Raw genomic sequence first — 50,933 nt, forward strand, 5'->3', positions numbered from 1 at the left:
ATCTAAACACAGCTGATTAATCAGTTGTGTTTTTTTGTATTTGAATAAAATAGAGAAATACCCATACTTAGAGATAATACATACATTATATAAATTCTAATAACTTTTCAAAGGACAATAAATGAATCAACGGGGTACATCTCTCGATAATTAGCTATAATGAAAGAAAAATGATGAAATGGAGCACGCGAAGTTGGTAAAAATATTAGTTGTAGATGATGATCCATTTATTTTAGATCTTGTAAGCATTCATTTAGCACAGGCCCACTATACAACTTTAAAAGCGAGCGATGGTGTACAAGCGCTTGCTATATTAGAAAAAGAGACGCCAGATCTAGTTGTAGCTGATGTCATGATGCCTCAAATGGACGGTTACGAACTGACCAGAATCATAAGAGAACAATGGGATATCCCTGTTCTTTTGCTTACAGCAAGGGGAGAATTGAATGATAAAGAACATGGCTTTAATGCGGGCTCTGATGATTACTTGGTAAAGCCTTTCGAACCAAGAGAATTATTATTTCGGATTGCGGCTATATTGCGCCGTTATGATAAGCCTAATAATTCCATCAATCAATTAGGTTCGTTAACGATTAACCGAAAGAGTTATGAGGTAACAGCAAACCATACCACGCTCCTATTGCCATTAAAGGAATTTGAAGTACTTGCGTTACTAGGTTCTCGGCAAAATCAAGTCTTTCAGCGCTCAGAGATTATGGAGAAAGTATGGGGGTTTGATTATGAAGGAGATGAACAAACGTTAAATACGCATATTAAGCGCATACGGGAACGATTGGACAATATTGCACCAGATGTGCATATTAAGACGGTGCGGGGGATTGGCTATAAGCTAGAGGTGATTAAAGAATGAAGTCTTTATACAGCAAATTCTTGCTCGTCACTATACTTACTATGATTGCCAGTTCATTAATTGCCTTTTTACTTACGAACACATATTATCACCAAGTCACTAAGCCTAAAAATGATGCTAAGAATGTTACGATTGCGAAGTCTATTGTGAAACCTATTAGCGAATCTACTTCCTTTAAGTTAAAGCAATACCTTCAAACAATGGGGAACGTAGGCTATCAAATCTATTTAGTGGATGAAGACTATAAGGAGTCTTTTTTTGGTGGTAAATATCGATTGAAAAATTTATCGCACAAACAAGTCGATCAAGTCTTAAATGGAGAAGTGTATCACGGCATGCGGAATCTTCCGCAAGAAACCTTTGTCACTGGCTTTTTTGCGAACGAATTATCAAATACGGTAGGTGTTCCGTTCTATTATCAAGGCAAAGCGTATGCGCTGTTTTTACGGCCAGACATTAAATTGCTATTTAGTGAAGTACATACGATTATGGGGGGCTGGTTTTTGTTTATGGTTATCATCAGCTTAATCGCTATGCTATTTTTTGCGAAGTTACTCATTAAGCCTATTACTGAATTGACTTTTGCTACAGGCCGTATTGCGGACGAACGATTTGATACTCCTTTATCAATTGAACGGCGAGACGAAATTGGTCAGCTTGCGGCAAGTTTCAATACTATGATGCAGCGCTTAGAAGAAAATAATCAGATGAGGAGAGAGTTTATCAGCAATGTTTCACATGATTTTCAATCACCATTGCTGAATATTCAAGGTTATGCGGGATTATTAGAGAATAAGAGCCTATCTCCCGAAGACCAGCAGAAATATCTTGAAATAATTCAATCAGAAACACATCGTTTATCGAATTTAACAAAGCAGTTACTATTACTTACTTCTTTAGATCAAACAAGCCAAAGGGCTAAGCGCGAAAATTATTTACTCGATCAGCAATTGAAGCGAGTGATTCAGAAATACAGATGGTTGCTTGATGAAAGACAGATTAACTTGTCTATGGCGTTAGAACCGGTTTCTTATAGAGGAGATGAAAGTCTGCTTGAAAATGTATGGGAAAACTTGCTGACAAATGCGATTAAATACAATCAGCCCAGTGGAGAAATTGATATTTCATTGGTTTCTTCTGAAAAAGGAATCACCATTATGATAAAAGATACAGGTATTGGAATGGATACTCAAACAATAAAGAAAGCATTTGACCGTTTTTATCGCGGGAATGAATCTCGCGGAAAGGATGGAACAGGGTTAGGGTTATCAATTGTTGAAAAGATAGTACATCTTCATAGCGGTCAGATTGAAATAGAGAGCAAATTAGCTAAAGGGACAGCCTTTAAGATATTTCTTCCCCATTTGTAATATAGAGTTCATATCACGTTCATTTACCTCCTTTATAGTAAAGGAAACAAAAAAGTTGGAGGTTATTGGAATGGAAAGAAAATGGGGCATGCGGCTTATACGGATTGCCGCTATATTCGGTTTAATCGGTGCTATCCTAGGTTCACATATGGCTGGCTCTATGAGCTATCAATTTAAACCAATCCACGCTCATATACTTGTTGTAGGCTGGTTGTCTGTGTTTGCGTGGGGAATATTTTATAGTGTATTTACGCTGAAAAAGAAAGCACTAGTCGCAATTCACGGGTGGACAGCATTGATTGGTTCAATCGGACTGACAATTGGAATGTGGTTGAATACATTAAAACCTTTTAATATAAACAGTACGGTTGCTTTGCTTATATATATAATCGGTGGTACTGTCCTTTTAATTAGCTTCGGGTTATTTATTCTCTCTACCTTTATGGTAGAAACCAAAAAGGAGAGAGAATAAAAATATGCATGTTTTAAAAGATAAAAAAAGATGGTTTACTATTCTGTTGGCGTGGGTGATTGTGGCCGCTCTTTTTACTTCATTCGCACCTCATGCAAAAGAAGTGACGTCACCTGGCAAAAACTCAGGGCTGCCGGAGACGGACGCATCGATCCAAGCAGAAAAGGCGCTGAAAAAGTACTTTCCCTCCTCAAAAGGGGTTCCACTTTTTGTCGTTGTTCACGATAAAAGCGGTTTGAAGGAAAAGGATGTTAACAAAGCCATGAAGAGTATCGAGAATGGCGTCCCAAATGTCGATAAAGAGTTTACCGTCGTTGCTTTATCTAAAATGCCAAAACAAGCGAGAGCTTCTTTCTTCTCTAAAGATGAAAAGACATTCTTTATGCCTGTTCTTTTACCGAATGGAATGGAAATTAAAGAAGTTAAGATGGCAATGGATAAATTAAAGAAAGAAATATTGAAAGAACAGCCAAGTAACTTGAAAATACATTTCACTGGCCCTGCTGGTATTGAAGCAGATACCTATGAAATGTTCTCGCGAGCAGATATAGTATTAATTTTAGGTACGGTTAGTTTAATCTTTGTGCTACTCATCATTATTTACAGATCACCCTTACTAGCGTTTATACCTCTTATTGGAGCAGGTATTGCCTACACGGTGGTGGATGGTTTGCTTGGATTAATGGGCGATGCCAAGTGGTTTGCAATTGACAGCCAATCATTGTCAATTATGATGATTTTACTGTTTGCTGTTATTACAGATTATTCTTTACTTCTTTTCTCTCGTTTCCGCGAAGAGCTTGAGAAGGGTCTGGACATAAATGAGGCGATGAGGAATGCTTTACGCTATGTACGGGAACCTATAATATTCAGTGGTGGTACGGTGCTATTAAGTATGCTTACATTATTTGCGGCGGTATTTGAGACATATCGCGCGTTTGCACCTGTCTTTGCAGTGGCTGTAGCAGTGATGTTAATAGCAGGGCTAACCTTAATGCCCGCCTTATTTGCCATTGCTGGAAAAAAATCTTTTTGGCCTTCCAATCCGAGAAAACGAGCTGAAAAAAGGGTGGGCAAAGAAGGCTTTTGGCATAGACTAGGGCGATTTGTTACAGAGAAGCCATGGATTGCGTTGGCACCTATTGTCCTAGTGCTTGTATTCTTTGCATCTATGGTACAAAGAGTGCATTATACGTTTAATTTGCTGGATTCTTTTCCTAAAGAGATGTCATCTATCCAAGGCTATAATGTGCTTAATAAATCTTTTTCTGCTGGGGAAATTGCACCGAGCACAGTGATGGTCAAATCAAAGGATCCACTTACCTATAAGCAATTAACAGATCTGACACAGGAATTGAATCAAAAAAGTAGCATTGACCAAGCAGAAATCCAAGGGAACCCTTTCCCGGAAGGGCATCAAAATGTCGCTAAAATTAATCTAGTATTAAAAGAAAATCCTTATTCTGAAAAAGCTTTTGATGATATTGAAAAGCTACGTGATAATTCTTCTAAGCTTTTAGAAAAAAGCCAAATAAAAGGAAAGCTACTAATTGCAGGCGAGTCGGCAAAAAATGCAGATATTCGAAGTGCCAGCAAGGGTGATGAAATCCGAATTATTTCGATTATGACGATTCTCATCATGATTATGCTAGGCATACAAACGCGTTCATTACTTGCTCCAGTCTATATGATGGCGACTATTTTGCTATCATTCGGAGCAGCATTAGGATTTACGGTGTTCTTCTTCCAAGATGTATTAGACTACAAGGGAATCAGTTACCGTATACCACTGTACACTTTTGTTTTTCTCGTAGCATTGGGTATTGATTATTCCATTATGTTGATTTCCCGCATTAGGGAAGAGAAAGAGCATATGCCAATAAAAGAGGCTGTCCTCGAGGGAGTAGCAAAAACAGGTGGTGTTATTTCTTCAGCTGGATTAATACTAGCAGCTACATTTGCCGTACTTATTACACAGCCAGTTATGGAATTGCGTGTCTTTGGTTTTGCTGTAGCTATTGGTGTATTGGTTGATACATTTATAGTAAGGCCAATTGTCATTCCAGCGCTTATTGTTATTTTAGGCAAATACAGCTTCTGGCCTAAAAAGCTGAAACATAATTAATTGGTTTCTTTTAAGTACATGTATAAAGAAAACCTGTATGGTCATCGCCATACAGGTTTTTTGTTTTATTTTACAATAAATCTTTTTGCATCATTAATATGAAGGTCTTCACCATTTCCATTTTCAGCATGAAGCTTTAATAAATAGGGACCAGCTTGTGTAAATGTATGCTTCGCTTCATATGTCCCTGATGATGTTTCCTGTAAATTTATCCAAATCGGTTTACTGCCATTAAACTGGGTAATTACCTGATAACGGACAGAGGCATTTGACAATGCTTCACCTTTATATTTTAAAGAAACGCTTAAATTCACCTTATCATCTTTTTTAAACGAATTAGGGTTGTTATATATAATTGTTACGTTACCGTGTGTACGCTCATCGTGTTTTGTTACCTGTTTAGCTGATTTGTTAGCTGTGTTATCAGTCGCTTTTTCATTCTTTTGAGAGTTATTACCTGTTACAGCCATCTCTCTGCTCGGCATCACATGGCTTCCGTCTTCGGCAGTTACATGTGCTTTAATCACATAGTTACCTTCATCCTTTATTTTTAGCTTTGCCACATAGGTATCGTCTTTTAAAGTGGCAATCATCATTTGGTCCGTGTTGGCTTCTTCATTTTCCGCTTCAAATGCTACATCTTTTGCCTTTGTATAATTTTTGCCGTCTCTAGTGACAGTAACTTTCAATTCTACCTCATCGCCAACTTTTGCTTGTTTAGGAACAGTGAGGGCAGCGCTTAAATCGGTAGTTTTCTTTTTTGTTTCCGTTCTTTCCCCTTCTTTGCTATTATTGCAGGCAGCTAGAACGGCTATGGAAACCAAAGCAATAATAAGTAGTCCAAATCTTTTCATATAAAAAACTCCCTTCCATTTGCATTGTAGCAAATCGACTAAGGGAGTTTCAAAGTATGCATAGCTATTTAGTTTGTAGTCGCGCCTTTTTTTGTAAAAGGGTTGGAATCATCATGCCTGCGAGTACTAATAAAATGCCGCCGACTTGTAAGATAGAAAGCTTTTCATGGATGACTATTACAGAGGCAAGAATTGCTACGGGCAATTCCATCGCACTCAAAATAGAAGCTAAACCACCACCAACTTTTGGCACTGCTATAGTGAAGAGTAAGATTGGCAGAATAATACCAAAGAAACCTAGCAATAAACCAAAGATAAATAATTCACTACCGAAAAGTTTGCCATTTACGAGAACTTCTGGTGCTTGGAAAAGAAGAACAATAATCATAGCAAACAATGACATGATAGTCATACGGCCAATAGTGGAAATTCCTTCAACTGGGCGAGAGTTGAACTGCATAAAGCAAGCAAAGCTAAATGCAGCTGCAAAGCCAAATGCCCAACCACGCCAATCAAGGCCGCTTAAGTCTACATCTAAAATGCCAGCTGCCAAAATGGTACCGATCACTAAAAATACGAGTGAGAATAATTCAATACGTGATGGGCGTCTTCGATGGATAATACAATCTAAAAATAAACCAATCCACGTGAATTGGAACAACATAACGACCGCTAAAGAAGCAGGTAAATAATGAACGGCTTTTCCGTAAACTATACCTGTAGTGCCTGTCAGTAAGCCAGAAATCATTATAATTAAGAAACCCTTGCCTGTAATCTTTGGCAATGTACGCTGAGTAGCGACAAAAAGAATGAGGGCAAGCAAAAAGCCGACAACATATTGGCTAGTTACAGCTTCAGACGTCTCAAAACCGTGTTGCATCGCAACTTTAATCATGGTTGATAAAATGCCGTAGCAGCTGGAGCCAACAACAATCATTAATGGAAATATTAAATTTTTGTTCATTTTCGACACTCCTGTATATATTCAAACCTATATAGTATAAGACATTAACTGTTTTTGCTTATAATATCTTATCAAAACAGCTTATAATGAAATAGGACATATGTCTATAAAGGAGGCTTTTATGAAAGTAATACATGATTCCTGTAAGCTTCATGAAAAGATACATCAATATAAGCTTCAAGAAATCTTTCCTACTTTTTCTAGCAAGCCCTTTGCCCTTTACCATTATGCTGCTGGCGATGTATTGCTTCATGAGGGAGAAGAAATGACAATGCTTCTTTATTTAGTAGAGGGAAAGATTAAAACGACATCGAGCGTAGGTACAGGAAAGTCATTGCTTTTGCGCTTTAGCCAGCCACTATCAATTATTGGAGATTTAGAATTGGTACGTCATGTACCCGTACAATCCCAAATCACATCTGTCACCGAGTGTTTATGTATTGCCCTGCCTTTTGATTATATTAACCAGCATGAAAAAAATAATCCTTTATTTTTACAGCATCTCATCAAACATCTTAGCTATAAGCTTCAAACTTGCACGACTGCGGCACGAGTCAATTTGCTGGCTTCTGTAGAGAATCGTTTTGCAAGCTATTTATTAAGCATTACTACACCTGATAATGAATTTGGCGTGGAACTACAAACCCAGAATATAGGTGAAATTGCCGATTTATTAGGTACGACCAGACGCCATTTGGATAGAGTTATCCATAAGTTAAGCGAGCAGGGGATCATTGAGAGAGGAAATAAATTCTTTCGAATATTATCGCATGATGCGCTAGAGGATTTATCGCAAGGCATACGTTATGAATAAGTAATGTTGAAATATAGAAAAACCGGCGAAGCGTAGGTTTCGCCGGTCGTATGCATTAAACTTTTTTAACCATGTGATCAAATTCTTCTCCAATGATTATCCAAGGTTCTGCATATACATAGCCCATTTTTTCATACAGTTTTCGTGCGCGTTCTTTTTCTTTTTCAACACTTAGAGAAAGTTTACTGTAGCCTTTTTCTTTGGCTAGGGTATCCACGTATTCTAAAAGTGCTGTACCAATGCCTTTTCCTCTAAATTTTGGCGAAGTACAAATGGTGTCAATGTAAAACTCATCAGGCCTTGCCTCTACCTCAATAGTCTGGATTTCAGCTCCCTTATCAGCTAGCCACTTTTCGAGGTTATGATCTAGCTCCTGTGCTTGATCACCTCCATAGACCACCATCATCCCCGCAACATTCCCATCAATCTCTGCAACATATGTATTTAGATAGGAATGGCGGTTGTCTTTACGTTTAAATAAAGCCTGCAATTCATTTAAAACAGTTTGAGGTTCTGTTTCTCCGGTTAGCCTATTGGCAATATCACCTATAGCATCTACAATAAGTGGTGCAATATAAGGTGCGTCTGCAATTTGTGCATGTCGTATATTCATTCTATCCCTCCTCTATTTAGTATACCAAAAATGACTAAACTTAATTTTAATAATTCTGTACCTTTAGGATACAATTATGTTGAAAAAAGAATGAGATTTTACCTAATTTTTTTCGTCAAATGCTTTTGTAGTATAAGTCTTCATGGTAGGATAGAAGGAAGATATGTGTGAAGGGGTTTCGAAATGATTGATTCAAAAAAAGAATTAATCCTCGTCTATGGGGATGCATTCGTTGATTTTATAGCAAACGATACGACAAATACATCTTTTACAAAGTATTTAGGCGGTGCAACTGTCAATGTAGCGGCAGGCATAAGCCGAATTGGAGCACCAGCAGCATTAATTACCGTTACAGGCGATGATGAGACATCTCAGTTTGTACGCCAAGAACTAGATCTAGAAGGCGTAATTATGAATTATGCAAAAGTTATTCCAGAAAAACGAGTAAGTGGTGTGCATGTTCATTTAACAGAAGAACATGAACGCATTTTTACAAATTATATAGATGATACACCGGATCTACAAGTCGAGGTACAGCATTTACGTGAGGAAGCATTTGAACGTGCCTCTATATTCAATCTTTGCTCGAATACAATGTTCCACCCTATAGCCCTTGAAACTACGAAGGCTGCTGTGGCATTAGCAAAGAAACATCGTGCACTTGTTGCAATGGACGCGAATATACGTCCACTTCGCTGGGAAAGTCCACAAGTTTGTCAAGAAACGATCTCCGCCTTTTTACAGGAAGCTGATTTATTAAAGCTAGCAGAAGAAGAACTGTTCTTTTTAACTCAAACAAAAACACTTCATGAGGGTGTTGAGGCGCTTAAAGAATATGAAATTCCATTAGTGATGGTTACCGCAGGAGAAAATGGCGCTTATGTAGTATTTGAAGGTGAAATAAAACACGTCCCATCGATTTCTGTTGAATGTGTAGATACGACTGGTGCAGGTGATGCCTTTATGGCGGGAATTCTCAGACAAGTCCATGTATATGGAATGCCTAAAAGTATAGAAGAAGCTTACCAGTTTGTATACTTTGCGAACCAGTTAGGCGCATACGCAGCTACAAAGCCAGGCGCTATTACTGCATTACCTCATTATGAAGAAATCAAAGAATTACTTGATGAGCATTCTAAATGAAAAAAGAATACAACGAATTAATCGAAAATCAACTCTTTTTTGGTGGAGCAAGGGATGTAGAGGATGCTATTACTAATGAAGGCATTGATCTAGTAGTAGATTTGCGGCAAGGGGAAACCAAAGAAGAGGGTTATACACGAATCCATACACCGATCTCAGATGAACCAAATGAATTAAAGCTATCTATTAGGAATGCAGTAGATGAAGTATTGAACGCTTATCATGATGGTAAAAAGGTTTATTTTCATTGTGGAAGCGGCAGTGGAAAAGCTGGAACAGTTGCATCAGCTGTCCTACTTGAATTAAATAAAGTGAAGACGATCGACGAAGCAATGCAAAAGACGAAAAAAATCCGTCATCAGGTCGTCATCCAGCCATCACGTCAAAAAGCCTTGCAAGAAATGTTTAATGAGTCAAAAGAGTAGCACATTGTGCTACTCTTTTATATTTCCCGGGAAATCTCTTTATTTCTTATACATTCCCCATTATTCTACCCAGTCTTGTCGTTTTTTTGGGCTTTGTCGGGTGTTCGTGTACAAACATATAACGAACCATTTGGCTGTAGCTGTGCGTAAAATACTTCATTTAAATCAGTTATATTCTTTTTCTTTAGTTTCTTCCTTAGACTTTCTTCGGTTAAATTCAGCTCTTCCATTGTAGTCCATACTATTTTTCCATCTACTACAACCTCAGTTGGTATATGTTCAGGAATAGAGACGTCTGCATTTACATCTTGTTTTGTAGCGGATTGTTCTGCTGGTTTTTTAAGGATACTCAGCTGCCCATTGGTTTCTAGGATTGCATAATGAACATCTTGGATAGAATAAACCGATTGTTCCCTGAGCATCATCATTAAATCACTCATATGAAGCTTCACGGACTTTAAGGCTTGCACTGAGATTTCGCCGTTCTTAATAATCACGGTTGGACTGCCGTCTATTATATTTCGCCACTTTGGAGATTTCATGGCAATGTAACTAGCGAGTAATGTGAGTACTGACCACCACACAAGCGAGACTAGACCATCTGGAAAGGATGTTTCTTTCTGAGCCGCTATTTCTGCTGCAGTAGAGCCGATGGTAATACCGGTTATATAATGGAAAAACGTCAGTTGGCTAAGCTGTTTTTTCCCAAGCAATCTTGCTAATATGAGCAAAACGACAAAAGAAATAGTCGTTCGAAATAGCATTTCCCATAAATTTGTTTCCCAAAATTTTGATTCCAAGAAATTAGAATCCCAGAAATTCTCCATATATAGTCACTCCTCTATTCATTCGCGCTTAGTATGAACGTAAAAAAATAGGTTATTCTCTTAATAGAAAGAAAAATGGAATTAAATAATTGCTATAATAAGGTGTAACTTCACTCGTACTCAATTGTTGAAAAGGGCAATACTGTTCTTTTAAGTGAAATTAAAAGTGATAAATAAAATGAAGATAGAAAGAAGTGAATAAGTATATGGCTACAACAATGGCGAAATCCGCTTTAGGGAATCCTATCTATCCTATTATGGTTGTGATTGGGATTTGCCATTTGTTTAATGATACATTGCAGGCAGTCATTCCTGCTATGTTCCCTGTATTAGAAAAGGAGATTGGACTGACCTTTACACAATTAGGGTTCATTACTTTTGTATTGAATATGGTTTCCTCTGTTTTACAGCCTGTAGTAGGCTTTTTCAGTGATAAAAAACCGAAGCCGTATGCATTGCCTTTAGGTATGGGATGCACAATGCTTGGTTTAGCAGGCATTGCGTTTTCACCGAATTATTGGATGATTCTGCTCTCTGTTATTTTCTTAGGTTTAGGCTCCGCCGTTTTCCATCCAGAAGGATCACGCGTTAGCTTCATGGCTGCTGGTTTTAAAAGAGGCCTTTCTCAATCGATTTATCAGGTGGGCGGCAATACTGGACAAGCGCTTGCACCATTAATTAGCGCTTTTGTGCTTGTACCTTTTGGACAAATAGGGGCTGCTTGGTTTTTAATCATTGCTACTATCGGCATTTTTCTTCTTTCACGTATTTCCATATGGTATAAAGAGCAGCTTGAGAAAGAACAAAGCCAAAAGAAGAAAAAAACAATCATATCAAATCTGCCTGTATTGACTAAAAAGCAAATTGGTATTGCACTCGGTTTGCTGATGGCAGTCATTTTTGTTCGCTCTTTTTATGTTACAAACATGACTAATTTTTATGTCTTTTATTTGATGGACCGTTATCATCTTACCATTCAAAAAGGCCAGTTATTTATTTTCATTTTCTTAGCAGTAGGGGCAATCGGCACATTTTTCGGAGGACCAATGGCAGACAAGATGGGTCGAAAAAAAGTCATTCTGCTGTCCTTCCTTGTTCCAATCCCACTTGCGCTTTTACTTCCATATATACCTTTATGGCTAGTCGTGGTTTTTCTTTCATTGATCGGCTTCTTCATTATGCTGAGCTTTTCAGTGACCGTCTTGTATGCACAAGAATTAGTGCCAACCAAAGTGGGGACGATGTCAGGCTTAACAGTCGGGCTTGCATTTGGTATGGGAGCAATCGGCTCAGTTGTCATTGGTATAATGATGGACCATTATGGCGTCTTTGATACGATGATATTTATCTCTATATTGCCTGTTTTAGCACTCGTGGCTTTCTGGTTGCCATCAGACCACAAAATGGCTGAATAGTATGGAGAAGGATTATATAACTATAAAGGCAACTTATCGATACATCGAAGGATAAGTTGCCTTTTTGGCCTTTCAAATTTAATTGAAATATCTAGACATGCAGTGACAAGTTAGTGAAGAAAAAAGCATAAGATGAATTATAATCGGATAAACATGATGAAAGGTGGAATCCCTTGTATTATCAAAATATGTATCATATGCCTACTTCACCACGCTTAATTACAGTAACTGGGTTTGGCGAGGTAGCAGCAGCCCCTAATTATGTGAAACTGCAGGTGGAAGTGATTACAAAAGCGCAGGAAGCAAGAAAAGCCCAAAGAGAAAATGCGGTGCTGATGAATCAAGTGATTCAATCATTGCTGTCTTTAGGTATCCAGCAAGAAGATATGCAAACAGCTTCTTATCGTATCTCTCCCAATTATGATTTTATTGATGGAAATCAGCTATTTAGAGGCTTTGAGGTATCCAATGCGTTATCTGTAAATGTAAGAGAGATGGAAAAAGTAGCGCTTGTCATTGATACTGCAGTAAAAAATGGAGCAAATAGTGTTTCTGGCATTGTTTTTAAACTAGATGATGCAGAGAAATACAATCATCAAGCCCTACAACTGGCTCTTCTGAATGCTCGGCGAAAGGCAAAAGCCATTGCGGCGACGATGAATGTACATATATCTTCTGAACCTATAGAAATAGAAGAAATACAAGCGTTTGAGCAGCCTCTATATAGTAGAGCAACCCTAGCTAATGAGACAAACACACCTATAGAAGCAGGCCTTATTTCTGTTAGTGCAGCTTTGAAAGTCACATTTCATTATTAATATCAGTGGAGGCCAATTCTAGATGAATTTCTCCGATTATATTCAAGATTTTATATGATCATCTCCCGCCTAGCGCGGGGAAATTAACCAAGGTGAGATTGGCGGCGATTAAATGAGGAAGAAATTTTTGTTTTTCACCCTTTTGTTTTATGGCATATATGCAGCTTGTATGTATGTTTATATTTTTCACATGGGCACTGGCCAAATTCCCGCAAGTTTAAAGGGTTCTGTAGCGGATCCCGCAGTATTTATGTCGAAGCATGAACTTTTACTAAGCGAAGAGTACTCAAAGATTCGAAATTACCTCTTCTTTGTCGTAACACCATTTGAGTGGATTATCTATTTATTTATTTTGATTGCAGGGTTATCTCGTCTATTCGAAAAGTGGGCTATTTCCAAGGCAAAATCAACTGTTTTTCGAACAGCTATTTATGTATTCTGGCTAAATTTCATTTCGTATGTGCTCCTTCTGCCTATCCGGTATTATAGCTATCATCTAAGCATGGAATACGGCATTAGCAATCAAAAATTGTTTTCATGGCTTAAAGAAGGTTGGATTGATTTTGGGGTCAACTATATTATGTCTGCGATTGTGATGGCAACCATTTATTGGCTCATGCAAAAAAGCTTAAAAAACTGGTGGCTGTATACATGGCTGCTCTCTATACCTTTCACCATTTTCGTTATGTTCGTTCAGCCGGTTGTCATTGATCCGCTCTACAATGATTTTTACCCGCTACAAAATAAAGAGTTAGAAACCAAAATATTAACATTAGCCGAAAAAGCAAATATTCCAGCAGACCATGTGTATGAAGTGAATATGGCAGAAAAAACAAATGCGATGAATGCGTATGTGACTGGGATAGGCAATAACTCTCGAATTGTTTTATGGGATACGACATTAAATAATTTAACGGACCGTGAGATTCTCTTCATTATGGCGCATGAAATGGGACATTATGTGGAGAAGCATATCTACTATGGCGTGGCAGGCTATATTCTTTTGATGCTGATTGGGCTCTTTTTAACTGCCAAAATAATGAACTGGTCAGTTAGACATTACGGCTCTGTATTACGAGTGAAAAAAGTTAGCAATATCAGCTCTATGCCTCTGTTTTTATTGATTACATCCTTCTTGTTATTTGTTTCGAGTCCGGTATCGAATATTGTATCGAGGTATCAAGAAGAAAGAGCTGACCAATATGCGATTGCCTTAACGGGTGACCATGAAGCAGCTGTATCATCATTCCAGAAACTGACGAAAGCAGGCTTAAGTGAAGTAAATCCGCCTCGCTTAATCAAGTGGTTCCGTTATACGCATCCGCCTATGCTTGAACGAATTTATACTGTATACGACAAAAGCCAAAATTCAAATGAAGGAAATAATAAATAATCCATTGAATAAGCTGCAAATTGAGCAAAAGCTTCATGCTCGTTTGCAGCTTATTTTTGGAAGAATTTATAAAATAATCATGTTAGAATAGTGGGAGAATAGAGGAAGGAGAATTACCCAATATGAAATTAGCAATTTTTGGAGCTACCGGCCGAGTGGGCAGTGAAGTAACAAGTCTTGTACTAAAAGATGGACATGAAGTCATTGCTCTTGTTCGCGAACCGGAGAATATAAAAGAAACAAAGGGTCTAACTGTTATAAAAGGAAATGTATTTGAAAAAGAAGATATAGAAAAAGTTTTTACACATAAAATTGATGGAGTTATCAGTGCTCTTGGGACAGATCGTACGACTACCCTTACAGCAGGAATAGCCAATATCATATTGGCGATGGAAAAGGCGGCTGTAAAAAGGATTGTTACCATCGGGACAGCGGGCATTTTAGATAGCCGGGTAGTGCCTGGACAGTATCGCTTTCAATCAGGCGAGTCAAGACAAAAAGCCACTTTTGCAGCAGAAGAACATCTAAAGGTATACCAAATGTTAAAAGAGACCTCTCTTGCTTGGACAATCGCTTGCCCCACTTATTTACCAGACGGCATTGCAGAAGGGCATTACCGAGTAGAAAAAAATGTATTACCGATAGATGGTATGAAGATATCTGTGGGGGATACAGCCCAATTTGCATATGAAGAATGTTTGAACGAACATTTTATTCAAGCTCGGGTAGGACTTGCTTATTAAATGTATAGAAACGGGGGGATTGGATGTTAACTGATGATATAGCACATCGAGGGGAAGTAAAAGAACTATTTACTATAAAAGTAGAATCGCATATCCGTGCTTTCTTTCACCTTATTTTAATTGAGTTGGTATTTATATGTTTAACAATAGGTAATGGAACGATTGCGGATAGCGATTCAGTAGGCAATCTAAATATCACATTTATTTTTTCTATGCCAGTTATTGCTTATGTCTTCAGCCTGTTTTGGATTTTTGCTATTTCTTTAAAGATGCCTAGTAATGAAGTAATAAATACATCAGCGAAAGGTTTTAGTGTTCGTGCTCATTTATTGGCTGACTTTTTATTGCTGTTGGTGATCAGCCTGACAATCGGTCTTACCATGCTGTTGTCCAATTATCTAGAGATCATGCTAGCAGATTTACTTAAACAAGATTCTATTGTTATGGGCTATACCATTTGGAACGCGCCGTCAGTATTTCTTGCTAATTTTCTTACTATGTCAATTGTAGCCTTTTCCGTAGGGTGCTTGGGTTACGCTCTACATGCACTCTATCATGCATCTCTCCCGTTATTCATTCTTTTGGTGGCTATAGTTCTTTTACCAATCAATTATTATATAGATTCACTTTATGGATTTCTTAGAAACGGCATTTTTTCACAGGAAGCATTATTATTTAATCTACCCTTTTTAGGCTTATCACTTCTTTGTATAGGGCTTGTTTATTTGATGAGAAATAAGCAGGAGGTGAAAGGATAATGGGGCTAATTGTCGCGTGTATCTTTATACTAATAGGAATTCTGCTTATTACTTTGATGCGTAGGCTAATTAATATTGAAAGCATTCGGAAGATTAAACTGATTATAGCTCTATATGCTATTTTATTGCTGGTTGCTACAATTTATGTTGGTGTGTTTAAGGCAGATGTAGTGCCAATGACTAAACAAGAAAAAAATACAATTGTGAAAGAGAATACGGATTTTCTAGAGCGTGCAGAGAATGGACAATTGAAAGGTAAAGAAGAACCTTTTTTTGTAAAGACATTCACAACTGATGTGCCCAATAATAAACTGTTTATCACATCTAATACAGTTAGTGATATAGGTCAAATCATTATTTATATGAATAAAGTTAATACAGAAAAACGTGTAGTAGAAGGCACAGTCTATCATACAAATGCGTATTATTTATCATTACAATTAAATGAAAGTCAGCCATTTGTAAAAGTGGATGGAAAAACACCAAGCACAATTACGATTCACGGGGCGAGAGAAATAGATAAGAGATTTAGAGTTGCAACAGATACTATGCCACTCTTCCCATTTAATCCACCTTATTTCAAAGGTTACAGCAAGAGTTATAGTTTGATTCTTCCAGGGTATACAATAATAGATTTAAAGGTACCTAGAGGAGTAAAAGTAAAAGATTTCAATAAATTAATTGTTCAAAAATGACTGCCAATTGTAAAAGTACATTTTCCGAAAGCCTATGATAGAATAGGTGTAACATTATTGGCTATTATATGGCTTAAAGGAGTTTGATCGGCAATGAGAGAACTAGATGATAGGCCTTTACCGCTCAACATCTCTCAAGAAGAGATCACAACTGAGAGGATCAAGAATTTAAGAAAACAGTATATAGATGATGGATACAAGCGTTGGCCGAACCATTTCTCAGCAAATAAGCGCATGCACTTGCAAGCACTTACAAAGGAAGAAATTGAATCAGTTGGATTACCAAAAGAGATCTTTTGGAAAATGGTAGAGTTCAATGTCAGTGCTAAAGGTGGTTTAAGCTTTGAGAGAATTGCAGCTATTGGCGAGCGTATAGACTTTTTGGCATCCGAATATTGTACATATAGAGAACGTATTGCAAGAGATTTTTCGGGTGAGGAAGAAATAAAGCAGTTAGAGAAGCTTGAAGATATTTGGAGCAGGGGATTAGAGCGGCTTATTAATGCTTATACAGAAACAGTGGGAGATTTCTTCGAACGAAATGGAGCTGTGGGCGAAAAAGAATATATGCGCCATTCCACCATGGTTATCTACGAGCAGAAAGTGGATCAGTATAAGGAGTTTCTAGAACAAAATCCTGATTATGCTCAGCTGAAAGGCTCGCAGGATGCATGGCTTGAAAGAGATTCCTATTTTATGGGGGATTTGCTGCGTCTTCTTTTCACGGGGGTTAAAATGCAAGCGCAATTGGCTATTTCAGCTAATGGTTACCAAGTAATCGACTTAGCTGCGGCAGGAGCCTTTTATCAATCTGCAAAGAAATGGCTGATTAATCAAAAATCGACTGCTGTCAGTGAAGAGCAATTAGGGGTAGAGCTAGGTTTCTTAGCAATGAAGCTAGTGGTGTTGCTTCAAACAGAAGAGATATCTGCATCCTTAAAGGAGAAATTAAAAGGGGTGTATGATTCATTTGTAGATTATAAAATTGAAGATCTCAATAAGCGGCAAGAAGAGGCAAAACACGGCCCTTATTCTATACAATCACATAGCTATAGCAAATTAGATGCAGAGATTATTCATTATTGGCTAAGGCAAATGCGCTCCTCTATTCAACAGGGGAACGTGGAAAAGATTTTTCTAGAAATTATACCGCTTGCATATGAGGAATTCCAAAAGAAAACAGTGGAAAAAAGTGAGCTTGAACGGTACCAGCAGCCAAATGATTGGGATGATTTCTTTTCTGATGCAGAGCATATCACTTATCCAGCAGGTAAGCCGGATGACTTCCATTACAATACTATGATGATAGATTGGAATATATTTATTGAAAAAATCGCCAATCAGCCATCCTTCATGGTGATGAATGACAAAAGACTGTAGAAGATTGTTCTACAGTCTTTTTTGTCTTATTTATTTAAAGCCTCTACCATTTTACTTAGTAACTCATTAGGAGAAAGACCTGTTTTGCCCCCGCCTTGCACAAATGTATCATTGCCTCCGCCATTGCCATCGATTACAGAGAAAACGGCATTGGATACATCCTTCATGCTGACTTGGTCAGTATCTTTTCCCTTTGCTGCAACAAATTGGACTTGCTCTCTATCCTTTGAAACAAATAGTATAGTGGTTGCTGGAGTCAGTTTTACAATGGAACGCGCTAGTTGCTGTAATTCCTGTATGGAACGGTTAACGAATGCTTTTTTGATTATGGAATCTGTAGGGTTTTCCATAGCCAATTCTTTTGCTTCATATGAAAGAAGCTGTTTCTCCGACTGGGTACACTTTTTCTCTAAAGATTTTTGAGTATCAAGCAACTTTTGTACAGCACCAGCTGTTTCCTTTTCGGGAGCATTGGCCAATTTCGCTGCCTTCGATAACTCCTTTTTTCTCCAACCTAGTTCGTGTACAACGCGCATACCGCAAACAAAATGGACACGGGTCTTATTTTTTTGTTTCTCAGTTGATAGAATTTTGATAGCTTGTACACCGCCAGTTGTGATAGGGTGAGTACCACCGCAGCCATTATAATCAAACTTCGGTATGATGACGAGTCGGATTTCACCCGTTACCTGAATTGCTTTACGTAAAGGATATTTAGAAAGCTCTTCTTCTGTGATCCACTTTGTCTCAATTTGGCGATTATCTAGGATTATGTCATTTGCTCTTTTTTCAACGGCTTGGAGCTCTTCTTCCGTTAGTTCTGAGGTATCAAGGTCAATCGTTACAGTCTCCTGTCCAAGATGGAAGCTGACTGTTTGATAATTAAATAACTCTACAAAGGATGCCGTGAGAATGTGTTGACCCGCATGTTGCTGCATATGATCAAATCGGCGTTCCCAATCTAACTTGCCGTGCACTGTTTTTGTATCTTCCGGCAAGAAAGAAAGAACATAATGCCGAATATCTCCATCTACTTTTTCTACATCCACCACTTCTACATCATTTAAATAACCTGTATCATGCGGCTGGCCGCCACCTGTAGGGTAGAAAGCAGTATTGTCTAAGACAATATATTTTCTCCCGTCTTCGGCTATTGCTTGTTTAAGTATACTTGCTTCAAATTCCTTCATCATCACATCTTGATAATAAATTAGCTCTTTCATGATGTACGCGCCCCTTTGCTTTACATATTTTCGATTTCCTATATTATAAAATAATGAAAGCTTTAAAAGGAGCGATATGATTGGACATATTAGCATACACAATGGAAGAAATCGTGGACCCTACACACATTATTGAAGGTGAACGATACGAGTTTTTGCTGGATATAGAGATAGATGAAGAAGACGAACTCTATAGAGAGGGCGGGCTTGAGATACGAGTAATTATCTCCAAAAAAAATGATGAGATTGCCATTGCCAATTACTTCTTAATTGCAAAAGCAGATGCTTCAGTATTAGACTTTGCTTTAGAAGAAGATGAAGAAGCGATGATTTTAGCATTTTGTAAAGAGCGTATTCTTTTAGGAGAATAAGGGATTACATTCACTCTTCATTACACCAGATTAGCACTCAAGGAATTCTGAGTGCTTTTTTTGTTTGCGTTTGATAGCAAATTGTTTTTCCAAAATGTAGATGTTAGTATAGAGATAACTTGATTTTTAGGAGGCATCCAAAATGTCTGCATTCAACTGTAATGCATGCTCTATACTATTCTTTTGCTAAAGAAATGGAGCACTGTTAATGCAATGAATCATTTCTTTAGGTAGCTCATTTAAAAACCTATTTAATGGAGTGATTTCGAATGGAAAAAACAATAAAATCTTTCTTATCAGTAGCAAATTTTCATCTAATTGAGCAGCAACTGAATAAACTATTAAACGCCTATACAACAACAAAAGATAAAAATGTACTTCAGGCTGTAAAAGGACTCGTGGAAAATGAAATTTTCAATGCAATTGATCCATCTGAAGAACAAACAAAGCTAATTGAACCGTTATACACAATTACAGAACGCCAACAAGGCGATTCGTTTTTGCAAAGCCTAAAGCCTTATGTCATTCCTTTTTACCAAATCTCAACAGCAGAGCTAAAAAAAATTTTTAGAAAAGAGAAGAAACTAAAGCTACCAAACCTAGAAGATTTGGACTTTCAGCATATTTGCTATTTGAATTGGGATGATACCCAAACGCATCGCAAATATATTGTTATAGAAGATGAAGGTAATCTGAAAGCTTTAAAAGGGACGATGAGCACCAAAGTAACAAAAGGGGTTTGTTCTATCTGCAACCATCATGGTGAGGTGAGTCTGTTTACTACCAAAACGAAGGGGCAGACAGCTGAGACGTTCACTAAATATAGCAATTATATTTGTATAAATGGGGAGCAGTGCAATCACAATATATCGGATCACGCTAAATTGCTTGAATTTTTCACACGCATTTCAGAGTAGTCTATCTAACGGAATAGAGAATAGGAGGGGTTCAAGATGTTCAAAAAACTAGCATCAGATGCATTAGGATTATCAGATATTGGCATGGTGATAGCAAAAGAAGATTTTGATAAAACGGAATCCGATGATTTTGTCTTGCATGAAGCTGGAGAAGTTATCTATTATTTAATCAAAACGAAAGCAGATGAGTACTGCTTCACTAATTATAGTTTGATTCATGTAGATGGCGATTCAGCAATCAGCAAAAAGCGGCTCTTAAAGAGATATGATTATGAACACTCACATATCTCAAATGTAATGTTAGAAACAGCAGGAACAATAGATTTAGATATAGAGATTAAATTTACTATGAACAACGAGCCATTTTCGATTGATATTCACAAAAAGTTCGATACAGAGATTAAAGATCTTTATAAGGCATTACATGCTATTTCCCAAGAAATGATTCATAATCAAAAAAAATATGAAATAGCAGAAAGTAGCTTATCACTGGCAGCACAGGCAATCGGTAAGATGAACACGCAAGAAGGTACTCCTGCACAGGCCTTTGAACAAATCACACAATTCGCGAATGACTGGATGCTTAAAAGCAAGAAACAATTCGTCAAAAAGGATTATAGCGAAGTCTTTGAAATGTATATTAACAATTAATAAAACAAGCCCTTTTCTTTTGAAAAGGGCTTGTTTTTTGAGAAATAAAAAAAGGGTCAAGGTTTTCACCAAGACCCAAAATTAGGTTTATACTCACACGAAAGTTCAACTCTTCAAAAAAGAACTGAACTTAAAGGAGTTTATCATACTATTATATATATATCAAGGTTTATTTAAGGAGGAAGTTGCTAGCTATTTACCTTTTTTTCTTTTGGCGTCTCATGATTAAATACACTCGTCACAAGGTAGATGAGAAGAAAGAGAATTAACGAACCCTTCCAGGTAATCTGTACATGTTGAAAGCTAGGTATGATTACCTTTTTAAAAATAGTTAAACTCAACAAGAATTGAATGATTGTACTCATAGTACTAATAGGAAATGCCAACTTCAGGTTGCTACCAGCAATGATCATTAGACTTATTAAATCTAGAATAATAACCATCGCAATAATCAAAATTAGTAACCATTCAAAGTAAAAGAAATTTTGATAACCTTTTTCGAATAACTCCATGCTTGCCAAGTTAAACTTAGCCAATATATTAAATAAACCAAAAAACCCAAAGTATGGTAGAGTGATGGCCAATAGTAGCAGTACGGCCATGATGGCAATTAATAGACATAACGCAGGCCAACCAGAGACATGGATTTTAATTTTCTTATTTCTAAACATAAAAATCCTTTCTTTAACTCAATCATTTCTTTTATAACCTATCTCTATTATAAAACAGTAGTACCTACATTGCACATGAACAGTCTAAGGAATAAAAATTGAAAGAATAAATATTAGCAATAGATAGTAATCATTAGATGGAAGTAAAATTGGATAATTTAGAAAGTAACTACATTTAGAAACTTTATATTTTCTCAAAGGAAAATTTATTCAAGAGATAGAAATCTAGATATAACGGAAAGTATTTTCGTTTCAAAGCACAGCCATTTTATAGAGTAGCGGAAGATGGCGACTCCTGCGGGAATAGCTTGAGCTGAAAGCCCCGCAAGAACGAAGAAATGAGGAGATTGAAGCCAAGCCCGCGGAAAGCGCCATCTGGAGCGGAGCTATAATTGTCAAAAGGAGCTATGACGCATGATAGAAAAATATGAAGTGGAAGTAATACTTGATGTTTATAGAGGTGTTAAAGAGGATCTTGAAAATACCATTGAAGAGATGAAAGCCTATCAAAAAGAATATGAGAATGATTTGGTTACTGTTCTTGAAATAAAAGAGTTACCCATTATCCAAACGGACAAAAGGCAATATATCATTATTCTTCTGGTAGAAAGGGATACAAATAATTTGGGTCGAATATATGAAAGTGAAGAAGAAAAGTTATTTGGTTTTGATGAGGATGAATAAAAAATTGTCGAATTCCTAAAAAAATAGTTTTATTTCTCTTGATTTATGTTAACCTATAAATATATTTTGTTAACAAAGGGGAGAAAGAACAAAATGACAACAAATGTTACTAATGTAAAAGGGAGATTTTCTGCACGGGAGATCGCTTATTGTGGCTTATTTGCAACTTTAATGATGATTGGCGCAAACGTGTCTTCCTTCCTCGTAATAGGAGGCGTACCTATCACCATGCAAACCTTCTTTGCTATTTTAGCAGGTTTAGTATTAGGTAGCCGTTTGGGTACTGTTTCTATGCTGGTTTATACGTTGCTAGGTTTAGTAGGAGCACCAGTGTTTGCAAAGTTTAGTGGTGGTTTTTCGGTTATTTTGAGCCCGACGTTTGGATTTATCGTAACATTTATAATGGTTGCTTACATAATAGGAAAGATGGTAGAACATAGCCGGACAAAGACAATGTATTTGGCAGCTGCTTTAGTAGGACTAGTGATCAATTATGTATTTGGTACAACATGGATGTACTATGCCTACAAATTGTGGGCACAAGCCCCAGAAGGATTTACTTATAAAATGGCATGGCTTTGGATGCTGCCGCCGTTGCCAAAGGATATTATCCTTTCCATTTTTGCAGGCCTCTTTGCTTTAAGACTACGCAAAGTCATTAAAATTGATTAATATAAGAAAAAAGCTGCTGTATAAAAAACAGCAGCTTTTTTTTATTTGCTTAATTTTTTTATAAAGACAACCTTTAAATAATTGAATTCGGGGAATTCACGAGTTGCTCTGAAGTCTTTTGGTAAACCATATTGTTCAACAATCTTGTACTTAGTGTTTGTATCTTTAAATGCTTGGTCGATAAATGTTTTAAACTTTTTCATACCGAAACTTGCATTATTTGTGGATGCCACAATAATACCGTTTTTTTCTGTGATTTGGATGGCGTCAGCCAATAATTTGGGATAGTCTTTAGCTGTTGAGAAGGTCATCTTTTTATTACGCGCGAAGCTTGGTGGATCTAGTACTACTAAATCAAACTTTAATTCGTGACGCGCTGCATATTTAAAGTATTGGAAAACATCCATTACCTTCATATCCTGTGCTTCATAATCAATACCATTTACGCTAAATTGTTCAATCGTTTTAGGTAGGCTACGTTTAGCAAGGTCAACACTTGTTGTTTTCACTGCACCGCCTAAAGCAGCTGCCACTGAAAATGCGCCAGTATAAGAGAATGTATTGAGCATATTTGTATCTTGTGCATAATGATCACGTATAGCTTCTCGAACATCTCGTTGATCCAAGAAGATACCTGTCATTGCTCCATCATTCAAATCCACGGCAAAGTTCATGCCATTTTCTTTAATGATAATAGGGAAATCACCTTCAGTCCCCATCACAAAATCGTCTTGTTCCATGTACTGGCCTTTTGTATCAAAGCGTTTTTTCTCGTAAACACCTTTAAAGTCCACTAATTCCTTTAGCGCATTATAGATAGATTCTTTAAATGAATAAATTCCTTCACTATACCAGCTCGCCATATAGTAGCCATCGTAATAGTCAATCGTTAAGCCACCAATGCCGTCTCCTTCACCATTTACCACGCGGAAAGCTGTTGTATTTGAATCATTGTAAAAGTTTTCGCGTAGTGAAAGTGCTTTTTCCAGTCTTTTTTTGAAGAATTCGTCGTCAATCGTTTCGTGTTCTTTTGTTGTGAATACCCAGCCAATCCCTTTATTCTGGTTGCCATAATAGCCTGTCCCTACATAGCGGTTATGCTGATCAACTAGGCGTATTAAATCGCCTTCAGCTTGTAGTGCATCTTTATTTAGGATCGCGTCTTTTAGAATAAGGGGATAGCCCTTTTTTAAATCATTTACATATTTGGGGTCTACTCGCAATGTTTGTATTGTAGTCATTTCGTCATCCTTCAACATTATTTTATCTCAAGCCAGCGCTATAGTAACAAGCATAAAAAAAGCAGCTGCTTTTACAGTATGAGGTTACACCCATTATCTCATGTTATGCACTAAAAGCGAAATTCTTTATAAGATTGGATGCTAAATAACTCGGTGCCGTTTATGTCAGCGGCTTTTAAAGTATTAAAAAAATATCAAAAAACTCCCCTTTTGTATTATTTGTAATAAAAAGTAATCACCTTGTAACTGGAATGTAGTTGTTTATCCGTTTGAAATTGCCTAATATGGAGAACGTGAGCTAACAAGAAAACAACATGAACCGTTTAAATAGATCAAATAATAATCAAAAGAACGATGGAGGAATAACATACATGAATAAAAAAGTATTTAAAGTGATTACAGCTGGCACATTAACTTTATCATTAGGCATTGGTGCATTATTCGGAACATCCTCTGATGAAATGGCCCAAGCAAAGACTGTTGCAACTAACCACACTTCAGGCATTACAGCTGTTTCAAGTGCTAAAGCTGTTAAAGTTTCTACAACATTCAAAGCAAAAGCTAAACTTAATATGAGAAAAGATACATCTGCAAAAGCAAAAAGAATTATTACATTGAAAAAAGGCGCAGTAGTAAAAGCATCTTATAGAAAAACTGTTAAGAAGAAAAAATGGTATAAAGTAACATACAAAGGCAAAAAAGGCTGGATTGCTGAAACATATATTAAAAAATATACGAAAACTAAAAAGGTATCAAATGCCGTAAAAGGTAATAAACTTATTAGCGTGGGAAGCCAGTATCTTGGTGTTCCGTATGTATGGGGCGGCTCAACACCATCAGGCTTTGATTGCTCAGGTTTTACATCTTATGTATATAAAAAAGCAGGATATGGCAGCTTACCGCATAACACAGGTTCACAACGCGCTGCCACTAAAAAAGTAAGTACCCCAGATGTAGGAGATTTAATCTTCTTTGGTGCAACACCAGGAAGTTCAAAGATTACACATGTCGGTATCTATGCAGGCAATAAACGTGTATTGCATGCTGCAGGAAATAAAGTTCAATATCAAAGTGTAGCAAGCGGAAGCTATTGGGCTCCACGCATCATTGGATACGGATCTTTATAAGAAGAAGATAATAATAATACGGCCAAACACTTCTAGTTTCGAAGTGTTTGGCCGTTTTTATATTGATTGAGTGTATATTTTCGTATGTTTATTTTTATACAGAGATGGCTATGGTTTGAATGTAAAAACGATAAGGAGGAGATATAAAATGAACATTAATGAACAACAAAAAGGCGGACAACCAGGTCAAACACAAGAACATCAACCCGGCGTTGAATCTAAAATGAATCCTCTACCAATTCAACCAATGGATTATGTAGGAAGTGGTAAGTTGAAAGATCGTGTGGCGATTATTACAGGTGGCGATTCAGGAATCGGCCGAGCTGTAGCAGTTGCTTATGCTAAAGAAGGTGCCAATATCGTCATCAATTATTTAGATGAAGATGGTGATGCTGAAGAAACGAAAAAAATGATAGAAGACGAAAATGTAAAATGTCTATTAATCCAAGGTGATATTTCACAAGAGGAAACCTGCAAAAAACTGATCGATGACACGTTAAAAGAGTTTAACAAAATTGATATTGTCGTAAGCAATGCAGCTGTTCAATATCCAGTGGACAGCATTACAGATATCACAACAGAACAATGGAAAAAAACATTTGCTGTCAATATGGATCCATTATTCTATTTGAGCAAATTTGCAGTACCTCATTTAAAAGAAGGAAGCTCTATTATCGCAACCACTTCTATTAATCCTTACAAAGGCAACAAACAATTAATCGACTATACATCAACTAAGGGTGCAATAGTGGGCTTTGTACGAAGCCTTGCACAAAATGTTGTTGGTCAAGGGATCCGTGTAAATATGGTTGCACCAGGACCAATCTGGACTCCTCTAATTCCATCATCCTTTGATGAAAAAGCAGTAGAGCAATTTGGTACTGAATCACTGATGAAGCGTCCAGGACAACCACGTGAACTTGTTGGTGCATATGTGTTACTTGCATCAGATGATGCTTCCTACATGACAGGCCAATGCATCCATGTAAATGGCGGGGAAATCATGCATTCTTAAGCCTCAATAGAAAAAAGCTCTTGCGAACAGTATTTCTGTACGCAAGAGCTTTTTTATTAAGCTTGTGTTGAAGCTTCAATGCGAGAAACGATTTCCGCTACAACAATTTGGCTTCCAAGCATTGGTGATTCTTTTGGACCTTCATTTGAATCAGCAGCTGGTCGTTTATGTGCTTGTTTAAATGCATCACTTTCACGCCATTTTTTAAAGCCATCAAGGTTTTCCCAGTACATGTTAACGCTCATTTCATCATAATCTTCGAAGTCTTTGCTAACAGCTACTTCCACTTTTACAAAACCTTCAAATGATTGTAATGCACCAGGGCGAGTAAAGTTCGGCGCCATTTTCTCTGCAAATCCTTTTTTCACTTTAATACGGTTTGTTACTACGTACATCGTTTCATCGCTCCTCTGGATAAAATTTCTTTTCTTTAAAAGCGTATATCACTAGAGGTTCGAATGCAAATAAGAGACTTTATTTATCCTAGTAGGATTAACTCAAAATGTTTCAACAGCTATGATGAAGAGCAAATTTCATATATGTAAAAAAAGATTAACAAAACATTTTAGTTCCCAAAATGCCTATTTACTGACAGTTGCATTTCCTATTCTTCGTTCTTAATAAGCATATAAAGCATTTCAATATTCATGTATAATCTGCTAATGGTATAACCTTTCAAATTTTTAAAAAATGAGTGAGTAAATCATATGAGAAAAAAATATTTGAAGCTGCAGCATTTAATTATAGGTGTTGCAATATTAGCATTCGCCTTAACAATCGGCAGCAGTCTTTTTAGTAGCTATCGAATGAATAAACAAACGCTAATGGATAATACGCTAGAAACGAATAGAGTATATGCAGAGAAGTTGGCAACGACTGCTAATAACTACTTAAATGAAACATTACAAACGTTAACATATAATACTAATATTCTCGCAACCTATATAAATGATGAAAAGCGTCTATTAGAAGAGGCAGACCGGCTTAAAATGCAAACCAATACATTTAACTCTGTTTCTATTATTGATAAGAAGGGGGAAATTATTGCTACATCTCCCCAATCTCTCAACTTGAAGGGCAGAATGGCTGATTTACCTGCAGTAAAAAAGGCTTTAAAAGAACAAGAGCCAATGGTTTCTGACCCCTTCAAGGGCCTAACCCAAAAGGAACTGATATTTATATCAGCCCCTATATTCTCTAATAACGGAAAATATCTGGGATTAGTAGGTGGCACTATCTATCTTGAGGAAAGTAATATTCTATATGAATTACTGGGCAATCATTTTTATAACGATGGTTCATATGTCTATGTAGTAGACCGTGGTGGTCGGATTATTTATCATCAAAATCACTCTCGTATTAATGAAGTTATAAAAAATAATGCAGTCATACAAAAAATTATGAGTCGGGAACCAAATGGAGCGCAACGTGTCATCAATTCAAAGGGTAAAGATATGCTGGCAGGCTATGCAATTGTCGGAAATGCGGGCTGGGGAGTCGTGGCACAAAGGCCGACGGACATATCCTTGGAGCCAGCAGTAACGATGGTTAAACAAATGTTGTACGTCGCATTTCCACTTCTTATTGTGACATTGGTTATTATCATTTGGGCAGCACTCAAAATATCTAAACCACTACAGCGCCTAGCAGAGCTAGCAGAGAACAGTATGCAAAAGGATGAGTCTAAGAACTTGTCTGATGTGAAAGCATGGTATTACGAGGTAAGGCAATTAAAGACGGCCTTAATTCAAAGTCTGAGCTTTTTACATCAACAAGTGACGTTCTTTATGGATCAATCAACAACAGATCCACTGACAGGGCTGACAAATCGCAGGACGCTTGATGTGAAGTTAAAGGAATTTACTACCGAGAAGATTCCATTTTCTCTCGTCATTATGGATATTGACCATTTTAAAGCTGTAAACGATACCTATGGACACAATGTAGGTGATGAAGTAATACAATTCTTAGCATCTCAAATCCGATCAGTTGCACGGCCATCAGATATTTGTTGTAGATACGGGGGCGAAGAATTTATCATGGTTTTGCCATACACCAATAATCAACAAGCCTTTGATATAGCAGAAAACTTGCGCAGAGAATTAGAAGCAACCAATAGTCCAACAGGAGAGCCAATTACCATTTCAGCGGGCATTGCTGAATATAATCATGCAGACATGTCTCCTTCCATGTTAATTGGAAAAGCAGACGAATGTTTATACCAGGCGAAAAAACAAGGAAGAAATCAGATAGTCATTGCTTCAAGCTAAGAATATTACTTAAAAAAACTGTATTTGAACTCCATTTATTTGGCGTTCATTTGCAGTTTTTTTATTAGGTTGGACATTGTCTTGTAAAAAAATACTTCTCTTCAGTTGTAGTATTAAATATGTCTGAATGCAAAAGATAACAAGGAATCTTAATCATTTGGGGAGGCGTTTTTATGGCGATGGATCGAGAAGGATTAATTCCTACCGTGCTTGGAACGGCAGTTACGATTACAGGTATGTCACTTCGCAATAATAAAGCTTTAAAGCCGATTTATAGAGGGTCGATCATTGGCTTTGGCCTTGCGCATGTGGTCTTAGGCGCCATAGACTTAGTCGAACATAGACGATAAAGATTCAATGGTGGGGTGGCTTTTTTGTCATCCCACTCGCTTTTCATTCTACAGCAGGGGAGGTGTTCAGGATGAAGACGATTTTGCGTATTGCCTTAGTACTAACAATTGTCGGTGCTATCAACTGGGGACTTATTGGTTTCTTTAGATTCGATTTGGTTGCTTCCTTATTTGGCGGGCAATTAGCGCCTATTTCTCGAGTAGTTTATGCACTTGTTGGCTTAAGTGGATTAGCATGTCTTACGCTTTTATTCATGCCTATCGGTGATGAAGCGGAAGAGACAATGGGAAGCGGACAAAGGAACTTCGACTATTCAACTGAGTTTGGGGAAGAAGAAGACTTTTCTAGATATCGGAATAAAGATGACGACAGAGATAAAGAAAATAAAGAATAACTCCTTATTAGAAGCCATTTTTATGGCTTCTTTTTTCATACATCTAAATAATCTTAAGAAAATCTTCATTTTCTTCCTACCTTTTTATTAAGAAAGTGGATATATACTGGAAAATAGAGTGAAAGGATAGGGAGGACGCGATTTTGATTCAATTACAGCATATTAGTCACACTTTTAAAATTGGAAAGAAAGGAAATGAAAGAGGGGTTCCTGTATTAAAGGATATCTCATTTAATATTAATGATGGAGAGATCATCTCTATTGTGGGCAAAAGTGGCTCAGGGAAATCCACATTATTAAATGTCATAGCAGGTTTTTTAAAACCAGAAACAGGCTCTATTCATATGAATGGAAAGGAAACAACCAATTTTACCGAAGCGGAACACGCAAAATTCCGTATGGTGAATACAGGATTCATCTTTCAAAACTTTCAGCTGATGCCAGGATTGACGGCTAAGGAGAATATAGAGCTTCCACTCAAAATCAAAGGAGTTCCTAAGCAATCAAGAAAGCAACATGTACAAGAAATTTTACAGAAGGTAGAGCTAGAAAAAGTAGCAGACCACTATCCAAATGAACTTTCAGGTGGTCAACAGCAAAGAGTTTGTATAGCGCGTGCCCTGGTGACAAATCCACCGATTATACTCGCGGACGAACCTACAGGCAGCCTTGACTCAGAGACGGAACAAGAAATTTTACAGCTAATTAAACAATTAAACGTACAAATGGGCATCACCTTTGTCATTATTACTCATGACGAAGAAGTGGCTACGATTGCCAATAGAACATTCCGCATGCACGACGGAGTATTAAAGGAGGTAGAGACCGTTGCTATTTAAAGACCAAATAGATTTTGTTAGGCAGCATGTCAAGAAAAACCGGATGCGCATTTTTACAACCGTATTAGCAACTACAATGGGCTGTGCATTTTTGATTGTACTCGCTTCGATTGCTTTTGGTTTACAGGGAACCATGAAGGAAGAGATTCTATCCGATAGCGCTGTTACAAAAATTGAAGTGTATTCAAATGATGAAGAAAAGTTAGATGAAAAAGCGATTAGGAGCATACCTAATGTACAAGCAATTGTGAATAAATCAAATATCCAAGCCTCTGCATTTCCTACTGTAAAGTTTGAGAACAGGAGTGGCAACAGCGAGATTAGCTTCAGTAATTTTGAACAAGCCAAGAAAGCAAAATTAAAATTGTCTCAAGGTACATATCCTTCAAAAAAGAATGAAGTTATTGTAGGGTACAACTTAGGGCAAAATTTATTAACGAAACAAGAATTAAAAGCGATGGAAAAAGAAGATGACACCACAAAAGAAAAGGAAAATAAGAGAGGGCTACAACAATCACTGTTAGGAAAAGAAATTACAGTTGCATTCCAAACAGAGGATGACAAAAAAACCAAAACACGTAACTATAAAGTAGTAGGTATTGGCGAAAAGCCAGTGAAAGAATGGTTAACAGATTCAACTATCCAAATGGATGAAGCAATGAAGCCAATCGTTCTCCGTGATTATAATAAGGTGGCTGATCAGAAGTTGAAAGAAAAAGACTTCTATTACGTAAGCCATGCAGTCTATGCTACAGATCTTGAAGCGGTAAAAGGTATTCTTAAAAAACTTAAATCTATGCACTTATCTGTTTACTCTGTCACAGAGCAATTAGATCAACTCAACGTGTTTTTCTTAGCCTTAAAAATAGGTCTTATTTTTGTCGGAACAATTGCAGTATTGATTGCTTCCATTGGAATATATAATACGATGACAATGGCTGTAACCGAACGTATAAGAGAAATCGGTGTAATGAAAGCTATTGGAGCGGGACCAAGGCTAGTTCAGCGATTGTTTGTGATGGAAAGTGCCTATATAGGGATCTTAGGGACGGTGCTTGCCATTTTGATATCTTATATAATTAGTTTTGCCTCCAATCTTCTTTTACCAAAGATTTTAGAAGCTGTTATGCCTGAAAGTGGTATTGGCGAGTTAGGTATTCGCTTTTCAACAATACCATGGGAATTGGTACTAATTGCATCTGCAATTAGCATTGGGGTAGCAATTCTGAGTGGCTGGCGCCCAGCTCGAAAGGCAACTAAAATTGATGTTATTCAAGCACTTCGACAAGATTAAGAGGAGAATTGTTTAACAGTAATTCAGAATTTAATAAAAAAGCTCCCCATAAACGGGAGCTTTTTTTATTATGCGTTTTCCTACATATTCTGATCCTCAAGATGAGTTATTTGGTTTGAAATATAATTTTATGTTCCATACTGAAAAGAGAAGTATTTGGTAGAGAGTTGTTTTCAAACTCATCAAAAGAATATTAATGGAGGAATGAAATGCTCCAGCTAGAATCGATGGTTGAGAAATTAAAAGCTACTTTTTATAATTCGGTTGATTTTGTAGCAAGAGAGATATCGTTCCCAAAAGATCAATATGCTATTCTTTGCTACTACAGTTCAATGGCCAATGCAAAAGACGTCCAAGACATTGTCAATGTATTGAAGATGCAAACAATATTTAATGAAAAAGACTGGGATTCAACGACAGCCACCCAAAAAGAAAGCTATGATTTGGAAAAGTTAGTTGAATATGTATGCCAAGGATACGCGGTATTATTACTGTTGAATTCTCAGCAAATGGTTAGCTTTACCATGCCAAATTTACCCCATCGTATTCCGGACGAACCAACGAATGAAGCTATTTTACGCGGAGCTCATGAGGGGTTCATTGAAGATGTGGACGTGAATTTGGGGCTTGTTCGAAAAAGAATGAGAGTTCCTGATTTAATTGTAAAAAAAATAACCGTTGGAATAGATAACAAAGCAGACATTTATTATTTTTATTTAGCACGTTTTGCAAATCAGGATAACCTTGCAGATTTAGAGCGAAAGCTCCAAGGTATGAAAGATCAAGCAGATGGATTATATTCATCGGGACAATTGAATGACTTCATTGAGGATTCCCCCTATTCACCATTTCCCCAAATTATGAATACAGAAAGACCAGACAGAGTATTCGCTAACCTGACTGAAGGAAAGATAGTTATTATGACGGATTATTCACCAACTGCTTTTATCACACCCGTCACTTTATTTTCATTTTATCAATCACCGGATGACTACAATAGTCGTGTAATTGTGGGATCCTTTTATAGAATGGTTCGGGTCGTTAGTTTCCTTACAGCTGTTTATTTGCCTGCTTTTTATATAGCAATAGTTAGCTTTCATTATGAAGTTCTTCCAATTGAATTAAGTAAGAAACTAAAGCTAGATATTAGCGAAATCCCTTATATACCGCTAATTGAGGCATTAATTGTTGAAATTATTATTGAGCTCATACGAGAGGCTAGTGTTCGGTTACCAAAGTCTTTAGTCCAGACTATTGGCATTGTCGGCGGTTTAGTTGTTGGAGATGTCATTATTAATGCAGGTTTAGTATCCAATATGGTAGTAATCGTAGTAGCACTAACAGCGATTTCTAGTTATGTTGTACCGTCGGTAGAGTTAAATACATCGGTACGTGTATTGCGTTTTCCATTTATGTTTGCCGCAGCATTTTTTGGCTTCTTTGGTATAGTGATTGGACTATTGCTTTTAAATATACATTTATGTAACTTAAATTCTTTGAAGTCCCCTTACTTTTTTCCGCTTGTTCCCTTCACACCTAATAGAATGGGGCAAATTTTATTTCGAGGAAAACATACGAAGTCAAATGTGCAACCAAGTAGTTTTGATCCTGAAAAAAAGAAGATGTAAATTTTATAATCCATCCTTAATGGATTAACTATTACTTCACTTTTTCTAGTTAAAGTACATTCTACAATATTGTTTTTAATAGGAGGAAAACTAAGTGAAAAAAATAATTGTTTTTCTCCTTATCAGTTCTTTATTTCTTAGCGGGTGTTGGGATCAAAGGATGTATAAAGATCTCTCTGTGATCTCTGTTGTAGGAATAGATGGGCATGTGGGAGATATAAGGGGCCACTACGCATATCCTAGTTCAAATAGTGACCCTACTAAATATATAGTGCTAGAAGGCATTGGCAAAACAATGAGAGAATCAAGAATTGATGCCAATAAGAAAACCGAACAAACAATGGACGTAGCTGAACTGACTACTATATTAGTTAATGAAGAAAGTGCAAAAAAGGATTTATATGCTCTAATGGATGTTTATTATCGATCTGCTCAGAGTCCAATGAATGCTAAAGTTGTTATAACTAAGGGCTCTGCAAAAAAGTTCCTGGAAATAAAAGATACTATGTCTAAAGAAATCGGTGAGTACTATTTTGATTTGATTACTGCTTTCGAGGACGCTACAATATATCCTAAAACAAATTTGGAGATTGCTGCTAACCTTATGTTTAGCGAGGGGAGAGATCTTGGCTTACCTTATTTAAATACTAGTGAAGATAAAGGACTTCCTGAAGGAGAAGGAATGGCTTTATTTAATGGAAAAAAATATACGGGTGAACATCTTACTCTAAGGGAATCTATCTTTGCAACATTACTAGGATATAGGAAAGCAAATTTTGTTGAATTAGCTTATATGTGGGATAAAGATGATAAAAAGGCACAGGTTGCGTTTAATATCATCAATTTTAAGAAAAAAAAGAAGGTGTTAAAGGATGGAAATAACATAAAAATTCAGTATGAAATTGATATGCCAGTCTTCATAACAGAATACCCACCAGACCACTTAGATCGAAAAAATGTAAGACAACAATTAGAAAAGTTTATAAAAGGTAGAGTAGAAAAAGACATAGCTAGGATGTTTAAAAAAAGTCAGGATGCATCTTCCGATGTAGTTGGAATTGGAGAGGATATTAGAGCCTATCATCCACAGTTATGGAGAGAGGGTAAATGGAAGGGTATTTATAAAGATATTAAAATAGAAACAAAGGTAAATGTGAATGTTGTTCGTAGTGGAAGTACGAGATAATTTAAATAAGGAGTTGCCATATTGTAATGGAACTCCTTAAAATTTTTATATATGCATTTCAGCTAATAACTGCTGATTTTTCTCATGGAATTTTTCATTGTGAGAAGAAACCATTGCATAGCTGTTAGCTTCAGGCTCGATATATTTTTTAACGCTATTGACAGCTAGTACCGCATCATTGAACGTACCAACGAGCAAATACACTTTATCGTCGTAGGAAACAATATCGCCCACAGCAAAAATTCCCGGTGTCGTTGTTTTGCATTGACCGATGCTTTCAAATAGCTGATTATCATTACGTTTTGGAGCAATCTTATTCTCGAAATCAAGTGAAACTTCATGATTATAGCCATGGCAAATTAATATATCGTCCATCATAATAGTTTGGATTTTCCCATTATTCATAATATCAACTGTTTCGATGGCAGTCTTTTGTGCATTCGCATTTAATGTTTGAATTTCAGTATTAAGTAAAATATCAACGCCATGATCTTTTAATTTTTTTATCTGTGATTCATGAGCCTTTAAATCATTACTCCGATAAATAACCGTCAATTTTTTAGCGATAGGGAGTAATTCGCAAGCCCAGTCGATAGCAGCATTTCCCCCACCAGAGATTAATAATTCTTTGTTGCGAAAGCGCTCCATGCCATTAATGGTATAGTGCAGATTAGTCATTTCATATTTTTCGGCACCATCAATCTCTAATTTAATCGGTTGGAATATTCCACCGCCAATCGCAATAATGACTGTTTTTGAATAATGTACTTCTCCTGAGTCTGTCATGATTGTAAAGATGTCATCTTTCTTTTCAATCCATTTCACTTTGGAATTCAGACATACAGTTGGCTCGAAAGTCATTGCTTGTTGAATTAAATTTTTTAAGAAGGCCTCACCTTGGATTGGTTGTTGCCCGCCAACATCCCAAAGCATCTTTTCTAAAAAAATATTCACTTTCCCGCCAAGCTGAGGATGGAATTCAATGATTTTCGTTTTTAAATCACGCATACCACTATAAAAGGCGCTATATAAACCTGCAGGGCCACCACCGACAATTGTTACATCATATAAATCCATGTTGTACACTCCTACTCGTTTAATCCGTACTTGTATAGTGATAATGATAATCCTTATCATTTATAAAAGCAAAAATAAATTTGCTTATCGGTGATTTTTATTTTATAAAGGGGTTTTTTAAAATGATCCTACCCATTTTTTATTGACAATTTAGAAATTGAAAGTTATATTTTAGTAGTGATAAAGATTCTCATTATCAATTATAAATAGGAGTGTAACTAATGAAAAAAATAACAAAAGTGATGCTATTCGCAATTATGTCCGTTTTAGTACTTGCATTAGCCGCTTGTTCAGGTGATTCTTCTAAAGATAAAACATCGAGTGATAAAAAGACTGAATCAGCAGGTAGTGGTTATCCGATTAAAATTCAACATGCATTCGGAACAACAACAATTGATAAAAAGCCTAAACGTGTTGCAACGATTGCATGGGCAAACCATGATGTCGCATTAGCATTAGGTGTTGTACCTGTTGGTTTTTCAGCAGCCAATTACGGTATTAAGGATAACAAAACAGGAATCTTACCTTGGACAAAAGAAAAATTGGACGAGCTAGGTGCTAAGAGCCCGAACGTTTATCAAGATACAGATGGTTTAGATTACGAAGCAATCGCTGATTCTAAACCAGATGTGATTTTAGCTGCATACTCAGGTATTACAAAAGAAGAGTATAATAAACTAAGCGAAATTGCTCCTGTAGTCGCTTATAAAGATCAACCATGGGTAACTTCATGGCGCGATCAAGTGAAATACGATTCAATGGGTATGGGAATGAAAAAAGAAGGCGAACAATTAGTTAAAGATACTGAAAAGTTAATTGCTGATACTGCTGCAAAATATCCGGATATTAAAGGTAAAAAAGCAGCTTTTGGTATGTTCAATACAACTGATTTATCAAAATTCTACATTTACACACCATCAGATCCACGTGGTGAGATGTTAGAAGAAGTAGGGATGGAGTATCCTGAAGGCTTGAAAAAACAAATGAAAGACAATAAGAGCTTCTATCTTGAATTAAGTGCTGAAAATGCGGATGTATTGAATGATACAGAATTACTAGTTATATACGGTAATAGTACAACATTAAAAACACTTCAAAAAGATCCTATTCTAGGTAAAGTTCCAGCCATTAAAAAAGGTAATGTTGTAGTAATTGAAGATAATACACCTTTAGCAGCAGCTGGCACACCAAGCCCATTATCAATTAAATATACAATTGATGACTATCTATCTAAAATCTCAGAAGTGGCAAAAAACATTAAATAGTAATGGGAAACATTATTGAAAAAGGACATAAGCAAAGGTTACTACCAAAGCATTTAGCAAAAGTAGTAGCTCTTTTGCTTATTTTGCTCATTGTTAGTATTTTAATGTCCCTTGCGTTTGGTTCTCGTACGATCGGTCTAGAAGGGCTTATAGATGGCTTATTTCATCCTTCTGTAGAAGGTCATGAGGCAAGCGTTGTGCGACAACGTATCGCAAGGACGATTTTTGGTTTGATTTGTGGGGCAGCTCTCGGTGTATCTGGGGCACTGATGCAATCTGTCACACGTAATCCTATTGCTGATCCAAGTATTTTAGGTGTTAATACAGGTGCATCCTTATTTGTCGTTTGTGGCATTGCTTTTTTAAGCATTCAATCACCAAGTGGATACATATGGTTAGCTATTATCGGTGCAATGTTGACAGCTGTTTTTGTCTTTGGCATTGGCTCGATGGGCGCAAGTGGTGCTACACCTTTAAAACTGATATTGGCGGGAGCGGCGACGACAGCTATTTTGTCTTCACTCGTAACAGCTATTTTAATCCCACGTACGAATGTCATGGATCAATTTCGCTTTTGGCAAGTAGGGAGTGTAGGCGCTGCCAATTGGGATTCAGTGCATATCTTTATTCCCTTCTTCATTGTCGGTTTGTTTATTGCCATTATAGTAGCCCCTGGCTTGAATGCATTAGCTCTCGGTGACGAAGTAGCGACAGGCTTAGGTGTTCGCACAGGTGTTATTCGTATGTTAGCGGCTTTTGCTGGAGTTTTACTTTGTGGGGCAGCGACGGCTTTAGCTGGTCCAATAGGCTTTATTGGTTTACTCGCTACCCATTTAGTACGGTTAGTAGTAGGACCGGATGTACGTTTCCTTATTCCTTTAGCAGCATTAGCTGGAGCAATCATTTTATTGATTTCAGACGTATGTGGACGCTTCCTAGGTAGTCCAGGCGAATTAGAAGTAGGAATATTAACAGCCTTTATTGGTGCGCCAATCTTAATATTAATTACATTGAAAGCGAAAATGCGTACAATATGATGAATGAGACTCTGAATACAATTATAAAAGCAAGAAGAAAACGTCGAAATCGGTATGTTAGTGTTACGATTATCTTAGCGATTATTACCATTGGTTTGTGCTGTACGATGATGATGCTCGGAAATACCATTTATCCTGTAACAGATGTCATCCACGTTTTGCTTGGTGAGACAATACCAGGTGCTTCTTTCGCCATTAATGAAATTCGTTTGCCACGTACTGTAGCAGGTTTATTCGCAGGTTTTGCTTTTGGTGCTGGAGGCTACATTTTCCAAACGATGCTGCGTAATCCATTAGCAAATCCCAATGTTATAGGGATTACAACAGGCTCTAGTGCGGCAGCAGTTTTTTGTATTATCGTGCTACATACAAGTAGTACGGTTGTTTCACTGGCTGCAGTTATCGGAGGGCTCGTCACAGTTGGGATTATTTATGGATTATCGAGAGGAACCTCTTTTGCTATTGGCCGATTAATTTTGATTGGTATCGGTATTCAAGCAATGTTAAACGCGGTAATTTCGTATTTAATGCTAATTGGTAAAACGAATGACTTATCAAACGCTTTGCGCTGGTTAAGCGGGAGTTTAAACGGGGCAGAGTTAGAGATGACATATCCGTTAATCATTGCAGTCGTATTTGTGACACCGGTGCTTATTTATTTTGCGAAACAACTTGAAATGCTAGAACTAGGTGAACAAGCGGCGACCTCTTTAGGCGTCAATACAAATAAAACGCGCGTCATCTTAATGATTAGTGCGGTATTAATTATCGCTTTAGCTACAGCCACAACAGGCCCCATTGCGTTCGTCGCCTTTTTAGCAGGGCCTATTGCCCAACGTCTTGTTGGGGTTGGGTTTTCAAATATTCTTCCAGCAGGTTTAATTGGGGTTATTTTAGTCTTAGGCGGAGATCTAATTGGTCAGTTTGCCTTTGAAACCCGTTTTCCGGTAGGTGTTATTACAGGGATTATTGGTGCACCATATTTAATTTACTTGCTAATTCGTATTAATCGAAAGGGAGATATTTAATGACAACTCATACATTTGAAACGAAGAATATTCAATCAGGATATGATAATAAAACCATTTTAAACGACGTCAACTTATCGATTCCGAGTAATCAAATTAGCATCATTATTGGGGCTAACGGGTGTGGGAAATCAACACTTCTAAAAACAATGGCACGTTTAATTAAGCCAACGGGTGGAGATGTGCTATTAGATGGTAAATCCATTCATAAAATGGCACCAAAACAATTAGCGAAAGTATTAGGACTGCTTCCTCAGTCACCGATCGTACCGGAAGGCATTACAGTAGCAGATCTTGTTGGTCGTGGTCGCTTTCCTCATCAAAGCGTCATGAAGGGCTGGTCGAAAAAGGATTATGAAGCTGTAGCAGAAGCATTAGAAATGATGAACATTACCGAATTTGCTGATCGAAATATCGATGAATTATCAGGTGGACAAAGACAGCGTGTTTGGATTGCGATGGCATTGGCACAGCAAACTGACATTTTATTTTTAGATGAGCCAACGACATATTTGGATATTACATACCAAGTAGAGATATTAGATTTATTAACAGATTTAAATAAAAAGTATGGAACGACGATTGTGATGGTGCTGCATGATATTAACTTGTCTGCACGCTATGCAGATTATTTGTTCACAGTAAAAAATGGCCAACTCATTGCAGAGGGGGCGCCTACTGAAATTATAACGGCAGATTTAATTAAAGAAACCTTTCAGTTGGATTGCCAAGTTATTAACGATCCAGTATCTAATACGCCACTTATCGTTCCGATTGGTCGTCATCACGCATGAATTTTAGGCTAGAGCCGAATAAATAAGACACCTCACTTTTGCATTAGTAAAAGCGGGGTGCCTTTTTAATATGTAATAGCCCGATCATAAATACGTTTGGTAAAACCAATTCATTAATAGCTGAGGGATTTTATTTAATAACGGCCAGTTTTTCCTCTAAGTATAATTCATGATTGTTAGCTAAATTGATATCACCTAAAAAACGCATAGTTTGAATAGCATTTTGTGCCATTTCGGTACCGATTGTTTGATTGCCAGAAGCGATGTTATAGATTCCTTTTAAAAACATTAGCTTTGTTTTTTCAAAGTAAAAATCTGTGCCTTCGGAGATTTTCTCAACATATTGTATGAACTGATGCGTTTCTTTCCCCTTATTTGCTTCTACGCAAAAGACTATAGTGTTTAATAGTACCTTAATAACTTCTTCGTTAAATTTCTTTATATTTTTATAAACTTCCGTTTTTTGGGTTAACTCTTTAGAAAGTGTTATCACTAAATCTTTATTTAATATATGCATTGTATTGCCAAACAGCATGATTTCGTAAAATCCCCAATTATCTACACTAAACAGGTAGTCACTTATATTAATTAAATCATCTTTCTGAAAGATGATGGTTGGATCTAAATTATGTGCTAATGCTTTGATCATAATTGAATTATATAGGTAACTGGTTATATTATACTTTAACCACTTTCCATGTTCTTCTTCTTCTATCTTGAGCAATAACGCTAGATCATTATTTTCATATGCACGTTTAATGTTATTCAATATGTTTTCCAGGTGAGTCGGTTTATAGTCGTTCGAAATAAACATAAATTCTTCTAAAGTTAAATTTAATCTATCGAGCAATAAGGAGAACTTTGATAAAGAGATATCTGAATTTCCACGTTCAAATTTTGATAGAAAAGATACACTGATAATTCCTTTAGATACTTCTTTTAATGAATAGTTTTTGCTTAATCTAATATCCCTGAAAACATATCCTAAGTAATTCATTTTTCTCACTTGCCCCTTTATATTTTACTATATGACAATTTTAAGTTTTTTGATAAATTAAGTATATAATATCTATGATGAGATAAAAAATAGAGAAAAGGTCTTATTGTATCTAAGTCTATTTACATTTCTTATCAGAAAGAAAATATAAAGGAATAAGGGGGATATAACAATGAAGAAAATGAATTTAAAACACCTATTAAATGTAGGATTAGGTATTCTAATTATCATTGGAGCTGGAAAAGCGAGTTTTCTAGCTGAAACTCTAATTAAATAAAATTCAATTTTAAAACAATGCGATAAGAAGTTCTTACTTTCTTTTATTTGTTCCCTTAAAGATAGTAGAATCTCATGGTTGTCATATTGCTATTTATTTTATTGAATTAATTTGTTAATCAAGTTATCCTTTGTTATTTTCGTCAACCTTATTTATTCTCCATTGGCTGTTTCTTTCCTACATTCACAAATCGTAATAAATGGCAGCCAAGATTAAAACTTTTTTCTCGAAAGGGATAACTACATATATGAAAGTGTTAAAAAAGCTGTATCACTCAGAGGAGTGATACAGCTTTTTTGGATATGTTGTCGAGTTGTTTAGATTAGTGATATTGAATTTCTTTGTTGACATCAATGTTATTGATATCGATGCCCATTGCTTTTGCAACGCCTGCACCATAAGCAGGGTCTGCTTTATAGCAGTGGATAATGTGGCGTTCTTTAATGAAGTCTTCCACGCCTTCCATATTGCGAGCTGTATTTTCAAATAAGCGTTGTTGTTCTTCAGCAGTCATGATATTAAATAATTTTCCTGGTTGTTCGAAGTAGTTAGAGTCATCTTCGCGGAAATCATAAATATCTGCTGGACCTGCTTCTTCAGCTGGGTTTTTGAATTCAGGTTGTTCTTTCCATTCACCATAGCTATTTGGCTCATAGTGAAGTGTGCTACCTAAGTTGCCGTCAACACGCATAGCGCCATCGCGATGGAAGTTATGCACTGGGCATTTTGGTGCGTTTACTGGAATTTGGAAATTATTCACACCTAGGCGGTAGCGTTGTGCATCTGCATAGGAGAATAAACGAGCTTGCAACATGCGGTCTGGTGAGAAGCTAATACCAGGCACTACATTTGATGGTTGGAATGCAGCTTGTTCTACATCAGCAAAGTAGTTTTCTGCATTGCGATTTAATTCAAATTCTCCTACTGGAATTAGTGGGTATTCAGATTTATACCATACTTTTGTTAAATCGAATGGATTGTCGCGGTGGTTACGCGCTTGTTCATCTGTCATCACTTGGATAGACATTTTCCATTTAGGGAATTCGCCGCGTTCGATTGCTTCGTATAAATCACGTTGTGAAGACTCACGGTCATTTGCAACTACTTCTGCTGCTTCTTGGTCAGTGTAGTTTTTAATTCCTTGTTGTGTTTCAAAGTGGAATTTAACATACACGCGCTCATTATTAGCGTTAATCATTGAATACGTATGAGAACCAAAACCATGCATATGGCGGTAGTCAGTAGGAATTCCACGGTCGCCCATTACATATGTGATTTGGTGTAATGCTTCGGGAAGATTTGTCCAGAAGTCCCAGTTGTTATTCGCGGAACGCATATTTGTACGAGGGTCGCGTTTAACAGCATGGTTTAAATCAGGGAAATGCATGGCATCACGGAAGAAGAATACAGGTGTATTATTTCCGACTAAGTCCCAGTTACCTTGTTCTGTGTAGAATTTTAATGCAAAACCACGGATGTCACGTTCTGCATCAGCAGCACCACGTTCGCCGGCTACTGTTGAGAATCGAGCGAACATGTCTGTTTTCTTGCCAATTTCAGAGAAGATAGCCGCTTTTGTATATTTTGTAATATCGTGCGTTACAGTAAATGTTCCGAATGCACCTGATCCTTTTGCGTGCATACGACGTTCAGGAATCACTTCACGGTTAAAGTTTGCTAGTTTTTCAATTAAATAAACATCTTGCAATAGAACTGGACCACGTTTGCCTGCTGTCATTGAATTTGTATTGCTTACGACAGGTGCACCAGCCGCAGTTGTTAATTTTTTATTTTGGTCGTTTGCCATTCATAATTCCCCCTTAAATCTATAGAATTATCTCTTCGAAAATAACTATAACAGAGTCATAGCTAAATGTAAATTATAATAATTATTTTTAAGGAATTTATATCTTAAAGAATAGAATATAAATAATACGGTGTTTGTCAATTAATTTGCTTCCGTAAATTGTGGGAAATAAAAGTTGATAATTCAACGTTAAACGTTGCCAGTAATACAGTTTAGATGTAATTTAAATGGTTTGGAAAACATATTTTATTTGACTTCTTTTATTATATTAACTGTATTAACAACTTATTTATAATAATTACTATTATCATTGGGAGGCTATGGATAGGTATAAATGAAAATATATATCTATTACTATACGCTATGAATACATAACCAAATCTATTCCTTTTACCAACATTGAATAAGCTGATGCTATTTCTCCAATTCTTTATAAATGAATATATAATCTACATATTTTTTCACTGATTTTTTTGATTTATCATAGGGGTAATGACAGGTCGAGGAGGACATAATGGCCATAATAGATGAAGCAGTCGCTTTTTTGACTTTATATTATAAAGAGAATCATTTGCCGGATGAGCAATTAGATCATCGTTTGAAAGAGGTACGTCAAGAATTAGAGGAAAATGGAAGTTATAAGCATACTCCTGAAGAATTAAGCTACGGTGCTCAGGTAGCTTGGAGGAACAGCAATAAGTGTATAGGTAGATTGTTTTGGAAAACCCTTCAGGTGAAGGATGAACGGGGTGTATTAGAAGAAGAAACTATTTTTCAAAAATTGATCAATCATATTGAATATGCCTTCAATAATGGGAAAATCAAGCCTGTTATCACAATTTTTGAGCCTGGCCGTGTCCATATTTGGAATCATCAATTGATACGCTATGCGGGTTATGAATGTGAAGATCAAACCATTGTGGGTGATGCGGATTCGGTTGCTTTTACAAATGAGTGCTTAAAACTTGGATGGAAAGGGAAGGGAGGGCAATTTGACGTGTTGCCTTTAGTTATTCAAGTTGATAATCAGCCACCTAAGTTCTTTGAGATTCCTTCTATATACATAAATGAAGTGGAAATCAGGCATCCGGAATATAGCTGGTTTTCTGAGTTGCATTTAAAGTGGTATGCAGTTCCTATCATTTCAAGTATGCCTCTTGAGATAGGGGGAGTCGTCTATACTGCTACTCCTTTTAACGGTTGGTATATGGGAACGGAAATTGGTGCAAGAAATCTTGCAGACGAAAATCGTTATAATCAGCTTCCTTTCATTGCGAAGAAGATGGGTTTAGATATGCGATCAAACACAAACTTGTGGCAAGATCGTGCACTAATTGAATTAAATGAAGCCGTTTTGTATTCCTTCCGGGAAGATGGTGTCAGCATTGTGGATCATCACACTGCAGCACAGCAATTTAAACGTTTTGAAATGAACGAAGAAGCGGAAAATAGAGATGTGACAGGCAATTGGACTTGGCTTATTCCGCCTCTATCGCCGGCTTTAACGCATATCTTCCATAAACCGTATAAAAATAAAAAGAACACTCCATCTTATATGTATCGGCCATCACCTTTCAAAGGGGTGGGAGACAGATAAAGCAGAGAAGAATAAGAATGAAAAAGCGCTCATTAGCTACAAGCTAATGGCGCTTTTGCTATTGTTCTTTCGTTACAAATCGGTCTTTAGCAGAAATGAATGCAAAGACGAACAAAAGGACTGTGACAATAAGATATAAGCTGTTCGCAGCATGCCAACTATTAAAGCTATCATGGATAAAACCATATAGTACAGGTCCTACTGCAGCGAGCAAATACCCGATGGATTGTGCGGTGCCTGAAAGTTCAGCTGCTTCTTGAGCGTTGCGTGAACGAAGAGAGAAAAGCATCATAGAAAGACTAAAGGATGCCCCTCCAGCGAATCCAATCATTAACATCCATAACAATGTAAGCTCTGTCCAATTCATAAATATACCTGCGAAGCCTGCAAAGTAAAACAGTGACAATAATGCAACGAGCGGTCTTTGGTCAGCTTTTTTACCTGCAAGAATCGGGGTTAAAAAAGTCATTGGCAATTGTGCTATCTGTAGAATAGAAAACATCCATCCCGCTTTGCTCGGGCTCATGCCTTGGGTTTCAAGCAGCCCTGGAATCCAAGTAGCCGTCGTATAAAACAACAGGGATTGTAGCCCCATCGTGAAGGTGATAGCCCAAGTAAGAGGATACTTCCACATAGGTTTAGTGCGTTGAGAAGGTTCATTGTTGTTTGTCACCTTCACATGATTCTGCAGCTGCGGTAACCATACTATGATAGCGAGAATGGCCAGAATACCCCAACAGGCAAGAGCTCCCTTCCATCCGATTGTTGTTTCTGCTATTGGATTGCTCACGCCCGCTGCTATACTGGCGGATAGGTTCATGGAAACAGAATAAAGTGCTGTTAATAATCCTACTTGAAGAGGAAACTTTAATTTAATAAGAGCAGGCAAGAGGACATTGCCAAATGAAATAGCAACTCCGATGATAATCGTTCCAAAGAATAAGAAAAAGATACTGCCCGCTGAACGCATTAAGATACCTATAGCCAAAAGTATTAAGGCTGATAACAATGTTCTTTCAAATCCAACACGCTGTGAAATTTTAGGGACAAATGGTGAAATAACTGCAAATGCAAGCAAGGGGATAGTTGTAATCAATCCCGCCCACACATTTGATATAGTGAGCCCTTCTTTAATATCTGCAATGATAGGGCCAACAGCAGTGAGAGGGGATCGCAAAGTTGTGGCGATAAAGATAATACCGAGCACTAAAAGCCATGTTTTTTTGTCCCATGACAGCTTCTTGTTTCGGTTCGTAGCTTGTTCTGAAGCCAAAGGAAATCCTCCTTTTGAATTTTTAATAGATATTAAAAACGTACAGGAATCATTTTGCTTTATCAATATTTGTTTTACAAAACATGTCCCCTTCTTTCTAAAATATAGTAATTTTCTATTTACCCTTGTAGTCATGTGCTTAATATATTACAATGTAGGTAACTTAAAACTATATATTGCATGCCTCATCCAATAGATGAGGTAGAGGTCGCGGTATTCATGAGTATAATCGACGAGGCGAGAAAGCGTTTAGGACTCGATTAAAAAGGGAATATTGCCGAAGTACAAGCAAGCTTTTTATTGCTAGTGCTGGGGCTGCTATCGAAAGGTGCAGAACTGTCACGCCAATGTCGGCGTGTTGAGCTATCTTGATCAAGGTTGATGGGGAATTCGGACGCCATCTCAGTTATATATGTGATGGCTTTTTTATTTAAATTTTAGCTGTTATAGACAGCTGCGAAGAATACCTTCAGCTCGACCTTTTCTTGCAATGAAAAACGGAAAGAGGAGAGTTATGAATAGAGTAGAAACACATACAAATGCAGGAATACGAACAAACATTAAACATGATTCTCATTCAAATACACAACAGAAACTGAAACGCAGCTTAAAAAGCCGCCATATTTCCATGATTTCACTTGGCGGTACAATCGGTACAGGCCTACTTCTAGCAAGCGGCAACTCGGTTGCAGCAGCGGGTCCCGGAGGAGCATTGTTAGCTTATGGACTAATTGGTGTAATGGTATTTTTCCTTATGACAAGTTTAGGGGAAATGGCCGCTTATATGCCTGTATCAGGATCATTCAGCACGTATGCTTCCAAATTTGTTGATCCTTCATTAGGATTCGCGCTTGGTTGGAATTATTGGTACAACTGGGCAGTAACGATTGCAGCTGAAATTTCAGCTGTAGCGATTGTTATGAAATATTGGTTCCCACATACACCTTCATTTATTTGGAGCGCTGCATTTCTTATAATTATCTTTACTTTAAACTTTTTGTCAGTGAAAAGTTTTGGCGAAAGCGAATATTGGTTTGCGCTTATTAAAGTGGCAACAATTATTATATTTATCATCATTAGTTTCTTAATGATTTTTGGTATTCTCGGCGGACATGCTCCGGTCGGATTTACTAATTTCTTTAAAGGCGACGCGCCTTTCCATGGTGGATTTTTTGCTACATTAGGCATTTTCTTAGCTGCAGGCTTCTCCTTCCAAGGGACAGAATTGCTTGGGATTACAGCTGGTGAAACGGAAAATCCTGAAAAAACAATCCCACAGGCTGTGCGCTCGGTCTTTTGGCGAATTCTATTGTTTTATGTTTTAGCTATCTTAGCGATTGGCTTATTAATTCCTTATACGGATGCACGTTTAGCAAATAGCGATGACGTGGCAGTAAGTCCTTTTACATTAATATTTGAAAATGCAGGCATTGCCTTTGCTGCTTCTGTGATGAACGCAGTTATTCTTACGGCGATTCTTTCAGCCGGCAACTCAGGGTTATATGCAGCATCTCGTACATTACGTGAATTAGCAGTGGAAGGTAATGCACCGAAGATTTTCAAAAAGCTAAACAACCGAGGTGTTCCTGTTGCAGCACTTGTTTTAACAGTAGCAGTGGCTTGTTTATCCTTTTTGGCATCATTTTTTGGATCTGGAACAGTGTATATCTGGCTTTTAAACGCTTCTGGTATGTGCGGTTTCATTGCATGGCTTGGTATAGCGACCAGCCATTATCGTTTCCGAAAAGCATTTGTGGCACAGGGCCGTGATCTCTCAGAGTTGCCTTATCGCTCTAAATTTTTCCCGTTTGGTCCGATTTTTGCCTTTGTCCTTTGTGCGATTGTTATCTTAGGACAAAACTACACAGCGTTTACAGGCGACCATATTGATTGGTATGGCATCCTAGTATCCTATATTGGCTTGCCAATCTTCCTTATTATCTGGTTTGGCCATAAACTGAAATGCAAAACAAAGGTTGTACGTCTAGAAGAGGCAGATCTGACAACGAAACGCCAAGTACAATAATTTAAATCTTGAAGGCTAATCTATCAACGTTGGTAGATTAGCTTTTTTGTTGTGAATTGAGCCGTTTCGTTTTACATAATGTTCGCTTTTTAAATGTTTCTATCAGAATAATTAATCTGTTTATTCGGTTTTGGGTTATTTACCAACACTTACAAAGAGAATTTATATTGAATTTTACGTTTTACATGCTATAATAAAGATAATCAAAATTACATAACATTCACTCATATAATAGCAGGGATATGGCCTGCAAGTTTCTACCAGATTACCGTAAATGATCTGACTATGAGAAGCAATCTAGTAAATAGTTTGTTCATTACATTCTATTTGCTATTACTTTCGACAATAAGTCGAAGGACTTTGCTCCACTCGTAGATGATTGGATGTATTAGTTCTTCGGCTTTTTTGTACGTAAAAAAGCAGAAGTGCTAATGAAAAGAAGGGAGTTCCTCGTGTTGAAAGCACTTCAGGATAAAATCGTAAACGAAGGGAAAGTAATATCAGAGGGAGTTTTAAAAGTAGATTCTTTCTTAAATCATCAGATTGATCCACAATTGATGAAAAAAATTGGTCAAGAATTCGCGGAGCTTTATAAAAATGAAGGAATTACAAAAATATTAACAATCGAATCATCCGGCATAGCACCAGCTGTGATGGCTGGCCTTCTATTAGAAGTGCCTGTAGTCTTTGCACGTAAAAGCAAATCGGTGACGTTGATTGATAACCTATATACAACTGAAGTATATTCATTCACTAAGAAAGTAACTAGCACGCTGACAGTGTCAAAAGATTACTTAACAGAAGATGATGTAGTACTTGTCATTGATGATTTTTTAGCTAATGGCGAAGCAGCTAAAGGCTTAATTCATCTTATCGAACAAGCAGGGGCAACTATTAGCGGTCTCGGTATTGTTATCGAAAAGGGATTCCAACAAGGTGGTCAGGTTTTACGCGACAAAGGATATCGAGTGGATTCACTGGCAATTGTTTCATCATTAGAAAACAAAGAAATCCAATTTTCTTAGGAGGCGGCAAAGAATGAACAAAGCAAAACTTGCAACACTGGGCATTCAACACTTATTGGCGATGTATGCAGGTGCTATATTAGTGCCGCTTATAATTGGTGGGGCGTTAAAGTTTAATACAACACAACTAACGTACTTAGTTTCGATTGATATCATGATGTGTGGGATTGCTACATTATTGCAAGTTGCACGAGGCAAAGTATTTGGTATTGGCCTTCCTTTAGTGCTCGGGTGTACGTTTACAGCCGTTACACCTATTATTGGCATTGGCGACAAATATGGCCTTGGTTCAATTTATGGTGCGGTCATCACTTCAGGCTTAATTATTGTTTTGATTTCAGGTTTCTTTGGTAAACTGGTTAAATTCTTCCCTCCGGTTGTGACAGGTAGTGTTGTAACAATCATCGGAATTACATTAATTCCAGTAGCTATCAACAATGCGGGCGGTGGACAAGGAGCAGCTGATTTCGGATCTGCTTCTAACATTACACTTGCGTTTGGCACGCTTCTTGCGATTATCTTGTTATACCGATTCACAAATGGATTCTTTCGTTCGATTGCGATACTGATCGGCCTAGTACTTGGCACAATTGCGGCAGGTTTTATGGGTAAAGTTGACTTTACTCCTGTAAAAGAAGCAGCATGGGGCCAAATCGTAACGCCATTTTACTTCGCAACACCAGAGTTTCACGTTGTACCTATTATTACTATGACGCTGGTGGCTCTAGTATCTTTGGTTGAATCAACAGGTTCTTATTTTGCATTAAGTGATATGACTAATACGCCAATTGATGATAAAGCACTTGCAAGAGGATATCGTTCAGAGGGCTTAGCTTCTATTATCGGTGGAATCTTTAACTCATTCCCATATACCGCTTTTTCACAGAATGTAGGCCTTATGCAATTGACTGGCGTTAAAAATCGTGCAGTTATCTTTATTACTGGTATCTTTCTTGTAACATTAGGATTCTTACCTAAAATTGCGGCATTAACGACAATTATTCCAACTGCTGTGCTTGGTGGGGCTATGATTGCTATGTTTGGCATGGTGGTTTCACAAGGTATTAAAATGTTAGGCTCTGTTATTGGTGAAACAGAAGGTAACCCTATGATCGTTGCATGCGCGGTAGGAATGGGGCTTGGCGTGACTGTAGTTCCCCAAATTTTTGACATCTTACCTGAAAGTGTACGTATATTAACAAGTAATGGCATAGTGGCAGGAAGTGTAACAGCAATTGCAATGAATATAGTCTTTAATATGCTTCCTTGGGGCCGTAGTGAAAAGGTAAAATCAAGTTCTTTGGATAGTTCAATGAAAAGAGAAGCCGTTTCAACTAAAGGCAAAGAGCTTCCGAAAAATAAGAGTTATGGTCAGGTTCATTAGTACAAATCAGTTTCCTTCTATTAATGAAGGAGGAATTTAAAGAATAAAACGGTGCCCTTCTTCAACATCTAGAAAATGTTGAGGAGGGGCATTTACATTTCCCACTTTTTCATTTGTTCTTCCTCAGCGATTAATTGCAGGTCATATGCATTTATTAAAAGAATTTCATAGTCAAACTTGTCGGCATACTGCGCGGCAAGTTTTTTTATATACTTTGGCGAGCCTTCATTTTCTTCATCGTATACGATTAAAATGCCATCCGAATGCTGAATAAGAAATTTATTGCTCTCAACAAACTGCCAAGGTGCTTCATAAGGACGATTCGTTAGACTTGTGGTGTAATCAGCGAGAGAGAGTATCATTTCGTATTTCTCTTGCTTTGCTTCATTCCATCTCTTCTCTTGATCCAAAAAAGGTGTCATAATGGCATATTTCAGTTCGGGATATTCTAATTGAAGGTCCATCACAATTTCCGCGGCCCATGTTTCTACTCCTAGCGCACCGGTCATTATTATCCACTCAAGACCTTCTTCAATTAATGGTACCAACCTCTCTTTGATAGCTTGCTTGATTATAGGAATCCCAGCATGCTTATCGTCAAAGATGCCAAGTTCGTGTGCCTTGTAACCAGTAATGACGAGTCTTTTTATCATTAGAACACTCCTTTGGTGAGAAATATAAAAACCGATTTCCCATTAGCCTAAAAGAAACCGGTTGACTGATATAAATATAGAAATAGTTTATAGGTTAAGCAGAAATGTGCTACAAAACCTACATTTAATTTTACAATAGTTGGCTTTTGATGGCAACGAGGGTGTACGGGGATCTAATTAGTTCTTATTTATAGAAGATACTCTTATTAACTACTCAAAGGTGTAGCATCTGTTATTACGACTTCATTGATATTGGAAGAGAAATTAGTGTGTGTGATGAGGCGATTATAATAGAAGCAGTTTTGTATAAAACAATAATTGAATTATGTGTTGACATACCTTCTAGAAGTTGTTATTATATAAAAGTTGCTGATAGCGACTTACCAAGTTAGCAAACTTCAAATAAAAAAACTTTTGAAAGTTGTTGACAAGTCGATACAGAAATGATATTATATGAAAGTTCGCTAAAACAAACGAAC

49 protein-coding genes and 2 riboswitches are annotated in these 50,933 nt (G+C 37.1%); of the genes, 36 read left to right on the top strand and 13 right to left on the bottom strand.

Features of this window, described 5'->3' with window-relative positions; translation table 11 throughout:
- The first annotated feature begins 193 nt into the window (after positions 1 to 193).
- The 4 genes from AC6CHJ_RS15925 (at position 194) to AC6CHJ_RS15940 (ending at position 4,838) form a co-directional block, all read left to right on the top strand.
- A complete protein-coding gene (locus AC6CHJ_RS15925) occupies positions 194 to 871 on the top strand; it encodes a response regulator transcription factor (protein WP_498289304.1) in 678 nt (225 codons plus the stop codon).
- On the top strand, positions 868 to 2,241 hold the full coding sequence (locus AC6CHJ_RS15930) for a sensor histidine kinase (RefSeq protein WP_498289306.1): 1,374 nt from the start codon (positions 868 to 870) through the stop codon (positions 2,239 to 2,241). The genes AC6CHJ_RS15925 and AC6CHJ_RS15930 overlap by 4 nt, the downstream gene beginning before the upstream one ends.
- 70 nt (positions 2,242 to 2,311) lie before the next feature.
- Positions 2,312 to 2,713 (top strand): hypothetical protein, encoded by a 402-nt coding sequence (locus tag AC6CHJ_RS15935; protein WP_498289308.1) that lies wholly within the window; start codon positions 2,312 to 2,314, stop codon positions 2,711 to 2,713.
- A gap of 4 nt (positions 2,714 to 2,717) precedes the next feature.
- Positions 2,718 to 4,838 carry an MMPL family transporter gene (locus AC6CHJ_RS15940; RefSeq protein ID WP_498289310.1) on the top strand — a complete coding sequence of 707 codons (2,121 nt, stop codon included), beginning with the start codon at positions 2,718 to 2,720 and terminating at the stop codon, positions 4,836 to 4,838.
- Positions 4,839 to 4,903: 65 nt separating this feature from the next.
- Here the strand turns inward: AC6CHJ_RS15940 and AC6CHJ_RS15945 are convergent, their stop codons facing one another.
- Together AC6CHJ_RS15945 and AC6CHJ_RS15950 are read right to left on the bottom strand one after the other, a co-directional pair.
- Positions 4,904 to 5,692, bottom strand: a complete 789-nt coding sequence (locus AC6CHJ_RS15945) for a FixH family protein (RefSeq protein WP_498289312.1) — start codon at positions 5,690 to 5,692, stop codon at positions 4,904 to 4,906.
- A 64-nt stretch (positions 5,693 to 5,756) separates the two neighbouring features.
- On the bottom strand, positions 5,757 to 6,656 hold the full coding sequence (locus AC6CHJ_RS15950; RefSeq protein WP_249775151.1) for an EamA family transporter: 900 nt from the start codon (positions 6,654 to 6,656) through the stop codon (positions 5,757 to 5,759).
- Between the two features lie 121 nt (positions 6,657 to 6,777).
- On the opposite strand from AC6CHJ_RS15950, the gene AC6CHJ_RS15955 reads away from it, so the two are divergent.
- On the top strand, positions 6,778 to 7,470 hold the full coding sequence (locus tag AC6CHJ_RS15955; RefSeq protein ID WP_498289314.1) for a Crp/Fnr family transcriptional regulator: 693 nt from the start codon (positions 6,778 to 6,780) through the stop codon (positions 7,468 to 7,470).
- Positions 7,471 to 7,525: 55 nt separating this feature from the next.
- Here AC6CHJ_RS15955 and AC6CHJ_RS15960 read toward each other — a convergent pair whose 3' ends face one another.
- A complete protein-coding gene (locus AC6CHJ_RS15960; protein ID WP_147198162.1) occupies positions 7,526 to 8,083 on the bottom strand; it encodes a GNAT family N-acetyltransferase in 558 nt (185 codons plus the stop codon).
- 183 nt (positions 8,084 to 8,266) lie between these two features.
- Between AC6CHJ_RS15960 and AC6CHJ_RS15965 the strand changes: the two genes are divergently transcribed.
- Both AC6CHJ_RS15965 and AC6CHJ_RS15970 read left to right on the top strand, forming a co-directional pair.
- Positions 8,267 to 9,226 carry a carbohydrate kinase family protein gene (locus AC6CHJ_RS15965; RefSeq protein WP_392997324.1) on the top strand — a complete coding sequence of 320 codons (960 nt, stop codon included), beginning with the start codon at positions 8,267 to 8,269 and terminating at the stop codon, positions 9,224 to 9,226.
- Complete coding sequence (locus tag AC6CHJ_RS15970; protein WP_392997326.1) at positions 9,223 to 9,651, top strand: protein-tyrosine phosphatase family protein; 429 nt, start codon at positions 9,223 to 9,225, stop codon at positions 9,649 to 9,651. The genes AC6CHJ_RS15965 and AC6CHJ_RS15970 overlap by 4 nt, the downstream gene beginning before the upstream one ends.
- Before the next feature lie 65 nt (positions 9,652 to 9,716).
- Here the strand turns inward: AC6CHJ_RS15970 and AC6CHJ_RS15975 are convergent, their stop codons facing one another.
- Positions 9,717 to 10,478: a DUF421 domain-containing protein gene (locus AC6CHJ_RS15975; protein ID WP_392997328.1), complete on the bottom strand. Its 762-nt coding sequence runs from the start codon at positions 10,476 to 10,478 to the stop codon at positions 9,717 to 9,719.
- A 206-nt stretch (positions 10,479 to 10,684) separates the two neighbouring features.
- On the opposite strand from AC6CHJ_RS15975, the gene AC6CHJ_RS15980 reads away from it, so the two are divergent.
- The 7 genes from AC6CHJ_RS15980 to AC6CHJ_RS16010 all read left to right on the top strand — a co-directional run bounded on the left by AC6CHJ_RS15980 (position 10,685) and on the right by AC6CHJ_RS16010 (position 17,680).
- A complete protein-coding gene (locus AC6CHJ_RS15980; protein WP_498289316.1) occupies positions 10,685 to 11,893 on the top strand; it encodes an MFS transporter in 1,209 nt (402 codons plus the stop codon).
- A gap of 173 nt (positions 11,894 to 12,066) precedes the next feature.
- Complete coding sequence (locus AC6CHJ_RS15985; protein WP_249775156.1) at positions 12,067 to 12,711, top strand: SIMPL domain-containing protein; 645 nt, start codon at positions 12,067 to 12,069, stop codon at positions 12,709 to 12,711.
- 112 nt (positions 12,712 to 12,823) lie between these two features.
- Positions 12,824 to 14,104, top strand: a complete 1,281-nt coding sequence (locus tag AC6CHJ_RS15990) for a M48 family metallopeptidase (RefSeq protein ID WP_150285644.1) — start codon at positions 12,824 to 12,826, stop codon at positions 14,102 to 14,104.
- Positions 14,105 to 14,226: 122 nt separating this feature from the next.
- Complete coding sequence (locus AC6CHJ_RS15995) at positions 14,227 to 14,847, top strand: NAD(P)-dependent oxidoreductase (RefSeq protein ID WP_392997331.1); 621 nt, start codon at positions 14,227 to 14,229, stop codon at positions 14,845 to 14,847.
- Positions 14,848 to 14,870: 23 nt separating this feature from the next.
- Complete coding sequence (locus AC6CHJ_RS16000; RefSeq protein WP_392997334.1) at positions 14,871 to 15,605, top strand: hypothetical protein; 735 nt, start codon at positions 14,871 to 14,873, stop codon at positions 15,603 to 15,605.
- Complete coding sequence (locus AC6CHJ_RS16005; RefSeq protein ID WP_498289318.1) at positions 15,605 to 16,300, top strand: hypothetical protein; 696 nt, start codon at positions 15,605 to 15,607, stop codon at positions 16,298 to 16,300. The genes AC6CHJ_RS16000 and AC6CHJ_RS16005 overlap by 1 nt, the downstream gene beginning before the upstream one ends.
- A 93-nt stretch (positions 16,301 to 16,393) precedes the next feature.
- Positions 16,394 to 17,680: a hypothetical protein gene (locus AC6CHJ_RS16010; RefSeq protein WP_392997338.1), complete on the top strand. Its 1,287-nt coding sequence runs from the start codon at positions 16,394 to 16,396 to the stop codon at positions 17,678 to 17,680.
- A gap of 26 nt (positions 17,681 to 17,706) precedes the next feature.
- Here AC6CHJ_RS16010 and AC6CHJ_RS16015 read toward each other — a convergent pair whose 3' ends face one another.
- Entirely contained in the window at positions 17,707 to 18,903 is a 1,197-nt protein-coding gene (locus AC6CHJ_RS16015; protein WP_498289320.1) for an alanyl-tRNA editing protein, read from the bottom strand.
- Positions 18,904 to 18,983: 80 nt separating this feature from the next.
- Here AC6CHJ_RS16015 and AC6CHJ_RS16020 point away from each other — a divergent pair, with 80 nt between their 5' ends.
- The 3 genes from AC6CHJ_RS16020 (at position 18,984) to AC6CHJ_RS16030 (ending at position 20,842) form a co-directional block, all read left to right on the top strand.
- Complete coding sequence (locus tag AC6CHJ_RS16020) at positions 18,984 to 19,274, top strand: DUF6509 family protein (RefSeq protein WP_184117619.1); 291 nt, start codon at positions 18,984 to 18,986, stop codon at positions 19,272 to 19,274.
- A 269-nt stretch (positions 19,275 to 19,543) separates the two neighbouring features.
- A complete protein-coding gene (locus tag AC6CHJ_RS16025; RefSeq protein ID WP_498289322.1) occupies positions 19,544 to 20,191 on the top strand; it encodes a FusB/FusC family EF-G-binding protein in 648 nt (215 codons plus the stop codon).
- Between the two features lie 36 nt (positions 20,192 to 20,227).
- Positions 20,228 to 20,842 carry a PH domain-containing protein gene (locus AC6CHJ_RS16030; protein WP_147198186.1) on the top strand — a complete coding sequence of 205 codons (615 nt, stop codon included), beginning with the start codon at positions 20,228 to 20,230 and terminating at the stop codon, positions 20,840 to 20,842.
- 188 nt (positions 20,843 to 21,030) lie between these two features.
- On the opposite strand, the gene AC6CHJ_RS16035 is transcribed toward AC6CHJ_RS16030, so the two are convergent.
- Positions 21,031 to 21,513 carry a SepA family multidrug efflux transporter gene (locus AC6CHJ_RS16035; RefSeq protein WP_066791376.1) on the bottom strand — a complete coding sequence of 161 codons (483 nt, stop codon included), beginning with the start codon at positions 21,511 to 21,513 and terminating at the stop codon, positions 21,031 to 21,033.
- Positions 21,514 to 21,927: 414 nt separating this feature from the next.
- On the opposite strand from AC6CHJ_RS16035, the gene AC6CHJ_RS16040 reads away from it, so the two are divergent.
- Together AC6CHJ_RS16040 and AC6CHJ_RS16045 are read left to right on the top strand one after the other, a co-directional pair.
- Complete coding sequence (locus AC6CHJ_RS16040; protein WP_150285635.1) at positions 21,928 to 22,197, top strand: hypothetical protein; 270 nt, start codon at positions 21,928 to 21,930, stop codon at positions 22,195 to 22,197.
- 93 nt (positions 22,198 to 22,290) lie between these two features.
- Positions 22,291 to 22,869: a biotin transporter BioY gene (locus AC6CHJ_RS16045; RefSeq protein WP_147198190.1), complete on the top strand. Its 579-nt coding sequence runs from the start codon at positions 22,291 to 22,293 to the stop codon at positions 22,867 to 22,869.
- Between the two features lie 41 nt (positions 22,870 to 22,910).
- Here the strand turns inward: AC6CHJ_RS16045 and AC6CHJ_RS16050 are convergent, their stop codons facing one another.
- The gene (locus AC6CHJ_RS16050; RefSeq protein WP_150285634.1) at positions 22,911 to 24,110 is read right to left on the bottom strand and encodes a class I SAM-dependent rRNA methyltransferase; all 1,200 of its coding nucleotides are present in this window, start codon (positions 24,108 to 24,110) and stop codon (positions 22,911 to 22,913) included.
- A gap of 371 nt (positions 24,111 to 24,481) precedes the next feature.
- Here AC6CHJ_RS16050 and AC6CHJ_RS16055 point away from each other — a divergent pair, with 371 nt between their 5' ends.
- Both AC6CHJ_RS16055 and AC6CHJ_RS16060 read left to right on the top strand, forming a co-directional pair.
- Positions 24,482 to 25,237: a C40 family peptidase gene (locus AC6CHJ_RS16055; RefSeq protein ID WP_190323516.1), complete on the top strand. Its 756-nt coding sequence runs from the start codon at positions 24,482 to 24,484 to the stop codon at positions 25,235 to 25,237.
- Positions 25,238 to 25,385: 148 nt separating this feature from the next.
- Positions 25,386 to 26,252: an SDR family oxidoreductase gene (locus AC6CHJ_RS16060; RefSeq protein WP_066791383.1), complete on the top strand. Its 867-nt coding sequence runs from the start codon at positions 25,386 to 25,388 to the stop codon at positions 26,250 to 26,252.
- Positions 26,253 to 26,308: 56 nt separating this feature from the next.
- Here the strand turns inward: AC6CHJ_RS16060 and AC6CHJ_RS16065 are convergent, their stop codons facing one another.
- Entirely contained in the window at positions 26,309 to 26,647 is a 339-nt protein-coding gene (locus tag AC6CHJ_RS16065) for a heme oxygenase (protein ID WP_066791385.1), read from the bottom strand.
- Positions 26,648 to 26,959: 312 nt separating this feature from the next.
- Here AC6CHJ_RS16065 and AC6CHJ_RS16070 point away from each other — a divergent pair, with 312 nt between their 5' ends.
- From AC6CHJ_RS16070 to AC6CHJ_RS16100, 7 genes are all read left to right on the top strand, one after another.
- Positions 26,960 to 28,522 (top strand): sensor domain-containing diguanylate cyclase, encoded by a 1,563-nt coding sequence (locus AC6CHJ_RS16070; RefSeq protein WP_498289324.1) that lies wholly within the window; start codon positions 26,960 to 26,962, stop codon positions 28,520 to 28,522.
- A gap of 179 nt (positions 28,523 to 28,701) precedes the next feature.
- A complete protein-coding gene (locus AC6CHJ_RS16075; protein ID WP_066792051.1) occupies positions 28,702 to 28,872 on the top strand; it encodes an asparagine synthase in 171 nt (56 codons plus the stop codon).
- Between the two features lie 71 nt (positions 28,873 to 28,943).
- On the top strand, positions 28,944 to 29,267 hold the full coding sequence (locus tag AC6CHJ_RS16080) for a DUF378 domain-containing protein (protein ID WP_066791389.1): 324 nt from the start codon (positions 28,944 to 28,946) through the stop codon (positions 29,265 to 29,267).
- A gap of 143 nt (positions 29,268 to 29,410) precedes the next feature.
- Positions 29,411 to 30,106: an ABC transporter ATP-binding protein gene (locus AC6CHJ_RS16085; protein WP_147198202.1), complete on the top strand. Its 696-nt coding sequence runs from the start codon at positions 29,411 to 29,413 to the stop codon at positions 30,104 to 30,106.
- Complete coding sequence (locus AC6CHJ_RS16090; protein WP_147198204.1) at positions 30,096 to 31,400, top strand: ABC transporter permease; 1,305 nt, start codon at positions 30,096 to 30,098, stop codon at positions 31,398 to 31,400. Before AC6CHJ_RS16085 ends, AC6CHJ_RS16090 begins: the two co-directional genes overlap by 11 nt.
- 209 nt (positions 31,401 to 31,609) lie before the next feature.
- Positions 31,610 to 33,028, top strand: coding sequence for a spore germination protein (locus AC6CHJ_RS16095; RefSeq protein ID WP_498289326.1), 1,419 nt, complete (start codon positions 31,610 to 31,612; stop codon positions 33,026 to 33,028).
- Between the two features lie 94 nt (positions 33,029 to 33,122).
- Positions 33,123 to 34,214 carry a Ger(x)C family spore germination protein gene (locus tag AC6CHJ_RS16100; protein WP_446739545.1) on the top strand — a complete coding sequence of 364 codons (1,092 nt, stop codon included), beginning with the start codon at positions 33,123 to 33,125 and terminating at the stop codon, positions 34,212 to 34,214.
- A 45-nt stretch (positions 34,215 to 34,259) separates the two neighbouring features.
- On the opposite strand, the gene AC6CHJ_RS16105 is transcribed toward AC6CHJ_RS16100, so the two are convergent.
- A complete protein-coding gene (locus tag AC6CHJ_RS16105; RefSeq protein WP_498289328.1) occupies positions 34,260 to 35,291 on the bottom strand; it encodes an NAD(P)/FAD-dependent oxidoreductase in 1,032 nt (343 codons plus the stop codon).
- A 221-nt stretch (positions 35,292 to 35,512) separates the two neighbouring features.
- On the opposite strand from AC6CHJ_RS16105, the gene AC6CHJ_RS16110 reads away from it, so the two are divergent.
- From AC6CHJ_RS16110 to AC6CHJ_RS16125, 4 genes are read left to right on the top strand one after another with little or no spacing between them, the layout of a single operon-like run.
- A complete protein-coding gene (locus AC6CHJ_RS16110) occupies positions 35,513 to 36,556 on the top strand; it encodes an iron-siderophore ABC transporter substrate-binding protein (protein ID WP_147198210.1) in 1,044 nt (347 codons plus the stop codon).
- Between the two features lie 2 nt (positions 36,557 to 36,558).
- Entirely contained in the window at positions 36,559 to 37,593 is a 1,035-nt protein-coding gene (locus AC6CHJ_RS16115; protein WP_498289330.1) for a FecCD family ABC transporter permease, read from the top strand.
- Entirely contained in the window at positions 37,590 to 38,621 is a 1,032-nt protein-coding gene (locus AC6CHJ_RS16120; RefSeq protein WP_392997363.1) for a FecCD family ABC transporter permease, read from the top strand. Before AC6CHJ_RS16115 ends, AC6CHJ_RS16120 begins: the two co-directional genes overlap by 4 nt.
- Positions 38,621 to 39,415 carry an ABC transporter ATP-binding protein gene (locus tag AC6CHJ_RS16125; protein ID WP_066791407.1) on the top strand — a complete coding sequence of 265 codons (795 nt, stop codon included), beginning with the start codon at positions 38,621 to 38,623 and terminating at the stop codon, positions 39,413 to 39,415. The genes AC6CHJ_RS16120 and AC6CHJ_RS16125 overlap by 1 nt, the downstream gene beginning before the upstream one ends.
- Before the next feature lie 130 nt (positions 39,416 to 39,545).
- On the opposite strand, the gene AC6CHJ_RS16130 is transcribed toward AC6CHJ_RS16125, so the two are convergent.
- Both AC6CHJ_RS16130 and AC6CHJ_RS16135 read right to left on the bottom strand, forming a co-directional pair.
- On the bottom strand, positions 39,546 to 40,412 hold the full coding sequence (locus AC6CHJ_RS16130; protein WP_392997367.1) for a helix-turn-helix domain-containing protein: 867 nt from the start codon (positions 40,410 to 40,412) through the stop codon (positions 39,546 to 39,548).
- Between the two features lie 599 nt (positions 40,413 to 41,011).
- A complete protein-coding gene (locus tag AC6CHJ_RS16135) occupies positions 41,012 to 42,496 on the bottom strand; it encodes a catalase (protein WP_147198217.1) in 1,485 nt (494 codons plus the stop codon).
- Positions 42,497 to 43,010: 514 nt separating this feature from the next.
- Here AC6CHJ_RS16135 and AC6CHJ_RS16140 point away from each other — a divergent pair.
- On the top strand, positions 43,011 to 44,093 hold the full coding sequence (locus AC6CHJ_RS16140; RefSeq protein WP_498289332.1) for a nitric oxide synthase oxygenase: 1,083 nt from the start codon (positions 43,011 to 43,013) through the stop codon (positions 44,091 to 44,093).
- A 58-nt stretch (positions 44,094 to 44,151) separates the two neighbouring features.
- Here AC6CHJ_RS16140 and AC6CHJ_RS16145 read toward each other — a convergent pair whose 3' ends face one another.
- Entirely contained in the window at positions 44,152 to 45,366 is a 1,215-nt protein-coding gene (locus AC6CHJ_RS16145; RefSeq protein ID WP_498289334.1) for a CynX/NimT family MFS transporter, read from the bottom strand.
- Between the two features lie 194 nt (positions 45,367 to 45,560).
- Positions 45,561 to 45,740, top strand: a riboswitch (Lysine riboswitch).
- 140 nt (positions 45,741 to 45,880) lie between these two features.
- Between AC6CHJ_RS16145 and AC6CHJ_RS16150 the strand changes: the two genes are divergently transcribed.
- The 3 genes from AC6CHJ_RS16150 (at position 45,881) to AC6CHJ_RS16160 (ending at position 49,801) form a co-directional block, all read left to right on the top strand.
- A complete protein-coding gene (locus AC6CHJ_RS16150) occupies positions 45,881 to 47,392 on the top strand; it encodes an amino acid permease (RefSeq protein WP_147198223.1) in 1,512 nt (503 codons plus the stop codon).
- Positions 47,393 to 47,596: 204 nt separating this feature from the next.
- Positions 47,597 to 47,698: riboswitch (purine riboswitch) on the top strand.
- Between the two features lie 125 nt (positions 47,699 to 47,823).
- A complete protein-coding gene (locus AC6CHJ_RS16155) occupies positions 47,824 to 48,417 on the top strand; it encodes a xanthine phosphoribosyltransferase (RefSeq protein ID WP_498289336.1) in 594 nt (197 codons plus the stop codon).
- Positions 48,418 to 48,430: 13 nt separating this feature from the next.
- Positions 48,431 to 49,801, top strand: a complete 1,371-nt coding sequence (locus AC6CHJ_RS16160) for a nucleobase:cation symporter-2 family protein (protein ID WP_249775175.1) — start codon at positions 48,431 to 48,433, stop codon at positions 49,799 to 49,801.
- 92 nt (positions 49,802 to 49,893) lie between these two features.
- On the opposite strand, the gene AC6CHJ_RS16165 is transcribed toward AC6CHJ_RS16160, so the two are convergent.
- A complete protein-coding gene (locus AC6CHJ_RS16165; protein WP_147198227.1) occupies positions 49,894 to 50,454 on the bottom strand; it encodes an SLOG family protein in 561 nt (186 codons plus the stop codon).
- Positions 50,455 to 50,933 lie beyond the last annotated feature (479 nt).

The organism is Rummeliibacillus sp. GQ308 (assembly GCF_059759115.1).

Bases quoted from the DNA above. Each gene is read 5' to 3' on its own strand.
- AC6CHJ_RS16040 (WP_150285635.1), top strand. From the start codon at position 21,928: ATGATAGAAAAATATGAAGTGGAAGTAATACTTGATGTTTATAGAGGT.
- AC6CHJ_RS15995 (WP_392997331.1), top strand. From the start codon at position 14,227: ATGAAATTAGCAATTTTTGGAGCTACCGGCCGAGTGGGCAGTGAAGTA.
- AC6CHJ_RS15930 (WP_498289306.1), top strand. From the start codon at position 868: ATGAAGTCTTTATACAGCAAATTCTTGCTCGTCACTATACTTACTATG.
- AC6CHJ_RS16055 (WP_190323516.1), top strand. From the start codon at position 24,482: ATGAATAAAAAAGTATTTAAAGTGATTACAGCTGGCACATTAACTTTA.
- AC6CHJ_RS16050 (WP_150285634.1), bottom strand. From the start codon at position 24,110: ATGACTACAATACAAACATTGCGAGTAGACCCCAAATATGTAAATGAT.
- AC6CHJ_RS16075 (WP_066792051.1), top strand. From the start codon at position 28,702: ATGGATCGAGAAGGATTAATTCCTACCGTGCTTGGAACGGCAGTTACG.
- AC6CHJ_RS16045 (WP_147198190.1), top strand. From the start codon at position 22,291: ATGACAACAAATGTTACTAATGTAAAAGGGAGATTTTCTGCACGGGAG.
- AC6CHJ_RS15960 (WP_147198162.1), bottom strand. From the start codon at position 8,083: ATGAATATACGACATGCACAAATTGCAGACGCACCTTATATTGCACCA.
- AC6CHJ_RS16070 (WP_498289324.1), top strand. From the start codon at position 26,960: ATGAGAAAAAAATATTTGAAGCTGCAGCATTTAATTATAGGTGTTGCA.
- AC6CHJ_RS15950 (WP_249775151.1), bottom strand. From the start codon at position 6,656: ATGAACAAAAATTTAATATTTCCATTAATGATTGTTGTTGGCTCCAGC.
- AC6CHJ_RS16000 (WP_392997334.1), top strand. From the start codon at position 14,871: ATGTTAACTGATGATATAGCACATCGAGGGGAAGTAAAAGAACTATTT.
- AC6CHJ_RS15955 (WP_498289314.1), top strand. From the start codon at position 6,778: ATGAAAGTAATACATGATTCCTGTAAGCTTCATGAAAAGATACATCAA.
- AC6CHJ_RS16125 (WP_066791407.1), top strand. From the start codon at position 38,621: ATGACAACTCATACATTTGAAACGAAGAATATTCAATCAGGATATGAT.
- AC6CHJ_RS15990 (WP_150285644.1), top strand. From the start codon at position 12,824: ATGAGGAAGAAATTTTTGTTTTTCACCCTTTTGTTTTATGGCATATAT.
- AC6CHJ_RS16115 (WP_498289330.1), top strand. From the start codon at position 36,559: ATGGGAAACATTATTGAAAAAGGACATAAGCAAAGGTTACTACCAAAG.
- AC6CHJ_RS15945 (WP_498289312.1), bottom strand. From the start codon at position 5,692: ATGAAAAGATTTGGACTACTTATTATTGCTTTGGTTTCCATAGCCGTT.
- AC6CHJ_RS16155 (WP_498289336.1), top strand. From the start codon at position 47,824: ATGAAAAGAAGGGAGTTCCTCGTGTTGAAAGCACTTCAGGATAAAATC.
- AC6CHJ_RS16140 (WP_498289332.1), top strand. From the start codon at position 43,011: ATGGCCATAATAGATGAAGCAGTCGCTTTTTTGACTTTATATTATAAA.
- AC6CHJ_RS15965 (WP_392997324.1), top strand. From the start codon at position 8,267: ATGATTGATTCAAAAAAAGAATTAATCCTCGTCTATGGGGATGCATTC.
- AC6CHJ_RS16135 (WP_147198217.1), bottom strand. From the start codon at position 42,496: ATGGCAAACGACCAAAATAAAAAATTAACAACTGCGGCTGGTGCACCT.
- AC6CHJ_RS16165 (WP_147198227.1), bottom strand. From the start codon at position 50,454: ATGATAAAAAGACTCGTCATTACTGGTTACAAGGCACACGAACTTGGC.
- AC6CHJ_RS16030 (WP_147198186.1), top strand. From the start codon at position 20,228: ATGTTCAAAAAACTAGCATCAGATGCATTAGGATTATCAGATATTGGC.
- AC6CHJ_RS16025 (WP_498289322.1), top strand. From the start codon at position 19,544: ATGGAAAAAACAATAAAATCTTTCTTATCAGTAGCAAATTTTCATCTA.
- AC6CHJ_RS15975 (WP_392997328.1), bottom strand. From the start codon at position 10,478: ATGGAGAATTTCTGGGATTCTAATTTCTTGGAATCAAAATTTTGGGAA.
- AC6CHJ_RS15940 (WP_498289310.1), top strand. From the start codon at position 2,718: ATGCATGTTTTAAAAGATAAAAAAAGATGGTTTACTATTCTGTTGGCG.
- AC6CHJ_RS16095 (WP_498289326.1), top strand. From the start codon at position 31,610: ATGCTCCAGCTAGAATCGATGGTTGAGAAATTAAAAGCTACTTTTTAT.
- AC6CHJ_RS15980 (WP_498289316.1), top strand. From the start codon at position 10,685: ATGGCTACAACAATGGCGAAATCCGCTTTAGGGAATCCTATCTATCCT.
- AC6CHJ_RS16120 (WP_392997363.1), top strand. From the start codon at position 37,590: ATGATGAATGAGACTCTGAATACAATTATAAAAGCAAGAAGAAAACGT.
- AC6CHJ_RS16005 (WP_498289318.1), top strand. From the start codon at position 15,605: ATGGGGCTAATTGTCGCGTGTATCTTTATACTAATAGGAATTCTGCTT.
- AC6CHJ_RS16105 (WP_498289328.1), bottom strand. From the start codon at position 35,291: ATGGATTTATATGATGTAACAATTGTCGGTGGTGGCCCTGCAGGTTTA.
- AC6CHJ_RS16080 (WP_066791389.1), top strand. From the start codon at position 28,944: ATGAAGACGATTTTGCGTATTGCCTTAGTACTAACAATTGTCGGTGCT.
- AC6CHJ_RS16160 (WP_249775175.1), top strand. From the start codon at position 48,431: ATGAACAAAGCAAAACTTGCAACACTGGGCATTCAACACTTATTGGCG.
- AC6CHJ_RS15935 (WP_498289308.1), top strand. From the start codon at position 2,312: ATGGAAAGAAAATGGGGCATGCGGCTTATACGGATTGCCGCTATATTC.
- AC6CHJ_RS16110 (WP_147198210.1), top strand. From the start codon at position 35,513: ATGAAAAAAATAACAAAAGTGATGCTATTCGCAATTATGTCCGTTTTA.
- AC6CHJ_RS16015 (WP_498289320.1), bottom strand. From the start codon at position 18,903: ATGAAAGAGCTAATTTATTATCAAGATGTGATGATGAAGGAATTTGAA.
- AC6CHJ_RS16035 (WP_066791376.1), bottom strand. From the start codon at position 21,513: ATGTTTAGAAATAAGAAAATTAAAATCCATGTCTCTGGTTGGCCTGCG.
- AC6CHJ_RS16060 (WP_066791383.1), top strand. From the start codon at position 25,386: ATGAACATTAATGAACAACAAAAAGGCGGACAACCAGGTCAAACACAA.
- AC6CHJ_RS15970 (WP_392997326.1), top strand. From the start codon at position 9,223: ATGAAAAAAGAATACAACGAATTAATCGAAAATCAACTCTTTTTTGGT.
- AC6CHJ_RS16010 (WP_392997338.1), top strand. From the start codon at position 16,394: ATGAGAGAACTAGATGATAGGCCTTTACCGCTCAACATCTCTCAAGAA.
- AC6CHJ_RS16150 (WP_147198223.1), top strand. From the start codon at position 45,881: ATGAATAGAGTAGAAACACATACAAATGCAGGAATACGAACAAACATT.
- AC6CHJ_RS16130 (WP_392997367.1), bottom strand. From the start codon at position 40,412: ATGAATTACTTAGGATATGTTTTCAGGGATATTAGATTAAGCAAAAAC.
- AC6CHJ_RS16065 (WP_066791385.1), bottom strand. From the start codon at position 26,647: ATGTACGTAGTAACAAACCGTATTAAAGTGAAAAAAGGATTTGCAGAG.